The 57671-nt window shown below is 61.7% G+C and carries 49 protein-coding genes and 1 tRNA gene (2 of these 50 only partly in view); 18 read left to right on the top strand and 32 right to left on the bottom strand.

The genetic code is table 11. The features are described 5' to 3' along the window. From P2W41_RS03275 to P2W41_RS03260, 4 genes are all read right to left on the bottom strand, one after another. On the bottom strand, nt 1-1092 hold the 5' end (the start) of the coding sequence (locus tag P2W41_RS03275) for a response regulator (protein ID WP_404934301.1). Its footprint begins 2214 nt before the window's first position; 1092 of the gene's 3306 nt are visible here — the first part of the coding sequence; the start codon lies at nt 1090-1092; its stop codon lies beyond the left edge, outside the window. Nucleotides 1093-1280: 188 nt separating this feature from the next. After that, a tRNA-Glu gene (locus P2W41_RS03270) sits at nt 1281-1356 on the bottom strand. A gap of 51 nt (nt 1357-1407) precedes the next feature. After that, a complete protein-coding gene (locus P2W41_RS03265) occupies nt 1408-1812 on the bottom strand; it encodes a VOC family protein (RefSeq protein WP_292897886.1) in 405 nt (134 codons plus the stop codon). A 2-nt stretch (nt 1813-1814) separates the two neighbouring features. Then, nucleotides 1815-2189, bottom strand: a complete 375-nt coding sequence (locus P2W41_RS03260; protein ID WP_292897887.1) for a fimbrial protein — start codon at nt 2187-2189, stop codon at nt 1815-1817. Nucleotides 2190-2257: 68 nt separating this feature from the next. Here P2W41_RS03260 and P2W41_RS03255 point away from each other — a divergent pair, with 68 nt between their 5' ends. Both P2W41_RS03255 and rpoH read left to right on the top strand, forming a co-directional pair. Then, nucleotides 2258-3265 (top strand): RluA family pseudouridine synthase, encoded by a 1008-nt coding sequence (locus tag P2W41_RS03255; RefSeq protein WP_404934912.1) that lies wholly within the window; start codon nt 2258-2260, stop codon nt 3263-3265. Between the two features lie 198 nt (nt 3266-3463). Continuing rightward, nucleotides 3464-4387, top strand: coding sequence for an RNA polymerase sigma factor RpoH (gene rpoH / locus P2W41_RS03250; protein ID WP_292897888.1), 924 nt, complete (start codon nt 3464-3466; stop codon nt 4385-4387). A gap of 151 nt (nt 4388-4538) precedes the next feature. Here the strand turns inward: rpoH and P2W41_RS03245 are convergent, their stop codons facing one another. Continuing rightward, nucleotides 4539-6017: a hypothetical protein gene (locus P2W41_RS03245; protein ID WP_404934300.1), complete on the bottom strand. Its 1479-nt coding sequence runs from the start codon at nt 6015-6017 to the stop codon at nt 4539-4541. A gap of 74 nt (nt 6018-6091) precedes the next feature. After that, on the bottom strand, nt 6092-7390 hold the full coding sequence (locus P2W41_RS03240; RefSeq protein ID WP_292897892.1) for an adenylosuccinate synthase: 1299 nt from the start codon (nt 7388-7390) through the stop codon (nt 6092-6094). Between the two features lie 237 nt (nt 7391-7627). Here P2W41_RS03240 and P2W41_RS03235 point away from each other — a divergent pair, with 237 nt between their 5' ends. Next, nucleotides 7628-8803: a phosphoserine transaminase gene (locus P2W41_RS03235; protein WP_404934299.1), complete on the top strand. Its 1176-nt coding sequence runs from the start codon at nt 7628-7630 to the stop codon at nt 8801-8803. A 66-nt stretch (nt 8804-8869) separates the two neighbouring features. After that, on the top strand, nt 8870-10468 hold the full coding sequence (gene serA / locus P2W41_RS03230; RefSeq protein ID WP_404934298.1) for a phosphoglycerate dehydrogenase: 1599 nt from the start codon (nt 8870-8872) through the stop codon (nt 10466-10468). A 34-nt stretch (nt 10469-10502) separates the two neighbouring features. Here serA and P2W41_RS03225 read toward each other — a convergent pair whose 3' ends face one another. Next, nucleotides 10503-11414: a DMT family transporter gene (locus P2W41_RS03225; RefSeq protein WP_292897897.1), complete on the bottom strand. Its 912-nt coding sequence runs from the start codon at nt 11412-11414 to the stop codon at nt 10503-10505. Nucleotides 11415-11878: 464 nt separating this feature from the next. Here P2W41_RS03225 and P2W41_RS03220 point away from each other — a divergent pair, with 464 nt between their 5' ends. Further along, nucleotides 11879-13075 carry a sugar transferase gene (locus tag P2W41_RS03220; protein WP_292897898.1) on the top strand — a complete coding sequence of 399 codons (1197 nt, stop codon included), beginning with the start codon at nt 11879-11881 and terminating at the stop codon, nt 13073-13075. Between the two features lie 115 nt (nt 13076-13190). Next, nucleotides 13191-14114, top strand: coding sequence for a sugar kinase (locus P2W41_RS03215; protein ID WP_404934297.1), 924 nt, complete (start codon nt 13191-13193; stop codon nt 14112-14114). A 1-nt stretch (nt 14115) separates the two neighbouring features. Here the strand turns inward: P2W41_RS03215 and pbpC are convergent, their stop codons facing one another. The 13 genes from pbpC to P2W41_RS03150 form a co-directional block, all read right to left on the bottom strand. Further along, nucleotides 14116-16170, bottom strand: coding sequence for a penicillin-binding protein 1C (gene pbpC, locus P2W41_RS03210; RefSeq protein WP_404934296.1), 2055 nt, complete (start codon nt 16168-16170; stop codon nt 14116-14118). Nucleotides 16171-16212: 42 nt separating this feature from the next. Next, on the bottom strand, nt 16213-21690 hold the full coding sequence (locus P2W41_RS03205; protein ID WP_404934295.1) for an MG2 domain-containing protein: 5478 nt from the start codon (nt 21688-21690) through the stop codon (nt 16213-16215). Between the two features lie 94 nt (nt 21691-21784). After that, entirely contained in the window at nt 21785-22558 is a 774-nt protein-coding gene (locus P2W41_RS03200; RefSeq protein ID WP_404934294.1) for an aspartate/glutamate racemase family protein, read from the bottom strand. Between the two features lie 4 nt (nt 22559-22562). Beyond that, the gene (locus P2W41_RS03195) at nt 22563-23879 is read right to left on the bottom strand and encodes a TRAP transporter large permease (protein WP_292897906.1); all 1317 of its coding nucleotides are present in this window, start codon (nt 23877-23879) and stop codon (nt 22563-22565) included. Next, nucleotides 23879-24376: a TRAP transporter small permease gene (locus tag P2W41_RS03190; protein WP_404934293.1), complete on the bottom strand. Its 498-nt coding sequence runs from the start codon at nt 24374-24376 to the stop codon at nt 23879-23881. Before P2W41_RS03190 ends, P2W41_RS03195 begins: the two co-directional genes overlap by 1 nt. Nucleotides 24377-24433: 57 nt before the next feature. Next, nucleotides 24434-25447, bottom strand: coding sequence for a TRAP transporter substrate-binding protein DctP (gene dctP / locus P2W41_RS03185; RefSeq protein ID WP_404934292.1), 1014 nt, complete (start codon nt 25445-25447; stop codon nt 24434-24436). A 61-nt stretch (nt 25448-25508) separates the two neighbouring features. Then, the gene (locus P2W41_RS03180; RefSeq protein WP_404934291.1) at nt 25509-26492 is read right to left on the bottom strand and encodes a 3-hydroxybutyryl-CoA dehydrogenase; all 984 of its coding nucleotides are present in this window, start codon (nt 26490-26492) and stop codon (nt 25509-25511) included. After that, nucleotides 26492-27568 carry an NAD/NADP-dependent octopine/nopaline dehydrogenase family protein gene (locus tag P2W41_RS03175; RefSeq protein ID WP_292897912.1) on the bottom strand — a complete coding sequence of 359 codons (1077 nt, stop codon included), beginning with the start codon at nt 27566-27568 and terminating at the stop codon, nt 26492-26494. Before P2W41_RS03175 ends, P2W41_RS03180 begins: the two co-directional genes overlap by 1 nt. 45 nt (nt 27569-27613) lie before the next feature. Continuing rightward, nucleotides 27614-28039 carry a RidA family protein gene (locus tag P2W41_RS03170; protein WP_404934290.1) on the bottom strand — a complete coding sequence of 142 codons (426 nt, stop codon included), beginning with the start codon at nt 28037-28039 and terminating at the stop codon, nt 27614-27616. Beyond that, a complete protein-coding gene (locus P2W41_RS03165) occupies nt 28036-28560 on the bottom strand; it encodes a MarR family winged helix-turn-helix transcriptional regulator (RefSeq protein WP_404934289.1) in 525 nt (174 codons plus the stop codon). Before P2W41_RS03165 ends, P2W41_RS03170 begins: the two co-directional genes overlap by 4 nt. Nucleotides 28561-28572: 12 nt before the next feature. Continuing rightward, the gene (locus P2W41_RS03160) at nt 28573-29859 is read right to left on the bottom strand and encodes a TRAP transporter large permease (RefSeq protein WP_404934288.1); all 1287 of its coding nucleotides are present in this window, start codon (nt 29857-29859) and stop codon (nt 28573-28575) included. Then, the gene (locus P2W41_RS03155) at nt 29859-30368 is read right to left on the bottom strand and encodes a TRAP transporter small permease (RefSeq protein WP_292897919.1); all 510 of its coding nucleotides are present in this window, start codon (nt 30366-30368) and stop codon (nt 29859-29861) included. Before P2W41_RS03155 ends, P2W41_RS03160 begins: the two co-directional genes overlap by 1 nt. Further along, a complete protein-coding gene (locus P2W41_RS03150) occupies nt 30368-31408 on the bottom strand; it encodes a TRAP transporter substrate-binding protein (protein ID WP_404934287.1) in 1041 nt (346 codons plus the stop codon). The genes P2W41_RS03155 and P2W41_RS03150 overlap by 1 nt, the downstream gene beginning before the upstream one ends. 193 nt (nt 31409-31601) lie before the next feature. Here P2W41_RS03150 and P2W41_RS03145 point away from each other — a divergent pair, with 193 nt between their 5' ends. From P2W41_RS03145 to P2W41_RS03110, 8 genes are read left to right on the top strand one after another with little or no spacing between them, the layout of a single operon-like run. Further along, complete coding sequence (locus tag P2W41_RS03145; RefSeq protein WP_404934286.1) at nt 31602-32567, top strand: PDR/VanB family oxidoreductase; 966 nt, start codon at nt 31602-31604, stop codon at nt 32565-32567. Between the two features lie 40 nt (nt 32568-32607). Continuing rightward, nucleotides 32608-33939: an aromatic ring-hydroxylating dioxygenase subunit alpha gene (locus P2W41_RS03140; RefSeq protein ID WP_404934285.1), complete on the top strand. Its 1332-nt coding sequence runs from the start codon at nt 32608-32610 to the stop codon at nt 33937-33939. Continuing rightward, nucleotides 33939-34421 carry an aromatic-ring-hydroxylating dioxygenase subunit beta gene (locus tag P2W41_RS03135; protein ID WP_404934283.1) on the top strand — a complete coding sequence of 161 codons (483 nt, stop codon included), beginning with the start codon at nt 33939-33941 and terminating at the stop codon, nt 34419-34421. The genes P2W41_RS03140 and P2W41_RS03135 overlap by 1 nt, the downstream gene beginning before the upstream one ends. A 13-nt stretch (nt 34422-34434) precedes the next feature. Continuing rightward, the gene (locus P2W41_RS03130) at nt 34435-36075 is read left to right on the top strand and encodes an AMP-binding protein (protein ID WP_404934282.1); all 1641 of its coding nucleotides are present in this window, start codon (nt 34435-34437) and stop codon (nt 36073-36075) included. Further along, nucleotides 36075-37259 carry a thiolase family protein gene (locus P2W41_RS03125; RefSeq protein WP_404934281.1) on the top strand — a complete coding sequence of 395 codons (1185 nt, stop codon included), beginning with the start codon at nt 36075-36077 and terminating at the stop codon, nt 37257-37259. The genes P2W41_RS03130 and P2W41_RS03125 overlap by 1 nt, the downstream gene beginning before the upstream one ends. Beyond that, nucleotides 37256-38515 carry an SDR family NAD(P)-dependent oxidoreductase gene (locus P2W41_RS03120; protein ID WP_404934280.1) on the top strand — a complete coding sequence of 420 codons (1260 nt, stop codon included), beginning with the start codon at nt 37256-37258 and terminating at the stop codon, nt 38513-38515. Before P2W41_RS03125 ends, P2W41_RS03120 begins: the two co-directional genes overlap by 4 nt. Further along, a complete protein-coding gene (locus P2W41_RS03115; RefSeq protein WP_292897935.1) occupies nt 38512-39315 on the top strand; it encodes a cyclase family protein in 804 nt (267 codons plus the stop codon). The genes P2W41_RS03120 and P2W41_RS03115 overlap by 4 nt, the downstream gene beginning before the upstream one ends. A gap of 4 nt (nt 39316-39319) precedes the next feature. After that, nucleotides 39320-40048: an SDR family NAD(P)-dependent oxidoreductase gene (locus P2W41_RS03110; RefSeq protein ID WP_404934278.1), complete on the top strand. Its 729-nt coding sequence runs from the start codon at nt 39320-39322 to the stop codon at nt 40046-40048. Between the two features lie 12 nt (nt 40049-40060). Here the strand turns inward: P2W41_RS03110 and P2W41_RS03105 are convergent, their stop codons facing one another. From P2W41_RS03105 to P2W41_RS03050, 12 genes are all read right to left on the bottom strand, one after another. Beyond that, complete coding sequence (locus P2W41_RS03105) at nt 40061-40936, bottom strand: LysR family transcriptional regulator (RefSeq protein ID WP_404934277.1); 876 nt, start codon at nt 40934-40936, stop codon at nt 40061-40063. Nucleotides 40937-40969: 33 nt separating this feature from the next. Then, complete coding sequence (locus tag P2W41_RS03100; protein WP_404934276.1) at nt 40970-42418, bottom strand: SLC13 family permease; 1449 nt, start codon at nt 42416-42418, stop codon at nt 40970-40972. A 167-nt stretch (nt 42419-42585) separates the two neighbouring features. Continuing rightward, nucleotides 42586-43194, bottom strand: coding sequence for a dihydroxyacetone kinase subunit L (locus P2W41_RS03095; protein ID WP_292897943.1), 609 nt, complete (start codon nt 43192-43194; stop codon nt 42586-42588). A 9-nt stretch (nt 43195-43203) separates the two neighbouring features. Then, nucleotides 43204-44199, bottom strand: coding sequence for a dihydroxyacetone kinase subunit DhaK (locus P2W41_RS03090; protein WP_404934275.1), 996 nt, complete (start codon nt 44197-44199; stop codon nt 43204-43206). Between the two features lie 33 nt (nt 44200-44232). Beyond that, the gene (locus P2W41_RS03085) at nt 44233-45252 is read right to left on the bottom strand and encodes an ABC transporter permease (protein ID WP_404934274.1); all 1020 of its coding nucleotides are present in this window, start codon (nt 45250-45252) and stop codon (nt 44233-44235) included. Further along, nucleotides 45249-46763 carry a sugar ABC transporter ATP-binding protein gene (locus P2W41_RS03080; RefSeq protein ID WP_404934273.1) on the bottom strand — a complete coding sequence of 505 codons (1515 nt, stop codon included), beginning with the start codon at nt 46761-46763 and terminating at the stop codon, nt 45249-45251. Before P2W41_RS03080 ends, P2W41_RS03085 begins: the two co-directional genes overlap by 4 nt. Nucleotides 46764-46914: 151 nt before the next feature. Beyond that, nucleotides 46915-47913: an autoinducer 2 ABC transporter substrate-binding protein gene (locus P2W41_RS03075; protein ID WP_292897971.1), complete on the bottom strand. Its 999-nt coding sequence runs from the start codon at nt 47911-47913 to the stop codon at nt 46915-46917. A 54-nt stretch (nt 47914-47967) separates the two neighbouring features. After that, entirely contained in the window at nt 47968-49482 is a 1515-nt protein-coding gene (locus tag P2W41_RS03070) for an FGGY-family carbohydrate kinase (RefSeq protein ID WP_292897973.1), read from the bottom strand. Continuing rightward, the gene (locus P2W41_RS03065; RefSeq protein ID WP_292897975.1) at nt 49482-50582 is read right to left on the bottom strand and encodes a M42 family metallopeptidase; all 1101 of its coding nucleotides are present in this window, start codon (nt 50580-50582) and stop codon (nt 49482-49484) included. The genes P2W41_RS03070 and P2W41_RS03065 overlap by 1 nt, the downstream gene beginning before the upstream one ends. After that, nucleotides 50579-51562 (bottom strand): ABC transporter permease, encoded by a 984-nt coding sequence (locus tag P2W41_RS03060; RefSeq protein WP_404934272.1) that lies wholly within the window; start codon nt 51560-51562, stop codon nt 50579-50581. The genes P2W41_RS03065 and P2W41_RS03060 overlap by 4 nt, the downstream gene beginning before the upstream one ends. 25 nt (nt 51563-51587) lie before the next feature. Next, nucleotides 51588-52397, bottom strand: a complete 810-nt coding sequence (locus tag P2W41_RS03055) for a BtpA/SgcQ family protein (RefSeq protein ID WP_292897979.1) — start codon at nt 52395-52397, stop codon at nt 51588-51590. A gap of 30 nt (nt 52398-52427) precedes the next feature. Then, nucleotides 52428-53192 (bottom strand): DeoR/GlpR family DNA-binding transcription regulator, encoded by a 765-nt coding sequence (locus P2W41_RS03050; RefSeq protein ID WP_404934271.1) that lies wholly within the window; start codon nt 53190-53192, stop codon nt 52428-52430. A 631-nt stretch (nt 53193-53823) separates the two neighbouring features. Here P2W41_RS03050 and P2W41_RS03045 point away from each other — a divergent pair. The 4 genes from P2W41_RS03045 to P2W41_RS03030 all read left to right on the top strand — a co-directional run. Further along, nucleotides 53824-55164, top strand: a complete 1341-nt coding sequence (locus P2W41_RS03045; RefSeq protein WP_404934270.1) for a DUF6538 domain-containing protein — start codon at nt 53824-53826, stop codon at nt 55162-55164. 191 nt (nt 55165-55355) lie between these two features. Then, the gene (locus P2W41_RS03040) at nt 55356-55571 is read left to right on the top strand and encodes a hypothetical protein (protein ID WP_007009241.1); all 216 of its coding nucleotides are present in this window, start codon (nt 55356-55358) and stop codon (nt 55569-55571) included. A 118-nt stretch (nt 55572-55689) separates the two neighbouring features. Beyond that, complete coding sequence (locus P2W41_RS03035; RefSeq protein ID WP_404934269.1) at nt 55690-56004, top strand: hypothetical protein; 315 nt, start codon at nt 55690-55692, stop codon at nt 56002-56004. A gap of 904 nt (nt 56005-56908) precedes the next feature. Further along, nucleotides 56909-57671, top strand: partial view of a hypothetical protein gene (locus P2W41_RS03030; RefSeq protein WP_404934268.1) — the beginning only. Its footprint extends 2759 nt past the window's final position; only the first 763 of its 3522 coding nucleotides appear in the window; the start codon lies at nt 56909-56911; its stop codon lies beyond the right edge, outside the window.

Here is a 57671-nt window from a genome sequence, read left to right as displayed (position 1 = left end):
TTCGAAGTCCTCGTGCGTCTCAAGCACATGCCGTTCGCTTTTCTCAAAGCTCTCAGCCAGTTCAGGCGACGTGAAGTCCGTAGCCCGCCGACCAAGAATTTCGGGAACCTCGACGCCCAGCGTGCGCTTGAACGCCCTGTTGACCAGAACGAAGCGAAGGTCCTGATCCTTTGCAAATACCGGGTTGGGCAACTCGTCGAGAATTGCCTCTGCGAGTTTTGCCTTCTCAAGCGCCGCCGCCAGCGCATCCTCATGACGCTTGAGCCGGGTAATGTCGGTACAGATGCCTATGGTGCCCCCATCGGCTGTCCGCTTCTCCCGATGCATGATCCAGCGCCCGTCGTTGAAACGGATAACGCTTTCAAATGCATCTTCACGATTTCGCAGAGCAAGAACCCGTTGGAGCCAGACTTCCGGATCCGCACCCTCCGTTGAAAGGATCCTGCGTTCGACGCCCGCGCGCAGGAGAGTTTCAAAGGACGTCCCTGGCCGTATGAATTCCTCGAGGCCGGCATACATCGCAAGCATTGCCTGGTTGCTCAGCACGAGGCGATCGTCCGCATCGTAGCAGCACAATGCGTCTCGGGTGACATCCAGCGCGGCCATCAGCCTCGCAAAGTGGCCTCCACTGCCCGGACGGCGCTCCTTCGGATCGGTGTCTTCGTCCGATGGGTGCGCACCGCGCAGAAGTCCCATCATCATGGTGATGTTCTGAGCCACCCCGCGATAGCCGCGGAACCGGTTTTCGTTATCAAAAACCGGAGATCCCGACACAGAAATCCAGCGGCAGTCCGGAGGACCGCCCTCAAGGTCATAGATGAACTGCCCGAATGGCGCGCGCTGAGCAAGAAGCCTCTCATGCGCCTCCACATCACCAACGGGATGAAAGGCATTGCGCGCAAGCGTGATACGTGAACGACCGATAAAGCGCTTCGGATCGAGGCCGGTGACAGTCTGAAATTCTTTTGAAATCCAGGTCAGACGATGGTTTTCGTCCGTTTCCCACACCCAGCCAGAGGCAGACCGAAGCAGCGCGGCCAACGCATCGCCGCGAAATCGCTCCTCAACATCCGAACCCTCACCGGTTCCCAAAACCGTACGCTCCCCAGAAAGGCACAATCGAACCTTCTCGTGTTCCCAACGCGTCGACCTCAGTGTGGTGCCCAAGGCTTAACGATTTGCAAAGCATAAGATGTGTTCGCAGTATACCCTGCCAGACGGAGCTTGCCCGTCGCTGGACACATGAACCTCAGACCGGAAAACCATTACACGGGGGGGATTGGCACTCCCAAGGGGAATCGAACCCCTGTTTCCGCCGTGAGAGGGCGGCGTCCTGGACCGCTAGACGATGGGAGCGCAGCGATTGCGGCGATATAGTCGCCTTCGCCGGCAAATGCAACAGCGGTTTTACGTTCCGGGTGATTTCGGCTCTAAAAGATCCCAGAGATTGCCGTAGAGGTCCGAAAAGACTGCAACCATGCCATAGGCTTCCTCCCGGGGCTCCTCACGAAACGTGACGCCCGCCTCTCGCATGGCCTGATAATCACGTCGGAAATTGTCGGTATGGAGAAAGAGAAATACGCGTCCACCCGCCTGATTGCCGATGGCCGCCGACTGCCCCTCGCTTACAGCCCGAGCCAGAAGCAACGCACCGGATGCACCATATTCTGGCGCGATGACCACCCAACGCTTCCCGGATGAAAGCGGAGTGTCTTCCAAAAGGTGGAAGCCCAGCTTCTCACGATACCAGGCGATAGCCTCGTCATAATCGCGCACGACAAGAGTAGTCAGCGCGATTCGGCGGTCTGACAATGTCACGGCTCCAGAACGAATCGGGCGATCATCTGACCGCTGGTGAGATCGAAAAGACGTAGCTCCTCTGCACCATCGGCCAACCGGAGATGCAATGAGACCCGCATACCATCCAGCCCCTGAGAGACGATGCGAGCCCCGTCGGGCAGGTCGATTCTGCCCTCGACCGCATCGCCGGGCAACGCAATCGTCGCGGCAGGTTCTTCAGGCCCACTGCTAAGCGTCTTGTAGACAAAAGCGAGCACGACAGCCATAACCGCAGCGAACAGAATGCCCAGGTTGATGGCCATGAAGCGGACCATCTTGCGGCGCACACGCTCGGCCGCCGGGTCGAGCTCTTCCTGCTCCAGGTCTTCCTGTTCTTGTGGCGTGGCCATGTCTCACCGTTTCGAAAGCAGTTTCAATGGGCGATCCTGATACCGAAGACCACCATGAATGGGAAGCCATGAACGGACGCAAAGCGTTCACCGTCGAAGCAGAAGACGCTGGAGAACGGCTGGATCGCTGGCTTTCGGCTCGCCTGGGCGCGTCGGTTTCACGCAGCCGGCTGCAGGCGCTCATTCGCGCCGGATCGGTGATGCTGGGTGAAAAACCTCTGACCGAAACCAAGCACAAGATCGCGGAAGGAGAGGTCTATACGCTAGCCATCCCCGAAGCGGAGCCCGCCGAGCCTGAAGCCGAAGCGATCCCGCTTGACGTGCTTTTTGAAGACGACGCTCTGATTGTCATCAACAAGCCGGCAGGGCTTGTCGTTCATCCTGCTCCCGGAAATTGGTCGGGCACGCTGGTAAATGCGCTTCTGCATCATTGCGGTGCTTCGCTCTCAGGCATTGGCGGTGTGCGCCGGCCAGGCATTGTCCACCGGCTAGACCGGGATACCAGCGGCGTGATGGTCGTCGCCAAGACAGACAATGCCCATCGTCTCCTTTCAGAGAGCTTTGCCGATCATGGCCGTAGCGGAGACCTGGAGCGCGCCTATATCGCCCTCCTCTGGGGTTCCCCCGACCGCATGGCCGGGACCATCGACGCTCCCCTCGGTCGTCATGCGCAAAGCCGGACCCTGCGCGCGGTTGTGCCGGCAGGGCGCAGCGACGCCCGCCACGCGGTGACCCGTTACCAGGTGCAGAAACGCTACGGAACCGATGGCAGCGGCAGGGCGTTTGCAGCAAAAGTGGAATGCAGGCTGGAAACCGGGCGGACGCATCAGATCCGAGTGCATATGGCTCATATCGGCCACCCGCTTATCGGCGACGCCGACTATGGCCGCGCGTTCCGCACAAAGGTCAACCGACTGCCGGAAGAGATACGCCCCACAGTCGCCGCTTTTTCGCGTCAGGCTCTTCATGCGCGCCTTCTGGCTTTCCGTCATCCGGAGACCGGTGATGTCATGCGTTTCGAAGCTGAACCGCCTCCTGACATGATGGCATTGACAAGGGCGCTGGATATTTTGTAATTATCGGTACAATAATATTGTTCACCGTCTGGTGACATAATGTTGACAGCAGAATGAAACTTTAACCGTCGGAATTCGTTCCTACATAGGATATGGTGCGATGCATCAAAGATGGTCGCACTGTCTCTCATTTCAGCAAACGCCAAGATTTCAAGGCGTCCCCGCATGAGGGCATATCCGGCAAAGGAGGGTGCTTAAATGGCCCAGACATTACCTAGCATCGCTTCGGGTGAAGGCGGACTGACCCGCTACCTGGAGGAAATTCGCCGCTTCCCCATGCTTCAGCCTGAGGAAGAGTACATGCTCGCGAAGCGTTATTCCGAGCATGACGACACGGCCGCGGCCCACAAGCTAGTCACGAGCCATCTGCGTCTCGTGGCGAAGATCGCCATGGGATACCGCGGCTATGGCCTCCCCATCGGTGAGGTTATTTCTGAAGGCAATGTCGGCCTGATGCAGGCCGTGAAGAAGTTCGAGCCGGAACGCGGCTTCCGTCTCGCCACCTACGCCATGTGGTGGATCAAGGCTTCGATCCAGGAATATATTCTGCGCTCTTGGAGCCTGGTTAAGATGGGCACCACTGCGAACCAGAAGCGCCTGTTCTTCAACCTTCGGAAAGTGAAGAGCAAAATCCAGGCACTTGACGACGGCGACCTGAACCCCGAGCAGGTTACGGAGATCGCCACCCGCCTCAATGTCAGCGAGGAAGAGGTGGTGTCGATGAACCGCCGTCTTTCCGGCGATGCTTCGCTCAATGCGCCCATCCGGGCGACCGAGGGTGAATCCGGCGAGTGGCAGGACTGGTTGGTCGACGATGGGGAGAGCCAGGAAGATCTGCTGGTCGAGCAGGACGAACTGGAGACCCGCCGCCGCATGCTCGGCGACGCGATGTCGGTGTTGAACGATCGTGAGAAGCGCATTTTCCAGGCCCGGCGCCTTTCCGAGGATCCGATGACCCTGGAGGAACTTTCAGGCGAGTTCGACATCAGCCGCGAACGGGTGCGTCAGATCGAAGTTCGCGCATTCGAGAAGGTTCAGGAGGCGGTCCAGAACTCGGCCCGCCAGCAGGCGATGGCCGCCAAAGCCATGGCTGCCGAGGCACATCGCCAGGCAGGGGCCTGATACGGGACGCCCCGTAGTCGGCAGTCATCTAGAATTGCAACAAAATGGCCGGCGGTTTTCCGCCGGCTTTTTTTGCACTCTTGTTCTACAAAGTCTGGACTTTCCGTAGGCATTGGCGCGTTTGGATACAGCCAAGGGAAGCTGATGTCTCTCAGCCGCTCGTCGCAGCCTGCCAGGCGTTCAGCACATCGTTGAACACCTTGTCTCCCGGAATGCCTTTCTCAATGGTGATGAGTGCACGCCGGCCCGACTTATAAACCACCGGTATGTCGATCCAGCTCTGGCGGCGCAGCAGAAGCATATTCGTTTCTGTATCGGCAGTGCTGTCGCTGAGCGCCACAAGGAAGAAACCATCGGCGATTTTGGCCGGAATACCGAGAAGCGGATTGCCCGTGTCCTGTTCGGAACGTTTCAAGGAGACCCGCAGCACGTTGTCGATCCCACCGCCATCAAAATCATCCGGCGTCAGAAAGATGATCTCCAATATGTGACTGGCCGGCAAGGATTCATCCGCGTTCCGCCGAATCGTCATCTTGAGCTGGAGATTCTTCTCCGGAATCGTCGCATCGGCACGGATAGCCGGTTCCGGCGGGAGATCATTGCCCGGCGATTCCTGAACGATTGACCAGACGACCGCGCCGAGATCGGCTGACCCCTGCGAAACGCTCGTCCGCTCTTCATAGTAAATGGCCTTTTGTCCGACAGGCAGCGCCTCACTGGCGTTGGGGCTCTCCGTCTGACCGTTCTGAGACGGTGACGGCTGAGCGGCTTCTCCATTGCTCGGCACAGTCACCTGCGCTACGGACGTGCCTTCGCCCAGGCTTGGCTCTTCACCGGCAGGTCCCTCGTCGACCTCGCGTCCGTCAGCCAGAAGGCGTTGCGTAAATTTGCGAACCGGCTCCGGCTGCTGGCTCGCGCTCGTATCGCTTGTTTCCGCTGTTTCCGGCGCCGCGCTCTCACCATCGGCTGAAGTCCTCTCTCCAGCGTCAGGCCCGGCTTCACCGCTCTCGGCAACCGTCTGCTCACCGCCGTCAAAACCGGCGAGACGCGTGAGATCATCTTTATAGAACCATCCACCGGCTGCGATTGCAGCGAGGATGAGCAGCACCCCGGCGATCAAGCCGGTTGCACCGCCCTTGCCCGCCCTCCTGCGCGGTGGCGGTGGCGGCGGTGTCTCGAGCGCATCATCCGCTCCCGCGGACGAGGGCATATCGACCCGCGCATCCTGATCCGGTCCGCTGCCTGCCGCGCCTACACCGCTCTCCTGCGGTGTCCCTGCCTCGAAAGGAGTTTGCTCCGACGCCGGCGCCTGCGTCTGGAATGCTGCGGGGAGAGGGTCACGTGGCTTTGCCGGATCGACATCCAGCTCGGCAAAGATCTGGTCGAGCTCGTCCTGCGCGGGTTCTTGAGGCTTTGGCGCAGGCGCATACTCGGCCTCGACCCGGGCAATCGCGTCCTCGAGCAGCTTGCGCTGCCGGTCGGCCACGGCGGCGGATGGAGCCGGGTCCATGCCCTTGAGCTTGTTCTCGATCGTCGCCCGGGCCTTCTGATAGATACGCTCGCGCGCTGCCGGAGTGTTTTCCGACAATGCGTCGATCGTCTTCTTCAGAACCGCAGAAAAATCCGCCATGCCGTATCAAACCTGTGTTACTTCCGGAATGCGCAGCCATCCCAATGGTACGCAACGCAATTTTGCACGCGAAACTAGTCCTGAAAAGGATCTGTCACAAGTATGGCGTCTTCGCGTTCGGGACTGGTGGAAAGAATCGCTACCGGCGCGCCGATCAGTTCCTCCACATGCCGAACATACTTGACGGCCTGCGCCGGCAGGTCAGTCCATTTGCGCGCGCCTCTGGTGGTGCCCTTCCAGCCTTCCAGCGTCTCATAGACAGGTTCAAGCCGCGCCTGCGCGCCCTGACCGGCCGGGAGATAATCGATCAGCTCGCCGTCAAGCTTGTAGCCCGTGCAGATCTTGATCTCGTCCATGCCGTCGAGAACGTCGAGCTTGGTGAGCGCAATGCCATTCATACCGTTGGTCACCACGGCCTGGCGCACCAGAACGGCATCAAACCAGCCACAACGCCGCTGCCGCCCGGTCACGGTGCCGAACTCATGGCCCCGTGTCCCAAGGAACTCGCCAACCTCGTTTTTCTGCTCCGTCGGGAACGGTCCCTCACCGACGCGGGTTGTGTAAGCCTTGGTGATGCCGAGCACATAGTCGATCGAGCCCGGTCCGAGCCCTGAACCGGTCGCCGCCTGCCCTGCAATCGTGTTGGAAGACGTCACGAACGGATATGTACCATGGTCGATGTCGAGCATGGTGCCCTGCGCACCTTCGAACAGAATTCGCTGACCGGCGCGGCGCGCGTCCTCAAGGATTTTCCAGACGCGGTCGACATAGGGGAGTATTTTGTCGGCCACCGACGTCAGTTCTTCCATGATGGCATCGTGCGTCACTTCTTCATGACCGAGACCGCGACGCAGCGCATTGTGATGCGTAAGCAGGCGATCGATCTTCATCGGCAGCGTGTCCGTGTTCGCCAGATCCATGACGCGGATCGCCCTGCGCCCCACCTTGTCTTCATAGGCCGGCCCGATGCCACGGCGCGTCGTGCCAATCTTTGTGCCGGAATTGGAAGCGGCATCCTCACGAAAACCATCGAGCTCGCGGTGCAACGAAAGGATCAGTGCGGTATTCTCGGCGATCTTCAGCCGATCGGGCGTCACCTCGACGCCCTGCTCGGCAAGGCGCCCCATTTCCGCAACAAAAGCATGCGGGTCGAAGACCACACCATTGCCGATGACCGAAAGCTTACCTGGGCGCACCACGCCTGAGGGCAGGAGTGACAGCTTGTAACTCACACCGTCGATGACGAGGGTATGCCCGGCATTGTGCCCGCCCTGAAAGCGCGCCACCACATCGGCACGCTCCGATAGCCAGTCCACGATCTTGCCTTTGCCCTCGTCGCCCCACTGTGAGCCGACAACCACCACATTTGCCATGAAAATGTCCTTCCGGCGCAACGTCCGGCGGATCCCCGCCTGGATGATCTAAGAAATCGAAAGGCTTCTATAGAGCCTCAAAGCCCCGGTGGGAACCATCTCGAACTCTACGAAACCGATTTCCCTATCGAATGGCGCTCATGTCGCACTTGACGGAAAAAGCGGATCGGCGTAACTCCGTCCGTGGGCCACCTCTCCCCACCGAGAGGCGTGCTATCTGGAAGGATAGGATATATCATGAGCACACTCCCCACGCCGGACCTCCGTCCGGCCAATACGCATTTTTCCTCAGGTCCCTGCACAAAACGTCCCGGCTGGTCGCTCAATGCGCTTGCCGATGCCCCCCTTGGACGGTCGCATCGCTCCTCCATAGGCAAGGCGAAACTGGCAGAGGCCATCGATCTTACCCGTGAAATTCTGCAGGTCCCGGCCGATTACCGCATCGGCATCGTGCCCGCATCCGACACCGGTGCCGTGGAAATGGCGCTCTGGTCGCTTCTTGGCGAGCGCGGCGTCGACATGGTTGCCTGGGAATCGTTTGGTGCCGGGTGGGTCACCGACGTCGTCAAGCAGCTGAAACTAGACGATGTGCGCCGCATCGAAGCTGATTATGGCGATCTGCCGGATCTCGGCTCCATCGATTTCGACCGCGACGTGGTCTTCACCTGGAACGGCACCACCTCAGGTGTGCGCGTGCCCGATGGCAATTTCATCCCCGCGAACCGCGCGGGCCTGACCATCTGCGACGCCACATCGGCGGCCTTTGCGCAGCGCCTGCCCTTCGACAAGCTCGATGTGGTCACCTTCTCCTGGCAGAAAGTGCTGGGTGGCGAAGGCGCACACGGTGTCATCATCCTCTCACCCCGCGCTGTCGAACGGCTGGAAAGTTACACACCCGCATGGCCGCTGCCGAAGATCTTCCGCCTGACCAAGGGCGGCAAGCTGATCGAGGGCATCTTCCGCGGTGAGACGATCAACACGCCCTCCATGCTGTGCGTGGAAGACTATCTGGACGCGCTGAACTGGGCCAAATCCATCGGCGGCCTCGACGGCCTCGTCGCCCGCGCCAATGCGAACTTCGCCGTGATCGACGAGTTCGTGCGCAAGACACCCTGGCTCGACCATCTGGCGAAATTGCCGGCTACACGCTCCAACACATCGGTGTGCCTGACGATCATCGATCCAGAGATCGCCGCACTCGATGCGAGCGAACAGGCGGCTTTTGCCAAAGGCATGGTCTCCGCCCTCGCCAGGGAGAAGGTCGCCTTTGACATCGGCCATTACCGCGACGCGCCCTCGGGCCTGCGCATCTGGGCCGGCGCCACGGTTGAAGCCTCCGATCTGGAAGCGCTGATGCCCTGGCTGGACTGGGCGTTCCAGTCCCAGAAAGCGCAGATCAAGGCCGCGGCCTGACATTGAACTGCGGCTCCCGCACCGGAGCCGCCTCCCCAAACGATTGCATTGAAACAGGAGGCCGCCATGGCGCCCCGCGTACTCGTATCCGACAAACTGTCGCCCACCGCCGTTCAGATCTTCAAGGATCGTGGCATCGAGGTGGACTATCTGCCCGATCTGGGCAAGGACAAGGAAAAGCTTCTCTCCGTCATCGACCAGTATGACGGCCTTGCCATCCGTTCCGCGACCAAGGTCACCGAAAAGCTCATCAACAATGCCACCAATCTGAAAGTGGTGGGACGCGCCGGCATCGGCGTCGACAATGTCGACATTCCGGCAGCATCGCGCCGCGGCATCATCGTGATGAACACGCCTTTCGGCAATTCCATCACCACGGCCGAGCACGCCATCGCGATGCTCTTTGCCGTTGCGCGCCAGATCCCGGAGGCCAACGCTTCCACCCATGCCGGCAAGTGGGAGAAGAACCGCTTCATGGGTGTCGAGATCACCGGCAAGACACTGGGTGTCATCGGGTGCGGCAATATCGGCTCCGTGGTCGCCATGCGCGCCATCGGCCTGAAGATGCATGTGGTGGCCTTCGACCCGTTCCTTTCGGCAGAACGTGCCTCCGAACTGGGTGTCGAAAAAGTCGAACTCGACGAGCTTCTAAAGCGCGCCGACTTCATCACCCTGCACACGCCGCTGACCGACAAGACCCGTGGCGTTATCGACAAGGATGCGATCGCCAGGATGAAAAAGGGCGTGCGCATCATCAACTGCGCGCGCGGCGGGCTCGTGGTCGAGGCCGATCTCGTGGAAGGCCTCAAATCCGGCAAGGTGGCAGGTGCGGGTATCGACGTCTTCGAGACGGAGCCGGCGACGGAAAACCCGCTCTTCAACATGCCCAACGTGGTCTGCACGCCACATCTGGGCGCCTCGACCAGCGAAGCGCAGGAGAACGTCGCCATCCAGGTGGCGGAGCAGATGTCGGATTACCTGACAAAAGGCGCTGTGACGAACGCGATCAACATGCCTTCGATCAGCGCCGAGGAAGCCCCACGCCTGAAACCCTTCATCAAACTCGCGGAAGTGCTTGGCGCGTTCGTCGGCCAGGTGACCGACGAGGCCATCGAGGAAGTGGAGATCCTGTTCGACGGCTCCACCACCGAGATGAACCGCCGCGCGTTGATCAGTGCGGCGCTCGCCGGCCTGATCCGGCCCCAGGTGGCCGATGTCAACATGGTCTCCGCCCCGATCATGGCCAAGGAGCGCGGCATCATCCTGTCGGAGGTCAAGCGCGACAAGTCGGGCGTGTTCGACGGCTATATCAAGCTGACGGTGAAAACCTCCGAGAAAACCCGCACCATCGCCGGCACCGTGTTCTCCGACGGCAAGCCCCGCTTCATCCAGATCAAGGGCATCAATCTGGATGCCGAGGTCGGCCAGCACATGCTCTACACGACCAATTACGACGTGCCGGGCATTATCGGCCTTTTGGGCTCGATCTGCGCGAAGCACCAAGTCAACATCGCCAACTTCCAGCTCGGTCGCAACCGGCAGGGCGGCGATGCCATCGCGCTGCTTTATCTCGATGCGCCCTTCCCGCCGGAAGTTCTGCGGGAGCTGCGCGCCACGGACGTGATCCTTTCGGCCAAGCCACTCTCCTTCGACGTGGCTGCGTAAACTCGGGATCTGTCGGAAAACTGCAATGCCGGCGTCACGCGCCGGCATTTGCCTGTCTGGACGCCAGTCTCCGGCCGCCATGTTCGGCCAGCCATATTCCACCCAGCACCAGAACCAGCGCAACGGCGTGATATGTAAAGAACGCTTCACGCAGAATGACGATCGACAGAAGCGTTCCAAAGATCGGCACCAGATTGATGAACAGGCCCGCGCGGTTTCCGCCGATCAGCTCATTGCCGCGAATGTAGAGCGTCTGTGCAAAGATCGATGGGAAGAGCGCCACATAAAAGACCACCATCCAGCCCTGCAGGTCAGGCGCGATGAGCCGATCCGTCGCGGCCTCCCACGCCACCAGTGGCAACGAGGCCAGAAGCGCGAAAACCGAAAGCATGAACATCAGACTCAACCAGTGGATGGCCGGTTTCAGCCGGAGCCCGACCGTATAGCCTGCGTAAAGCAGCACGGCGACAAGCATGAGCGCATCGCCGAAGTTCACGTCCAGTTCGAGCAGGCGGGAAAACTCGCCATGGCTTGCAACCAGTGCCACACCGACGAGAGATAGAACAAAACCAGCAATCTGCAGAAAGCTCACGCGCTGGCGAAACAGGACAAAATTGGCAACGAAGATGACCATCGGTATAGCGCCCTGTTCGATGGCGATGTTGATGGCTGAAGTAAATTGGGCCGAACTGTAGAAAACCGCGTTGAACCCGGTAAATCCAAGCGCGCCCAGTGCGGCCAACAGAGGCAGTTTCGGCCTGATCGCCGGCCAGTCGCGCCGAAGATGCGGCCAGGCGAAGGCGGCAAGCAACACACAACCGATGATCCAGCGGAGCGTTGTCAGCATCATCGGTGACACATGGCCCACGGCCAGCCGGCCGGCCACGGCATTGCCGCCCCAGAAGAGCGTGGTCAGGCAGAGAAAAAGATAGGCTTGGCGGTACATGGGATCACAGTCACAACAGCGTTGAACCTCGCCTGATAGAGCCTCGGGCCAAAATCGTAAATGCCAGCGTCATAAATCGACATTCTAATTGCGGCACAACGGCGGAAACCAGGAGTATGGCCTGCAGGTGAGTGTTTCCCTGAAACAATGAACCGGTCTAAGGTCAGTCGAATCGCTACCGGTCCACGGTTCTCCATCAAGGTTGTCTGTGGACGCGCGAACAATCATCGATTGCGCTTCCATTCTTCGCATGGCAAAGCACGGTTGTACGAGCTCTTACTGAGCGGCAGGTAGTAACGTTGAACGACGGATCAAAAGCAACGGGGGAAGATGGCCACCCGAAAATTCGGAAAGCCAGGCGCGCTCTGAAACGCAGCGTGGCCGAAGCGAGTCCCGATCTTGAAGACGTTCTTCAACACGGCGCCTCCTTGCGCAAACGTCGTCTGTTGCGAAATCTGCGCCCCATGCTTCCTGAGATCCTGGCGGCTGCCTTTTTGCAATGCATCGTCTACACCGCCTTTATTCTGAATGCATCGCGCAATGACTGGAACAATCTCGCGATCGTATGTTCGGTCCTGTTTGCATTGCCATTCGCCATTGCCCTGGCGCTCCTTGGCTTTCGCAGACAGCGCAACACGTTTTCCATCGCGATCTTTGTAACGTTCGTCTGTTTCAACGTAGCTGTGGCAGGCTTGTCGGGGCTGCGTATCCCGGTAAGCTACTCAGCCCTGTTGACGGCTTGTCTCATTGCCATGGTTGCAATGACAATTGCCAATCTCAGGCTCCACCGTTCATTGGAAGATCGTGTGGCCCTGCTGGACTTTCCCAAGGCCGCGGAAGTTGCCGCAAGGCTCGCCGGACACGTGGCCGTAATAAGTGACAAAACAGCGGACATCAGCGCGTATGACCGTTTGCTGATCGACACCAGGACGCACCATAATCCGGAATGGTCAGCGTTCCTGACCAAGGCGTATATGATCGGAATCGACGTCACGCCCTGGTTCAACTTTCTCGAACTGCGCGAAGGCCGCGTGGATGTCGACGCCTTTGACGTATCGCATCTCGCTTACACACCAAGCCAGATTTACTACTCCAAGGCGAAGCGTGCGCTCGATCTCTTCGCCGTCATCATCACGGCGCCAATCACAATTCCTCTGGGATTGGCTCTTTGGCTCTACATTCGGCTCCTCGATGGTGGCCCCGCCATCTTTGTGCAGGCGCGACGTGGATATGGCGGCCGCTCGTTCAACATGCTGAAATTCCGCACCATGTATCGCGGCCAGCAGGGCGGCTCCACCCAGACCAATGACGAACGGATCATCACAGGCTGTGCCTTTCTGCGTCGTCTAAGGCTGGACGAGTTGCCGCAGCTCATCAACATCTGGCGAGGAGAAATGAGTCTGGTGGGGCCACGTCCTGTTGCCGAGTATGTGGCGCAGGAAAGTGAAGCCGCGGAAAAGAAATTTATCCATCGCACGATGGTGCTGCCCGGCATAACCGGCTGGGCACAGGTGAATTCCGGCTACGCAGGCAACACCCACGAAGAGATTCACAAGCTCTCCTACGATCTCTATTATATCAAACACCTCTCATTCGACCTGGATCTTCTGATCGTTTTTTCGACCGTAAGCACCATTCTGTTTGGGCGCGGCGCCCGTTAGGCGTGCTCTCGATAAGCCCGCCTCATCGAAACGACTTCTCCCGATAGATATTCACCATTGGCGCACAATCGCCTAAAGAGAAGCGCACGCTGCGTCAGGGGAGGAGAACACCGTCATGAGCCATCCGAAGATCATCTGCATGGGCGAACCGCTGATCGAGTTCAACCAGGTGGACGACACGGGCCGTTATCTCTTCGGCCATGGCGGCGACACATCAAATTGCGCCATTGCAGCAGCGCGAGCCGGGGCTTCCGTCGGCTTTTTCTCCGCGCTAGGCGCAGACGAGTTCGGCGACAGCCTGATGCAGCTCTGGGCCGACAATGGCGTTGATACCAGCCAGGTCCTGCGCAATCCGGAAGCCCATACGGGTGTCTATTTCGTCAGCCATGGCGAGAACGGCCACGTCTTCTCCTATCTGCGCAAGGGTTCAGCAGCGAGCCGCATCACCCCGCGCGACCTGCCCGCCAGCGCCATCCAGAACGCCGACATTCTGCACCTTTCCGGCATCTCGCTCGCCATCAGCTCAGACGCATGCGACGCTTCATTGGAAGCGATCGACATTGCCCGCGCCGCCGGCACGAAGGTTTCCTTCGACACCAATCTGCGCCTCAAGCTGTGGCCACTCGATCGCGCCCGCGCACTCACAGAAGCCGCCATGCGCAAGACCGACATCGCGCTTCCCGGCCTGGAAGACGCCGAGCAACTGGTCGGCATCAGCGACCCGGATGCGATCGCCGATCACTATCTGGGTCTTGGCGCCGGCATCGTCGCCTTGACCCTTGGGAAGGATGGATGCCTCGTCGCCACGCCGGATGAGCGGCGCCGCGTGCCCGGCATCAGGGTCAGCGCAGTCGACGCCACAGGGGCGGGCGACACGTTTGACGGCAATTTCCTCGCCGAGCTCAATCGCCATGGCGACCCGTTCGAGGCAGCGCGCTACGCCAATGCAGCCGCCGCGCTATCCACGCAGGGTTTTGGCGCAGTCGCCCCCATGCCCATGCGCGACACGGTTCTGAAAGCGCTCGCGGAAGCCGCCTGATCTATTCCAGAAAAACGTCAACGCTGGCCGAGCGTCCGGCGGCGTCGATCACCGTCAGGGTCGATGCGCCGCCGCCATCGGGCACCCAGCTTGCCCTGCGCCTGCGATAGGCTTCCCGCAGCGGCTCTCCATTGGCAAGCCAGCGAAACGGCGCGCGCCCGCCATTGATCTTGAGCGCCAGCGGCATGATCCGCGCGCCACGCGCAAGCCCCACATCGATGCGCGCACCCTGTGGCGGGAACACGATTTCCGGCGCGGGCTCCACCGGCGCGCCGGCACGAAACCCGCCACCATCAACGGAGAATCGACGCATCGGAAACGGAAGGTCGGCGGCCGCAAGCCGGACAGCGCCTGCCGGCGCAGGCGGGAATGGTACAATGCCCGCGCCAGAGCGCGAAAACGCCTGAAACAGGATGGGGGCCGCCGCCAGGTACCCGGTCAGTCCCGGCACCGAACCGCCATCGGGTCGCCCGGCCCACACGCCGAGCACATGCCGCCCGTCATAACCCACCGACCACGCATCGCGGTAACCGTAAGAGGTGCCCGTCTTGTATGCGATGCCGAGACGCGGTGCGCCTTCCGGCGGCGCGATGCCCGAAAGAACATCGGCGATTTGCCAGGCGGCCTGCGACGTCAGGACGGAAGGAGGATGCGCTGCAATTTCCGCCTCTTCCAGATAATAGAGCGGGCGCACCCGCCCTCCATTGGCGAGCCCGCCATAAAGCTGCACAAGCCCTTCCAGCGTCAGCCCCGCACCGCCAAGCCCGATGGCAAGGCCCGGCGTCTCGCCGGGTGGGAGAGCAGGTGTCACACCGGCCTGCCGCATACGCGCCACCAGCCGCACCGGCCCCACCGCGTCGAGCAGGCGGATCGCCGGCACGTTGAGCGACATCTGCAAGGCCGTACGCACCGAAACATCGCCCTGATAGGCCATGTCGAAATTGCGCGGGCGATAGCCCGAAAAATTGCCGGGCCGGTCCTCGATCATCGTCTCCTGCATCACCAGCCCCTCCTCGAAGGCAAGGCCATAGATGAAGGGTTTGAGCGTTGAGCCCGGCGAACGCTCTGCCACGCTCATGTCGATCCAGCCGGCGCGCGCGGCATTGAAATACCCCGCCGATCCAACCCGGGCGAGCACCGCACCAGTCTGCGCATCCGCAAGCACCATCGCCACGGAAACGCGTGGTCCGAGCTTTCGCGCGGCTTTGGCGGCCACAGCTTCCAGATTGGCCTGCGCGGCCCGGCTGATGGTCAGGCGATGCACACGCTTTTCCGGATCTGCCCTTACCACCGCATCGGCCAGATGCGCGGCATAGGCGGGCATGGGCAGCCGCCGCCCTGAAAGTTTTTCAGCAGACGCGCGCGTGACCTCGCTTTCGATGATGACCCCGGCCCCCGCCATGCGCGCAAGCACGCGGTCGCGCGCGGCTTTTGCCATTTGCGGATGACGGTCGGGTCGGCGCGCCTCCGGCGATTGCGGCAGGGCGACCAGAAGCGCGGCCTCCTCCAGCCCCAGCCTGTGCGGCTCCTTGCCGAACCAGGCGAGGCTCGCCGCGCGCACCCCTTCAAGATTACCGCCATAGGGCGCGAGCGTCAGATAGCGTTCCAGTATTTCCCGCTTGGAAAGCCTGCGCTCGATCTGAAGCGCCCGCGCGATCTGCCGGAACTTGGCGCTGAAACTGCGCGCCGCGCGCGGCTCGGTGAGGCGCGCAAGCTGCATCGAAAGCGTGGACCCGCCCGAAACGATGCGCCTGTTCCACAAAAGCTGCAATGCGGCCCGGCCCAGCGCGCGCATGTCGACACCCGGATGCGACCAGAAGCGCTTGTCCTCATAGGCGACCAGCATCTTGAGAAACTGTGGATCGAGCGTGTCGGTATCCGCCGGAAGACGCCAGCGCCCGTCGGATGCCGCATAGGCACGCAACAGCGCCCCGTCTCGGTCGAGCACCTCCACCGAAAGCGGCGCGGGATCGAGCGGCGGCGGATAGGCCGCGTCCAGCCGGTCGAGCGTCACTGCCCCGCCAATGACAAGCAGAGCCGCAAGGCCAGCGGCCATTATCACCCCGCGCCTGTGTCGACCCTGCTTCATCGCCGCCGCCTACTGCCCCATGATCTCCATGAAGCCCGTCGCTGTTCGTGCCGAGAGCTGCGGACGGTACATGTCTTCCACACTCGCCGCCGGATGCGTGTAGACGCCCGGCGTCACGGCACGCACCACATAGGCAAGGCGGAATTGCCCGCCTCCGTTTCGGTCGAAGGCGGCGATGAAGCGGTCGTCGCGGAACTCGGTGTGAACCGCATCCGTCTGACCAAGCCAATCGAAGTTCGCCAGTTCCGCACTGCCGACAAGGCGCGGATTGTCGATCTCGAAGCCCGCCGGCAGCAGGTCGGAGACCAGCACGCGCGAGGGCCAGCTGTTTTGCTCGGTCATCTCCAGAACCACCACATAGCGCTCGTTCTGGCGCGCTTCGGAGACATTCGCCTCATCACCGTCGAGCGTGAAGTAGCGCCGCTCGATGGTGAAGCCCTCCCCGCCTGCGGGCAGCGGCTGCTGCGGCGCGGCAACGACTGTCATCACCGCATCGACCGGTTCATCGTCCTGATTGGCCACCGTCAGCGGCGCTGCCTCGATCTCCAGTCCCGAAAGTCGCCGCGAGAAGGCGCCCTGATGCGCATTGCCGTCCACGGTCAGGCTCAGATCGTCACTCGACTGGCTCAGCGCGCGGGCGGCAAGGAGCATCCACGCCTCGTCCTGCGTGCTCATGTAACGCGTGTCACCGCGCACATCGGCCACCAGATTGATCATCTGCGGCACCAGCGTCGGCTCGGGCCGGCTTTCCGCCGCCAGCGCCAGCATCGCCGCGCCGTCGCGCAGACGCGATCCGTAATCGGACCGCGCCGTGTAGCGCCCGCTCATGCCCTGAGCGAGACGGAAGGCGGAGGCAAAGCCCCGTTCCGCACGTTCCGCATCGCCATAGAGCGCGAGACCCGCGGCCAACTGCGCGCGCGCCAGCGGTGTTGAGAACTCATCGAGCCGCGTGTCGAGATAGTAGCGCAGATCGCCGGCGGAAGCCTTGCGGTTGCGGGCCAGCACATAGAGCGCATAGGCAATCTCGCTGCCGCGCGAGGAGACATCCGTGTCATAGGCGAGCGTGTTCGAGAGGTTCTGCAGTGCCTGGACCATCGCCGCCTCGGGCACGGCAAAGCCCTGCTCGCCGGCGCGGGTGAGGAAGTCCGTCACATAGGCGTCGAGCCACAGATCGCCCGATCCCGGTCCCCAGAGACCGAAACCGCCAGACGAAGACTGGGCGGCAAGCACGCTGGTGATGGCGTCCTCGATGCGCCCCTTCAGCGCCGGCCCCCTCATCACCGAATCGTCTTCCAGTCCCGCAGCCTTTGAAAGCTCGCTCACATAAAGCAGCGGCAGCGCACGGCTGGTGGTCTGCTCCGTGCAGCCATAGGGGTAGCGGTCGAGCGACATCAAAAGTGCCGGAATGTCGAACCCGTCGGCCCGCGAGATGTTGAGGCTCACCGACGCGTTCTCGGCAAAGCTGTCTTCCAGAAGCGCGCCGTCCAGCGTGACACTGCCGCCATTGGCCGCAAGCGTCACCACGCTGCGGGTGGCGACCGGCATCACGCCGGGCCGCACCGGCAGGGACATGCTTTTCTCCACGGCAAGCCCGCTCTCATGCGCAATTGCCACCGTCAGCGCGCCCTCGCCCGTCTGGTTCGTCGCCGAGATGGGCACGGAGAGCGTGGCCTTGCCGCCCGCCTCAAGCGTCACCGTATCGGAGAGCGACCGCAGATCGGCGCTGACCGGCCCTTCGGCCATCACCGTGAGGCGATAGTCTCCGGCAGGGCCATCCGTGTTGGCGATTTCAAGCAGCAGCCGCGCTTCGTCGCCCGGAGCCAGGAAGCGCGGAAGGCTGGTGGTCAGCACCACGGGATCGCGGATGATCACGTCCTGCTGCGCGCTACCCACGCCCTTCTTCGACCATGCGACCGCCATGACGCGGGCCGAGCCGTTGAACTGCGGAATATCGAAGGAGACCTGCGCCTTCCCGTCATCATCCACCTTCACGATGCCGGAGAAGAAGGCGACCAGCTTCTGTGTCGGCGCGCTGCCGGTCGCGGTCATGCCGCCGCCATCGCCACCTGTACGCAGCCGCCCCATCGCGCCGAGCGAACCATCGATCAGCCGCCCGTAAATGTCGCGCATTTCGATACCCAGCATGCGCTGGCCGAAATACCAGGCGTCCGGCTGTGGCGGCTCATAGCGCGTGAGGTTGAGGATGCCCACATCGACCGCCGCCACGGTCACATAGGCTTCTTCGCCCGGTGCCAGCCCGCCAACGCTGACGGGGATGGAAAGGGGTGCATTGGGACGCGCCTGTTCCTCCACGCCGAGTTCAACCATAAGGTCACGCGCACCCGGATCGACCTTCAGCCAGCGCACGCCGATGGCGCGCATGGGGAGACGATTCTCCACATCGTCGCCGGGGCGGAACAGCGTTGCGGTCACATAGACCCCGGCCCCCAGCGCGTCGGTCACCGGAATGTCCACGGTCGCGCCGGTTTCCGGCACTTTCGCGGTGAAGGTTTCGATGAGGCTCTCAGAGCCCACCGTCACCAGAACCTCGCCGGCAAAGCGCGGCGAAATCTTCAGCTTTGCCGTCTCGCCCACCGCATAGGCGTCGCGGTCGAGCGCCACTTCCAGCCCGTCCGGCGTTTCGGTGGAGCCGGCCTCCACATACCAGCCGGAATCGAACGCCGCACTGGTGATCGGCCCACCCGCATCCGGGCTTTCCACCTCAAGGCGATACCGCCCCCAGTCCACGGAAACGCTGATCTGCGGCTCGCTGTCGGCCTTTGCATCCACCGTTCCCTCGCGCACGAGGCTTGTCGTGGTGATTGGCTCATAGTTCCAGGAACCGCCATCGCGATACCACTGATAGTGACGCTCCACCTTCAGCAGTTTCCATTCGAGGCCGTCCATGGCGATGCGCTCGCCCTTCGGATCGACTGCGATCACGCGGAAATTCGCCGTCGCTCCCTCGGCAACGCGACCGCCGGTGAATTCCGGCTTCAGGCCAATCATCGCGCTTTCCGGCTCGACATTGATCTCCAGCGCTCGCTCCACGGCCCGGCCACCGGCCTCGCGCATGCGCACGATCACCTGCGCTTTCAGGAGACGCGTGGTCGAAGGGGCGCCATCGAGCGCCACCGGGAACTGCGCCTGCCCCTCCGCATCGGTCTCGGGCAGGCCGGGCAGCGAAACACGCTGTGCCTCCACGTCCTCTTCATCATCAAGACCGAAGACATAGCCCGGGAAGGCTTTCCATTCGCGCGTCGGCGCGACCGTCAGTTCGCCTTCAAGCGCAAGCCCCGCCGCCGGCGCGCCATAGAGATAGCGGCCCTCGACGGTCACATCCGTCGCACCGCCAACCGGCACGGTCTCATCGGCGCTCGCAAGCGCGAACTCGGTGCGGTCGGGCACGAAATCCTCGACCAGAAAGTTCTTTTCGACCAAGGCCGGCTGTTTCGGATCGGCATAGATGCCCAGCGCCCAGGTGCCCCTAACCGCATTGTCCGGCAACTCAAGCGCCACCGCATGGCCGCCAAGCGCCGCGCCATCCGAAACGAAACGCCGGTCCTCCACACCGTCAGGACGGCGGAAGATGAAGGTCAACGGCAGATCTTCCACCGCATCCGAAGCCGGATTGCGCGTGAGCGCACTCGCATGCACCGTCTCGCCGGCGCGATAGATGCCACGCTCAGTCCACGCGAAGACGTCAAGCGGTCCGGGCGAAGGACGCCCCGTCACGCCGCGATCCGAAAGGTCGAATCCCGCGCGCGTCATATCGAGGAAGACGAAATCGTCAGAACCGTTTTCGGCGATGATTGCCGCCGGCGCCAGCCCGGCGGCGCCGCGCGCCAGACCGGGGTCGAAGCGCGCATGGCCGTCGCCATCGGTCTCCGCTTCGCCAAGCACCTCATTGTTGCGGGCAAGGAGTTTCAGCTTCAGCCCCTCCAGTGGCTTGGCACTCGCCAGCGAGCGCGCGAAGACCGAAAGCCCGTCCTCGCCGGCAAAAGTGGAAAGCCCGATATCGGAGACAAGGAACCACTGCGTGGCGCGGTTGTCCCAGCTTTGACTGGTGTCGCCTTCCGGCACCGCCGTCATCATGTAGACGCCGGGCCTGCGCTCCGGCACCGCCTCATCGATCGGAATGCTGGTGACGACATCCTTGTTCAGTTCGGCCTTGATCTCAATTGCACCTTCGAAGACCGGCGCGCCCATGTCATCGCCAACCTCATTGGCCCCATATTCATTGAGCTGGCGCAGAAACTGCCCCTCGCTCAGAAGTCTCGCCAGCGCGCGGTCACCAACGCGGTAGACGGACAGCGTCGCGCTGTCGGTGTTCACGGAGACAAACGGGATGCCCCGGCGCGCCGAAGACGGCAGCACGAAATTGTCACCGGTAAAGCGCAGCGATGGCGCACGGTCCCGCACGTAGATTTCCAGCGGAACCGGTTCGGCGATCACCTCGCCAATGGCCGCCGGCAGGCCCTGCCGGATGACGATGCGATACTGCTCGCCATGCTTCAGGCCGCTGACGCACAACTCCCTGTCGCTGCGGTCGACGGCGAAGGAGCGCAGATTGTCGACGGTCACGAACTGGGCGTAGTCGACGCCGCTCTTCACCAGCTCCTCGGAAAACTGCACGCAGGCGCGCGGCGTGGCGCTGTCGGAATCGACCGAATGGTCGATCACCCGGAACCCCTTGCGGCGCTTGAGGTCGGCATAGGCCTCCTGCACATCGCGCGCGGTCCTCAGCGCCAGGCTCGCCTCATAGGCGCTGAGCGCCGGGCGGAACAGATTGCGTCGTTCAAGAGCAGGCGCAAGAACCGCCAGCGCCTCGGCGCGGTCATCCGCACTGCGCGACAGATTGTAGGCATTGATCGCAGCGCCGGTGCCGGCACGTTGAAGCCGATAGATGTTCATGTTGCCAGCCGGCTGAGCCTCGGTCGCCGCCCGCGCAAGCTCAGACCAAAGGCCGGCATTCTGGGGCTCCATGACGAGCGCAGTGGAAAAGGCCTGCATCGCATTGAACGGATCACCATTTGCCAGCGCCTGCCCGCCCGCCGCACTCAGTTGAACAAACCCCGCATTCTCGGGACGCACCGCGCGCAGTATCTCGGCGCGATATTCGTCAGCCTCGCGCTGGATGTGTTCGGGCACAAAACGCAGTGCCGGCGGCGCTCCGATATCGGGCACATCCCCACTCGCCACAACCTTGCCGGCCACCGCCCCCTCGAACGGATCGAGGCGATTGAAGTCCGACTTCAGAAAGCACCATTGAGCGCTGGTGTTGTAGGTGAAGGCCCGGCACTGCGGATCGGCAAGGCACACCGCCTTGCACTGGTCGAGCGTCACATCCTTCTCGGTGCGCAGGTCAAAGCCGAAATAATCGGCATTCTCGCTGGTCACGATCCGGCGCGCATCCTGCGCGGCAGCCATTGCCGCAAACCCGAAAAGAAAAACGAAAAACAGGGAGAGTCCGCGTGCCCCAAACATGGCAATCCTCCAGGCGCTGCCGATATCGTGACCCCACGATATTGGGGGAGCTTTGCAAAAGCCAGTCAACAGGCCCGGAGAATTATCGCTTCCCTTATAGTCCCTTCGGATGGGTCATGAACTCTTCAATGATTTCCTCGGGCGGTTTAACGAAATCCGAGGTGCGGCTCACGCCAAGGCCGGTCAGCCGCTTCAGCTTCACCGCCATCTCCGCCAGTTTCACGACAATCGGAATGCCGTTGATCACCGGCGCGCCATCCACCCGGTGTGCCTGCAATTGCGAGAACAGAAGCATGGGAATGCCGCCACCGGGGATCAGCACGTCTACACCCTCGCGCACCAATGGCCTTGCCTGTTCCTCGAACAGGGCGCGCACCGTCTCAAGCCGCTCATCGGAGCCGAAGGCGGCAAGGATCTGCCCCGGCTCGAAATCCATGGCGTGCACGCCGGTCACCCGCTCTCTCAAACCGTATTTGCCGATCTGGTGATGAAACCAGGGAATGTAACGGCGGTTGATGGTGACGATGCCCGAGCGCTGGCCAAGCTGGCAGGCATGCAGCATGGACGCCTCGCCCATGCCGAGCACCGGTATGTCCACCACCGACCGCGCCTCATAGAGACCGGCATCCTGAAAATGGCCGATGATGAAGGCGTCATAGCCCTCGCGCTCGGCCCGCACCGCATTGCAGATCACCTCACGCGCGCAGCGAAACTCCACAATGGCGTGGGCGTAGCTGTCATGCGGGGTAATGCCCTTGATATCGACCTCAGTACCCGGATCGACAATCGCATCGAGATGCTTCCTCAGTTCGTCCCAGTAGCCCGCGCCATTCTCGTAATCGACATAGCTCTGATACCAGATCTTCATGCGGTCAGCTCCTTATGAGGCCCGGCAGCCAAAGGGCCAGTTGCGGGAAAAGCGCCAGCAGAACCACCAGCAAAAGCGTGCAGGCGATGTAGGGCAGTGCAGCCCGCGCCACCTGCCCGATGGTCGTGCCGGCCGGGCTGACGCCAACCATGACGAAAAGCAGCAGACCGAAGGGCGGGGTTGCAAGGCTCAGCTCCAGCGCCAGAAGCATCACCACACCGAACCAGATCTGATCGAACCCGTAGAGCGCGACCAGCGGCATGAAGATCGGCAGGGTGAGCATCATGATAGAGAGCTGATCCATGAACATGCCGAGGAGTAGAAGCACCAGGAACATGATTGCGAGCACCACATAGGCGTTGAGTTCGAAACTGGTGGCAAACGCGATCAACCCGGAGGACGCGCCGGAGAAGGCAAGGATCTGCGAAAAGGTCGTGGAGCCCACGATGATCATCAGCATCATGGCCGACACTTTCAGCGTGCCGGTGAGCGAGCGAACGACGGCTTCCCAGCTTAGCGTGCGATAACAGGCCGCAAGCACCACCACCGAAAGCGCCCCGAAGGCGGCGGATTCGGTCGGCGTCGCCCAGCCGAGCAGGATGAGCCCGACCACCGCAAAGACCACGATGCCCATCGGCAGAACATCGACAGTAAGCGCGCGGGCGATTTCGGAGACGCTTGCCCTCTCTGCCGCATAGCCGGGTGCGGCATCGGGATCGAGCGCGATCTGTATGCGGATCGTCGCAAGGAACATGAGCGCCAGCACGAGACCGGGAACCAGCCCCGCGATCAGCAGAGCACCCACATCGATCCGCGCCAGCGAGCCCAGCAACACGGCCAGAGAAGATGGGGGAATGATCATGGCCAGACCGCCCGTCGCCAGGATCGGCCCCATGATCATGTGCGGCTTGTATCCGCGCTTGATCATGTCGGGCATCAGCGTGGTGCCGAGCATCGCCGTGTTGGCCATGGAGGAGCCGGACAGGGTGGCGAAGATCGTGCCGCCGCCCACCGTCAGATAGGAAAGCCTCCCCTTGATGCCGCCAAAGCACTTGTCGAGCGCATCGAAAACGCGAATGGCAAGCCCCGTGTGAAACAGAAGCTCGCCCATGATGAGAAAGAGCGGCACAGGCACCAGCGCGAAACTCGTCACCGATGTGGTGGCATTGGCGACAAGCTGATCGATGCCGATCATGCCACCCATGAAAATGACAACGCCGACGATGTTGATTGCCAGAAAGGCAATCGCCACCGGCATGCCGAAGAACATCAGGGCAAGGAGCCCGCCGATCATGAGGAGTGTGGCTTCATACCAGGCCATCAGTGCGCTCCCCCGCTGCCCGTATAGGTTTCGCCGCGCAACAGCATGCGCAGGAATTCCAGCGCCATCAGGCCGAAGCCTACGGAAAGCATGGCGTAGAGAACCCATGAGGGAATGTTGATGGAGCGCATATCGACCGCGCGCGACTGCACCATCTCCAGTCCCACCGCCGCCGAGCGCCAGCAAAGAAGGCCAAGCGTCAGGATGGCGAGGATCAGCACGACCCGCCCGGCCAGCAGGCGCATCGTTTCCGGCATAGCCGCTGTGAAGGACGAGATCGCCACATGGCCGTTGTTGCGCACCAGCCAGGGTGCCGCCGCCATGGTGGAGAAGAGCATCACATATTCGACGATGGCGCTTGTCGACTGGAAAGGGCGAAACCCGGTGTTACGCAAGACAACGTCGACAATGATGGCAAGCGAAATGAAAACGAGACTGGCGGCGCCCAGCACGGCCAGCCCGGTGATGATCCGGTTATAGAGACGTATCAGAAACATGGCGCGCGGCTTTTCAAAGGGAGTGCGGCGGGAGCCTGGGCCCCCGCCGGTACGGGATCAACGATCGTAATAGGCTTCGCGCAATGCGTCGTAGTATTCCGACCCCGAATCCTTCATCCGCTTCCAGGCGCTGTCATAGGCCAGATCAAGGAACTTCGCCTGCGCCTCGCCCTCCAGCGTGATCACTTCCATGCCCTTCTCGCGAACCGCCTTGTCGGTCTCCTCGATCACCTTCTGGAAGTTCTCATAGGAGGTCTGCTCATATTCGGCCGCAGCTTCGTTGATGATCTTCTTGGCCTCGTCGCTCAGGCTCTCCCATTTCGCCGGGTTCACCACCACGGCGAGATCGGTCTGGAAGAAGCCCGGGTCGATGCGGTAGCGCAGGAACTTGTCCCAGGAGAGATCCTGAATGCCCACAATGGGCCAGCCCGAACCGTCAAACGTGCTGCGCTCGAGACCCGTATAGACATCCGGCACAGGAACGGAGACAGGGATCGCGCCCAGCGCTTCAAAGAAAGAATTGTAAATCGGCTGCGAGCGGATGCGCTGACCGTCGAGGTCGATGCCGCCATCGTCGGTCCGCTTTGGCTCATTGATCGTGTAGATGTAGAACTTCACACCGGTGTCGAGATGAGCCAAAAGGTTCACACCGAGTTTCTTGGAAAAGGCTTCCTGCATAATGCCGAAGCCGCCATTCTCGCGCGCCTTTGCGGCCGTCACCGTCGAACCGACCCAGGCATCCGCCTCCGGCATCGTGCCGAGATAGTAGGAGGCAGGGCCATACTGCATGTCAACGACGCCGCGGCGCACGGCATCCACCTGCTGGTTCGGCGGGAACATTTCCGGCCCGCCCGCATAATTGATCTGGATAACCCCCTTGCCGCGTTCATTCACGAGGTCGACAAAGCCCTTGAAGCTTTGCGAGAAGGCGAGCGACTGCGGGAAGGCGGAAATCGCCTTCAGCGTTTCTTCCGCACTGGCCTGTCCGGCAAAGGCGATGCTGGTCAGCGCCGTTGCAAGAAGGCCGTTTCTGATGGTCCTGGCGATCGATCTGGTCGTGGCTTGGTACATTTTTCTTCGTCCTCTCTGGTTGTCCGGGCTTGTTCCACCCGGTTTTGGTTTCAACTGCTCCCTAAATCACTGGCGGCCGCACGAGCCCTGCATTGTCGAGCGCCTTCAGGAAGGCGGCCATGCGGCGCTGGCGATAGGCATCGACATCCATGTCAGAATAATCGAAGAAGCCGGAGCCGGTCTTCAGGCCAATGCGCCCCTCTTCCATATTGCGGCTGATGATCTCCGGTGCCTGGTAGCGCTCATCATTGAAAGCCCCGGCGAGATATCGGCTTGCATAATAGAGAATGTCGCCACCGCCCCAGTCGATGAACTCCAAAAGGCCGAGCACGCCGAAGCGCAGGCCGAAACCATAGGTCACGGCCTTGTCGACATCCTCCGCACTCGCAACGCCTTCTTCCACGATGCGTGCCGCCTCGTTCATGGCCAGCGCCTGAATGCGCGGCACGATGTAGCCGGGCGAAGCCTTGCAGACGATCGGCACCTTGCCGATGCCTTCAAGGAAAGCGCGCAGGAAAGTGACCGTCTCGCCCTCGGTTTCATCGGCCGGGCTGAGCTCCACCAGCGGCATGAGAAACGCCGGGTTCAGCCAGTGCGCATTGAGAAAGCGCTCCGGCGCAGTGGTGAAACCCGCCAGCTCCGTCGACAGCATGGTCGAGGTGGTCGAGGCCAGAATGGCGTTGCCATCCGCATGGGCGTCGAACAGCGCAAACGCATCGCGCTTGGCATCCGCCACTTCGGGCACGCCCTCGAACACGATGCGCGCGCCGGCAAGACCCGCCGCCGCCTCGCCGCGCGGCACGATGCTGACCCGCTCCATGATCTGCGGAACGGCATCGACCTTGAACGCGCCGAGTGCAGCGATGGAGGCGAGCGCCGTGCGGATTTCGTCCAGCGCCTCATCGCGCAGTCTTGCGAAAGCCTCGGCGTCGCGCTCCTTGGCATCGATCAGCCGCACCTGATGGCCCGCATAGGCCACACATTGCGCTATGCCCCGACCCATGCGCCCGGCACCGATGCAGGCGATGGTCACGTCATCTGCCATCACAGCCCCTCGCGCAACATGGTCTGCACCGCCTCGCGGCTCTCGCCCGCAAGACCGATCTGCTCCATCGTGCGGCCCTCTGCGCGGAAATCGCGCTCGGCCACGGCCCCGGCAATGGCGAGAAGCCCCGCCGCTACCGGACAGGGTACGCCCGCCCATTCACCGACCGAAACCATGAAGGCGAGGCCCATGCCCACATCCTCCAGCATGTAGCGGTGGGATTTGAGGTCCAGCTTCTCGTGCCAGTCCCCGGAATCCACCAGTTTGTCATGGGCCAGATTGCCATACATCCAGTCGCTGGTCTCGTAGTGATCGGCGAGCGGGAAATGCGGCGCGCCATAGCCCAACGCCTCGCGGATCGCCATGCGCTCATTGTCGAGCGCGGTGTGCGTGCGGCGGATGGAAGGCTGCGTACCCTCATTGTGAATGTCCCAGCGGTCGAAATGCTCGATGGGACCGGCATTCATGAGGATCAGCGGTGGGTGGATGATCGGGCCGGCGTTCATCAGCGCGCCCGACAGCGCATCCTCCACCGGCTCGATGGATGCCGGGAACACAGCCGCAATGGCCTTGATCGCATGATCCGTATGCCTCGCCGGCAGCACGCCCGTGGGCAGGCGCGAGGCCCGCGTCGTCACGCGCACTTCCAGCGGCCCCTGCTTGCGCGTCAGCCATGGCAGTGTGCCTGTTTCTGCAATCGCGATGTCAGCCTTCGAGCCCGCTTCACGAATACGCTTCATCATCAGGTAGGAGCCAAACGTGCCCGGCGGCAGGTAGATCACCTGCCCGTCCTCCAGATGCGGAGCGAGCTTCGTGGCAATGTCCTCCTGAGCAAACGCCGGCGTCGGCGCAACGATCAGTTCCGCTCCCTTGAGCGCCGCAGCAAGATCATCGGTCGGAACGACCGCGATCTTTCGGCTTCCCTCATGGTCCGTGAGGGTGATGCCGCCTGCCTTCTCGACATCCGCGAAACTGGCGCGGTCGCGCCGCCACCAGCGGACGTCATGCCCCGCCTCGGCAAAATCCGCAGCCGCAGCATAAGAACCGTTGCCTCCGCCCAGAACCGCTACTTTCATTCCTGTACTCCCCTCGTTGCCGCATAATTTCTACGGATGATTGTTCTACTTTTGAGCAGGCAAAACCGCCGTCGCCTCGATCTCCACGACTGCCTCCGGCTCCACAAGCCGCGTCACCTGAACAGTCGCCATGGCCGGAAAACAGCGCCCGAAGACATCGCGATACGCCTTTCCGAGCCCCTTCGGATCGGCGAGATAGTCTTCCACGTTGGTCACATACCAGGTGAGACGCGTCAGATGCTCCGGGCCGGCACCTGCCGCCTCCAGCACATCGCGGATGTTGCGAAATGTCTGGTGAGCCTGCGCCACAAAACCTTTCGGGAAACGTCCTTCACGATCCCATCCAACCAGGCCTCCCGTAAAGATGATGCCGCCATCCGTCTTGACCGCGTTGGCGTAGCCCCTTGGCTGTGGCCAGCCCTCAGGGTGCACCGTCTCATGCAGCAAAATGAGGCTGGAGATATCCTTCATGACACGCTTGCCTCCAGTTCTGCCGGCGCTGACGGAGCCTGGCTCGCAGCGTCATCTCCTCCCCGGCAAATTGCGTGTATGTCTTTCAACACCGCCTTCAGGCGGGCCGCGTCCGTGGTGCCAAGGCGAGAAACAATCAACATTTCATGCACTCTCGCCTTCTCCACCAAACCTGTCCCGATCGCGCGCCCGGCTGCCGTGAGGTACACACGCACGCGCCTGCGGTCGCGCTCATCGCTGCGGCGCTTGACGAGTCCTTTGGTCGCCATCTGGTCGACGATCTTGGTCAGATGCGATTGCTCCATCAGCGCGAGTTGGGCGAGCTGCGTCACCATCTGACCGTCCTCATCGCAGAGGCAGGCGAGAATGCGCCATTCGGGCACGCGCAGCCCCTGCTCGCGCACATGAGCATGAAAGTCGGCACTGGCCGCGTCGCTGGCTGCAGCGAGCAGATAGAGCAGGTAATCGCCCACAAATCCCGCATTGCGGTCGATCTCCATTCTGTCGTCATCAATCGCCATCATCTCGTCCGGTCACATCGAATTGGGTATTAGAAGCGCCATTGCCGGCAGCGCAATCAGAAGCGCAAGCCGCAGCACATCCATCGCCACGAAGGGCAGGATGCCGGCAAAAATGCGCTCCAGCGGAATGTCGGGCGCCACCGTGCGCATGACAAAAACATTCATGCCGATGGGCGGCGTGATGAAACTCAATTCGGTGGCGATCACCACAAAAATGCCGAACCAGATCGGATCGAAGCCGAGCCCGGTGACGATCGGAAACAGGATCGGCACCGTCAGCGTGATCATCGAGATGCTTTCAAGCAGGCATCCCAGCACCAGATAGATCAGCACGATCATGAAGATGACCGGATAGGGGCCGACGCCGAAGGCGTTGATCCAGTTGCGCAGATCGCCGGTCAGGCCGGAGAAGTTCACATAGTTCAGGAAGTAGAGCGCCCCGAACAGGATGAAGAACATCACCGCCGTGGTCTTTGCCGTGTCAAAGAGCGTGGAAAGCGTGGCCCGCAGGGTCAGCCGCCCTCGCATGAAAGTGAGCAGGAAAGCGCCCCCCGCACCCATGCCTGCCGCTTCCGTCGCCGTGAACACGCCCAGATAGATGCCGCCCAGAACAAACACGAAGAGCGCCAGCGCCCACACGACGCCACGCAGGGCGCGGATACGTTCGATCAAAGGGAGTTTTGGCTGTGTTTCCAGATGCTCGGAATAGACCACCAGCGACAGACGCACGGCGATCATGTAGCCGATCACGCCGACGACACCGGGCAAAAGGCCGGCCAGAAACAGCTTGCCGATGTTCTGCTGCGTGAGGATGCCATAAATGACGAGGATCACCGACGGCGGGATGAGAATGCCGAGCGTGCCGCCCGCCGCGATGGACGAGGCAGCCAGCCGGTCGGAATAGCCATATTTGCGCATCGCCGGCAGCGAGATGCGGGCCATGGTCGCCGTGGTGGCGAGCGACGAGCCACACACCGACGAGAACCCGCCGCAGGCAACGATGGTCGCCATGGCAAGCCCACCCTTGCGATGGCGTAGCCAGGCATTAGCCGCCGCATAGAGATCACCCGCCACGCCGGACTGAACCACGAGATTGCCCATCAGAAGGAACAGCGGCACGACGGACAGCGTATAGCTCCTGCCACTGTCGAAGAAGACCTGTCCCAGCATGGCCAGCGCCGGATGCCAGCCAACGATCGAGACAACGCCGACCAGCCCGACCGCCGTCATCGCGAATGCGATGGGCACGCCTGCAAAGATAAGCGCCAGAAGCAGCGCCATTCCGACCGGCCACGCCATCAAACGCCCCCGCCATCGCTTTTGGGCAGGCGCAGCACCGCCATGACAAATGTAACCACCGCACAGACACCGGTGATGACTGCCGTCGCCTTGGCGAACGGCCCGAGCGGCGCACGCAGATAAACCGTCACCTCATTGTAGCTGTCGAGTTGAGCACCGTGCTTCCAGAGCTGCCAGGAAACGAGGCCGAGTACCACGGCAACCACAAGCCGGGCGAGATTGAGCTGAAGTCTCTCAGCAACGCCCCTGAGCCCGGCCGTGAGCAGATCGACACTCACATGCCCGTCATCCAGGCACACCGCCGGCAGCCCCACAAACACGATCGCCATCAGGAGGATTTCGGTATACTCCGCGGCACCCGGCAGCGGCGACGAGAGGAGATAGCGGCCGATCACATCGACCACTGTCACCAGCGTCAGCGCCACCAGAAACGCGCCGCAAAGCACGGCGGTCGCCAGTCTTAGCCACCGCCGAGCCCGCATTGCGATCCGCTCGGAGGAGGCGGCCATTATTCAGCCGCCACCGCTTTGATTTCGTCCTTGAGCTTGCCCATGACGACGTCGAAGTCGAGTCCCTTGGCCTCATAGGCCTTGGCCAGATCGTCAAACATGGGCTGCGTCTTCTCACGCAGCGTCGCAAGCTCTTCATCGGTCGCATCGTGGAAATCGACGGTCGAGCCGATCACTTCCATGCCGGCTGCATCCGCCGCATCCCAGGCCTGACCGGCCATGCGCGAGAACGCCTCACCGGAAACCTCTTCGATGGCCGCCTTGTCCTCATCCGACAGGCTGTCGAACTTCGCCTTGTTCATTACGAAGAAGAACGAGACATTGTAGAGACCGCCGGGCACACGCAGCGCCTTGTCGACCAGTGTTTCGAGCTTGAAGAAGGGCACGGATTCGACCGGGAAGAAAATACCGTCGGCAATGCCGCCCGACAGGATTTCGTAGGACTGCGGAGACGGCGCCTGGATCGACACCATGTCCATCGCTTCGGCAAGCTTGTTGGTGATGTTGCCGGCCACGCGGATCTTGGCACCGGAAAGGTCCGACAACGGCGATACCGGCTTGCCCTTGGTGAACAGAAGCCCCGGCCCGTGCCCGAACACGCCCAGCACCTTGGTGCCGCGATGCTCCTCGGCCTGCGCCAGATCGCTTTCGAACACACGCCAGAAAGCCACCGAAAGGCTCTCCGACGTATCGGCGAGGAACGGCATTTCGGCAATTTCGGTCAGGGTGAAACGCCCCGGGGTGTAGCCATGCACGCCGAATGTGAGATCGACGGCGCCATTGGCGGCGAGATCGAAATGCGCCGGCGGCGGACCGAGCGGTGCATCGAGAATTTGCACCTCGATGCGGCCGTCACTGGCCTCTTTCAGCTTCTCCGCCCACGGGATCATCATGTCCCGGACGATCGGGTGAGACGGCGGCAGCCAGTTTGACATGCGCAGAACCGTTTCCTGCGCCATCGCACCAAAACTCATGGCTGTCGTCAGAATAGATGCAGTTACAAATGTTTTTAGCATGCGCGTCATCGTTTTATCTCCCATGACGGCCTCCTCCTGCGCATGAGGCTTCCATAAGTTTTCATGCTCTTCAAGCTTAAAAAGATGAAATTTCACTTTTTTAGGTTTGAAGCTTGACAGGGAAAAATATGCGAATTCATATTAATCGCAAAGCGTGGCCACTGCTCATAACCAACAAGAATATCTGGAAGGGCCACTGCAGGAGGAGAGATCGCCAATGAGCGAATTGAAGCTCAGGGTACGCAAATCCGAGGCATTGACACCGCAGATCCGGGCTCTCGAACTGGAAGCGGTCGATGGTGGCCCGTTGCCGGGCTTTTCGGCCGGCGCGCATATCCGCGTCGCGCTGCCCGATGGCTCGGATCGGCACTACTCTCTCGTCAACACCAGCACGGAAGCCGATGCGACCGGTTCACCCGCCACCTATCGCCTTGGCGTGCGGCTCGAGGAGGACAGCAAGGGCGGCTCCCGCTTCATGCATGGGCTCAAGGAAGGCGAAATCATCGAGACTTCCGCCCCACGCAATGACTTTGCGCTGGTCGACGCACAAGCGCCTGTCCTTCTCATCGCCGGTGGTATTGGTGTCACACCGCTCATCTCCATGGCCGCCGAACTCAAGTCGAAGGGTCGCCCGTTCTCGTTCCACTATGCGGGCCGTTCGCGCACTCTGCTGGCCTTTGTCGATGCGCTTGAAGCCATCGAGAGCACGGCGCTCACCATCCATTGCGACGACGAGCCCGAAACCTGCATCGACCTGAAGGCGCTGATCGGCAAGGCGCCTGCCGAGGGCCACATCTATGTGTGCGGACCGCGCGGCATGATCGAGGCGGTGCGCGAAATCGCCCATGCCCGCGGCATCGCGAAAGACCATGTGCACTTCGAACTGTTCGAGGCCCATGAGGCCGAAGCGGGCGACAAGCCCTTCGAGGTCGAAATCAGTTCCACGGGTCAGGTCTTCACCATCCCGCCGGGCAAGTCCATCATCGAAGTGCTCGAGGAAGAAGGCGTCGACCTGATCTACGATTGCCAGCGCGGCGATTGCGGCATCTGCCAGACAACGGTCCTGTCCGGCATTCCCGACCACCGCGATGTCATCCTCACCGATGACGAACGCGCAGCAAACGACGTCATGCAAATCTGCGTATCACGCGCAAAATCCGACCGGCTCGTCCTCGACCTCTAGGAGACCGACCGGACGGCGGCCAGCAAGGGAGTAGCAAGCCATGAGCCGTTACGCGAACAACCCGGAGGCGATCAGAAATCTGATCCGGCCCACGGAAGTCCACCGCGACGTCTATATCGATCAGGAAGTGTTCGAGCTGGAGATGAAACATCTCTTTGCCAACACCTGGGTCTTTGTCGGCCATGAGAGCCAGACGCCCAACAAGGGCGACTATTTCACCACCGAGATCGGCACACAGCCGGTCATCATGGTGCGCCATTCCGATAACGAGATCTACGTTCTGCACAATCGCTGCCCGCACAAGGGCACGAAGATCGCCATCGACCGCACGGGCAACACGGGCAAGTTTTTCCGCTGCCCCTATCATGCATGGTCGTTCAAGACGAATGGCTGCCTGCTCGCGATCCCGTTGCGCAAGGGCTACAAGGACACCGGGCTCGAAGAAAGCGAATCCGTCAATGGCATGGCACCGGTCGGTGCGGTGAAGAACTATCGCGGATTCATCTTCGCCCGCCTCAACAGGGAAGGCCCGGACTTCGAAAGCTTCTTCGGAGAGGCGCTGAGCTCCTTCGACAACATGGTCGACCGCTCGCCCGAGGGCCGTCTGGAGGTGGCCGGGCCGCCGCTACGCTACATGCATCGCTGCAACTGGAAAATGCTGGTCGAGAACCAGACCGACACCTGCCATCCCATGGTCGCACATGAAAGCTCCGCCGGCACGGCCATCGACCTGTGGGAGAAGATGGACAAACCCGAGGGCACGCAAAAGCCCATGGCCATGGAGGTGATCGCCCCCTTCATGAGCCCTTACGAATTCTTCGAGAACATGGGCATCCGCACCTGGCCAAACGGCCACGGCCACACCGGCGTGCATCACTCGATCCACTCCGACTATTCCGCCATCCCCGGTTATTACGAGCAGATGGTCGAGGCCTATGGCGAGGAGCGCGCAAAGGCGATCCTCGGCGAGAACCGGCACAACACGGTCTATTTCCCCAACATCATGATCAAGGGGCCGATCCAGCAATTGCGGCTGTTCACCCCCATCGCCGCCGACAAAACCCTGGTCGAAAGCTACATCTACCGGCTGGTGGGCGCGCCCGACATGCTTCTGGAGCGCACCGCCATGTACAACCGCATGATCAACGCGCCCACCTCCATGGTCGGCCATGACGATCTGGAAATGTATGAGCGCGCGCAGGAGGGCCTGCATTCCGACGGGCTGGAATGGGTCAATGTCCAGCGCCTTTACCAGGAAGGCGAGAATTTCGACGAGATCGCCGTCGAGAACGGCACCACCGAGCGCCAGATGCGCAACCAGTTCCACGCGTGGGAAAAATACATGACGATGACGATGGAAGGAGACGCGTGATGAAGGCTCCCACCCGCGAAGACCTGATCGACTTCGTCTATGAAGAAGCCCGCATGCTGGACGATGGCCGGTTCGACGAATGGCTCGATCTGTGGACCCATGACAGCTTCTATTGGATGCCGCTCGACTACAATCAGGAAGACGCCAAGCACGTCACCTCGCTGCTGCATGAAGACGCCTTCATGCGCAAGCTGCGCGTCGAGCGCTTCAAGGGCGAGCGCACCTTCTCCCAGAAGCCGAAGACCCGCTGCCACCACGTTCTGAACCGCCCCTTCATCGACCATATGGACGAGGAGAAGGGTGAGTATGTCACCCACACGGCGTTTCACTATGTGGAGACACGGCTCGACGACCAGATCCTGCTCGCCGCCACGGCGCGCCACGAGTTGAAACTCATCGAGGGAAAGCTGAAGATCACCCACAAGCGCGTCGATCTGCTCAATTCCGATGCCGCCTTCGGCAATATCCAGATGTTCCTTTGAAAGCGCGCAGCAGATGAAATCGCAGATCCCGCCGTTCGACACCGTGTTCGCGGCCTTTGCCGACACCGCCGGGCGCTGGCCCGAGCGCCCCTTCCTGCACGTGCTGGAGGAGACGGCCACGGTCTACGACATTCCCGCCGGCGAACTCTCCTATGGCGCGGCGCTTGCCGAGATCGAGCGGTTGAGGAACGCCTATGCCGCCGGGGGTTATCGCACGGGCATGCGCGTCATGCTCCTGATGGAAAACCGGCCAGGCTTCTTCCTGCACTGGTTCGCCTTAAATGCGCTCGGGCTCTCGGTCGTGCCGGTCAATCCGGACCTGCAATCTGCGGAGCTGGAATACATGGCCGGGCACGCGCGCCCGGTTCTGGCCGTGGCCATTGCGAGTCGCGTGGCGGATCTTGTACAGGCGGCTGCCGCCTCCGGCGTCGGCTTTCCGGTCGTCACGCCGGAGGCCGACACCCCGCCGCTCGATCCGCGCTTTGCCGGCATGGAGACGCCGCAGGGTGCGCCGCTCAGCCGCGAAGCGGCCATGCTCTACACCTCCGGAACCACGGGCAAGCCCAAGGGCTGCGTCCTGTCGAACCTCTATTTCCTGCATTCGGGCCGCTGGTACGCGAAGGCGGGCGGGCTTTGCGCCATGAACGAGGACGGTGAGCGCATGATCACGCCGCTGCCGATCTTCCACATGAACGCCATGGCCTATTCGCTGATGGCGATGATCACGGTCGGCGGCTGCCTCATCGCGCTCGACCGCTTTCACCCGCGCAGTTGGTGGCAGAGCGTGCGTGACAGCCGGGCCACCTGCCTGCATTATCTGGGCGTCATGCCGTCCATTCTCATGAAAGCCGAACCCACGAAACAGGACAGGGCGCACAATGTGCGCTTCGGCTTCGGCGCGGGCATTGATCCCAAGCTGCACGGCCCGTTCGAGGAGCGCTTCGGCATTCCGCTGATCGAGGGCTGGGCGATGACGGAGACGGGGGCCGGCGCGGTCATCGTTGCCAATCACGAGCCCCGCAAGCGTGGCACGAACTGCCTCGGCCAGCCCGGCCCGGACATTGAGGCCCGCGTGGTCGCAGACGACGGCAGCGAGGCAGCTCCCGGCCAACCCGGCGAACTCCTGGTGCGCCATGCGGGCGAGGATCCGCGTTTCGGCTTCTTCTCCGAATATTACGCCAACCCCGAGGCCACCGCCGAAGCGTGGGAAGGCGGCTGGTTCCACACCGGCGACATCGTCATGCGCGACGCCGATGGCGACTTCTTCTTCGTCGACCGCAAGAAGAACGTGATCCGCCGTTCCGGCGAGAACATCGCCGCCGTGGAAGTGGAATCCTTCTTGATGCAGCATCCCGACATCAAGGCGGCAGCGGTCGCAGCAGCCCCGGACGAGCTGCGCGGCGACGAGGTTTTCGCCTGTCTCGTGGTCGAGAGCGGCGAACGCGATGAAGCGCGCGCCCGCGAAATCGCCGAATGGTGTCTGGACCGCGTCGCCTATTACAAGGTTCCGGGCTACATCGCCTTTGTCGACGCCCTGCCCCTGACCTCGACGCAAAAGATCCAGCGCGGCGAACTGAAAACACTGGTCGCCCGGCTTCTCAGCGATCCGGCAACGATCGACACACGATCCATGAAGAAAAGGCGCGCGGCCTGATGGCGGTCCGCACCTCAAGACGGATGGGCTATGAGGGCGTGGTGCTCGCCGCGCCCGCCACCACGCCCTATCAGCGTTTCTCCAAGGAAACGGCGCATTGGTGGATCGCCCGCGCGCTGCGCCAGTCGCTTCAAAGCGCCGGCCTCAGCCCCCGCGATGTCGACGGCTTCTCCGTTGCAAGCTTCACGCTCTTTCCCGACACGGCGGTGGGGCTGACCCAGCATCTCGGCCTCACCCCGCGCTGGCTCGATCACATCCCCATGGGCGGGGCGAGTGGCGTCGTGGCGCTCAGGCGCGCAGCCCGCGCGGTGCAGGCGGGCGATGCCGACATCGTCGCCTGTGTCGCCGGCGACACCAATCATGTCGACAGTTTCCGGCGCATGCTCTCAAGTTTCAGCCGCTTCGCGCAGGATGCATCATACCCTTATGGAGCGGGCGGGCCGAATGCCTGTTTCGCGCTCCTGACCGACCACTATATGAGCGCCTATGGCGCGACCCGCGAGGATTTCGGCCGTATCTGCGTCGCCCAGCGCGACAATGCACTCCAGAACCCGCATGCGGTGATGAAAAAGCCGCTCACCATGGACCAGTATCTCGGCGCGCGCATGATCTCCGATCCCATCGCATTGTTCGATTGCGTCATGCCCGTCAGCGGCGCAGAAGCATTTCTCGTGATGCGCGAGGAAGACGCCCGCGCCGCCGGCCTTCCTTACGCGCATATTCGCGGCAGCATCGAACGCCACAACGCCTTCCCCGAAGACCCGATCCAGATGCGCGGCGGCTGGGCCATGGATATCGACGAGCTGTACGCCATGGCCGACGCCAGGCCCGACGACATGGACCTGTTGCAGACCTATGACGACTACCCGGTCATCTCCATGATGCAGTTCGAGGATCTGGGGTTCTGCAAAAAGGGAGACGGACCGGCCTTTGTGCGCGAGCGCGATCTCACCATTGCCGGCGACTTTCCGCACAACACGTCGGGCGGTCAGCTTTCAGCCGGACAGGCAGGAGCCGCGGGCGGCTTTATCGGGCTGGTCGAGGCGATCCGCCAGGTCACCGGCGCAGCCGGTCCCACCCAGGTGGAAGGTGCGACGACCGCCATGGTCTCCGGCTTCGGCATGATCAACTACGACCGTGGCGTCTGCTCCAGCGCCGCCATCATTTCGGGAGCGGGCACATGACCGACGCCATCCTGCCGCCGCCGAAGAAAGACCCGCAAAAGCGCACCCGCACACAGACGCTGCCCTCGGGCCTCAGAAGCCGCGCGGCACTGGGGCTGACGGCGGCTGCCGCCGAAGGGCGCTTCATGCTGCAGGTCTGCGGCGAATGCGGCGCGCTGCAATATCCGCCGCGCGACGCCTGCTCCACCTGCCTGTCGACCGACCTGCCATGGCGCGACATCGACCCGGCGGGCGAGCTCATCGCCGAAACCACGGTGCGCACCAGCACCAACACCTATTTCCGCGAACGCACCCCATGGCGTGTCGGCACCGTCCGGCTCGACGCCGGCCCCTCCGTCATGTGCCATGTCCATGGCGACGCGCCGCGCGGCGGCAGGGTGCGCATCATCAACCGGCTCGACAAGTCGGGCCAGGGCGTTCTCTACGCCCTGCCTCCCGAAGGGACGCCCAACATGGAAGACGATCCGCAACTGCGCGAAATCACCGCTGATCCGAAATTCCGCCGCGTGCTCATCACCGATGCGAGGAGCGAAAACGCCGTGGCGCTGGCCGAGGCCTTTGCAAAGGCCGGCGCGTCGATCATCTTCATCGGCGAGCCCGAGGGCTGGCGGCCCTATCCGCACCGCACAGCACTCGAGGCGATCCCCAATGTCCAGATCGTGCCGCTCGACGTCACCGACACCGCGTCGGTCGCAGAGCTTGCCGGCGAGATCGGCGGCAAGACTGACATTCTCGTCAACAATGCCCGCTTCGTGCGCCCCGGCGGCATCATGGACCGTGGAGACACCGTGTTCGCCCGCGACGAAATGGAGGTGAACTATCTCGGCCTGATGCGGCTTGCCCAGTCCTTCGGCCCGGCCATGCGCGGGCGCGGCGCGGACGGCGACAACAGCGCCGCCGCCTGGGTCAACATCCTGTCGGTCTACGCTTATTCCAACATGCCTGCCTTCGGCGCTTTCTCGGCCTCCAATGCCGCGGCCTACTCGCTGTCGCAGTGCCTGCGCGCAGAGATGCGCCCCGGCGGCGTGCGCGTGATGAACGTCTATACCGGCCCGACGGACGACGCCTGGCACCAGCCCCTGCCGCCGCCCAAGGTCGCGCCCGCAGCACTTGCCCGCGCCATCGTCTCCGGCCTCAAGGACGGGTTGGAGGACGTGTTCGTCGGCGACGTGGCGAAGGACCTGATCGAACGCTGGCGCGCCGGCGCAAAGGTGCTGGAGCGCGAGATGAGCGAAACCGACGGAGGCGGCGCATGAACGTCCACGCAACCGACCCATCCGCCCTTCTGGGCAATCTGGCGGAGGCGCTCGCCACCGGCGCCATCGAGGTGGTGGACCTCACCCACACGCTCGATCAGGATTTCCCGGTCATCGTGCTGCCGCCGGAATTCGGCCAGTGCGCCCGCTTCCGCATGGAAGAAGTGTCCGCCTATGACCATCGCGGCCCGGCGTGGAAATGGCACAACTTCACCTGCAGCGAGCACACCGGCACCCATTTCGATGCGCCCTCGCACTGGATCTCCGGCCGCGACGTGCCCAATGGCAGCGTCGACGAGATCCCCGCCGAGCGCTTCATCGGCCCGGTCTGCGTGATCGACTGTTCCGAAGGCGCTGCTGCCGACGAGGATTTCGAGCTGACGCCGGAGATCATCGAGGCGTGGGAGGCCGAGCATGGCCGCATTCCTGCCGAGAGCTGGGTTCTGATGCGCACCGACTGGTCGAAGCGCCGGGGCGCGGCCTATCTCAACATGCGCGAGGATGGCGCACATTCGCCCGGCCCCACGCCGGCGGCGATAAGGCTTCTGGTGGACGAACGCGGCATTCGCGGTTTCGGCACCGAGACCGTCGGCACAGACGCCGGTCAGGGGTCGCACTACACGCCGCCCTACCCGGCCCATTTCTATCTTCACGGTGCGGGGCGCTACGGCCTGCAATGCCTCAACAATCTCGACCGGCTTCCGCCCACAGGCGCCATGCTGATCGCAACCCCGCTCAAGATCAAAAACGGCACCGGCAGCCCGCTGCGCGTGGTGGCGCTTGTGCCCGGCAGGACCTGACACGATGGATAAAGAGCTTACAGCCGTCATCACCGGCGGCAACAAGGGTATCGGCGCGAACCTCGCCCAGACCATGCTGGATGTGGGCTACCGCGTTGTCTCGGTCGCGCGCCGCGCGCCGGAGTTCTCGCATGAACGGCTGAGTTCGGTCGAGGCGGACCTGTTGGACGATGCAGCCGTGAGCGAAGCCGCAGCCGAGATCGCGGGCAGGCACGCGGTCACCCATTTCGTGCAGAATGCAGGCCTCATCTGGCCGAACCTCATCGAAGACGCCAGCGCCGAAGACATTACCGGCCTCGCCCAGCTCCATCTGGGCTCCGCCCTCACGCTTTTGAAAGCCTTCCTGCCTTCGATGAAGGAACGCCGCTTCGGCCGCGTTCTCTTCAATGGTTCACGCGCCGCGCTCGGCGCGCAGACCCGCACCGCCTATGGCGCATCCAAGGCCGGCATGGTGGGCATGGCGCGCACCTGGGCGCTGGAACTCGCCCCCCATGGCATCACCGTCAATGTGGTTGCGCCGGGACCGATCCAGACCGACAATTTCTGGGGCATCATCCCCAAGGGCAGCGAGCGGGAAGCAGAGCTTGCCAAACGCATTCCCGTTGGCCGGCTCGGCGCGGTGGAAGACGTCACCAACGCCTTCATGTTCTTCGCAGATCCGAAGGCAAGCTTCGTCACCGGGCAGACGCTCTATGTCTGCGGCGGCGCAAGTGTGGGAAGTATGCAGCTTTGACCACGGCCCACGTCAGTTACTGGCAGTGACGATCGAGCGCGCCGCCTGAAGCAGCGGGTCGTCGTCCCTCTCTCTCAGGTATGCGAAAACCAGCCGCGCGGCAGGATGCGCCTCGCAGATCAGGTCTACCTCCCCGACAGCTTCAGCCGAGCGCGCAGCTTCTGCATGCAGCAGACCAACGCCGACACCACCTGCGATCAGTGTTCGCGTGACCTGCTCCCGGTCAACGCTGATGATACGCGCGGGCCGAAAATTGTACCTGCGAAACAGCGCCTCGGCCGTTTCCCCGCAGCATGTGTCCGGAGCAGGGCATATCCATGGAAGCTCCGCCAGCGTCTGCCAGTCGGGCTCGTCTTTGACTGCCACCGTTCCCGGTGGGACGGCGAGATAAATGGCAAAGCGCGAAACATCGACCACGTTCAATTCATCGCCGGGCCTGTCGGTCTCATTGTAAAAGCCGGCATCCAGCCCGCCACTGCGAATCTCCTCGGCAACGGAACGCGACGTGCCATGCCGCAGAACGACGTCCACCTGCGGATAGCGTTCGGCAAAACCTGTCATCAGGCGCCCCAGCGCCTCAGGCCCGGAGTTGCAGCCCATGCCAAGCCGCAGGCGTCCCGTCAGACTGCCCTTGATGCGCGTCGCTTCCTCAAGCAGTTCCCGGTGGGCTCCCAGCGTCTGCTCCGCCCTTGCCAGAAGACGTTCTCCGTCAGGGGTCAAATCCATGCCGCGCGGTGTGCGTTCGAACAGCGAAAGCCCGAGCGTCTCCTCCATCGCCTTGATATGCGCGCTGACGGCGGGCTGGCTGAGATGGATGCGCTCCGAGGCCCGCGTAATGCTCCCCTCACGGGCAACGGCGACAAATGTCCTTAGCTGCTGAATATCCATTCCTGCCTCATCGCCCGGTAGCCAGACGCATGTCTACACCATGCCGAGAGCATACCACCACAGGAGATCGAGCGGCATCAGCACGAGCGCGCCGATGGCGAACATCACAAGGCAGAGCCGGACCACCGCACCTGTCGGCAGGTCACCCAGTTGCATTGCCGTTATCAGCGGCGGTGCCTGATAGGGCAGGAACACGTTCGAGAAGGCCAGAACCTGCGTCATCAGAACCGTGGTCAGCGGCAGCCCTGTCAGAGCTGAAAGGTTCTCGGCCACTGGTGTCATCACAGCAGGAACGCCGGGCAGATTGGTAATCATTGCCACCAGCGTTGCAATGCCCGTCAGCATGGCCACATTCCAGAAGGGCCGGTCTGCCCGAAATCCGGCAACACCACTCAGCCTTTCCACCACCACTTCGCCAAGACCGGTGGATGAAAGCACCGCTCCAAGACCAAGAATGCCGGCGACAAAGAAAAGCGACCCGTAATTCACGTCCTCATTGATGCACTTCTTCGAGGTGAGCCCGGACCCCGGCCACAGGCAGTAAAGACCTGCGGCAAGCGCGATCCAGCCCGGCGAGATATGGTGGAGCGTATCGGTCAGCCACAAGGCAAGGCACAGCCCCAGCACCATTGTCAGCCGCCTTTCCGCCGGGGACATCCCCGGCAGGTCTGCCGGCACCTCCGGCTGGCGCTGCGGATCGCCATCGGGAAACATCTTCAGGATGAGCACAACGAGCACGCCCGCTTTCAGAAGCCCCAGCACCGGGAAATGAATGGTCAGATAAGACCAGTAGGAAATGCGCGCGCCATGAAGCGTCTCGGCCATACCTGCCAGGATCATGTTGGGCGCGTTCGCGGGCAGGATGGTGAAGGCCGGCAGACAGGTTCCGAAGGCCGCGGCCAGTATCATTCCTGTGCGCCCGTTGCTCTCCTTGCCATATCCCATGTGATCGGCAAGCGCGATGACGATCGGCAGAAGCAGCACGATACGGCCGATGGAAGACGGCATGACGAAAGCCAGTGCCAGACTGAAACCGGTCACACCCGCAATGACCGTGACATAGCGCGTGCCGAGCATCCCGACGAGCATTGCCGCCATGCGCTGACCGAGCCCTGTGTAACGGATCGAAACTCCGAGGATGATCCCTCCGAAAAGCAGCCAGAAGGTCGACGAATGGAAACCTGAGAAAACTGCCTGCGCCGGCGCGATACCGGAAAGCATGGCAATGAGGAAAAACATCAGCGCGGTCCAGTATTCGGGGACCAGAGCCGTCGCCCACATGCCGATGCAGAAGACCGCAAGCGCCGCGGCAATTGCCATTTCCGCCGGCAACAATAGGCCGGTGACGGCACCAACAGCACCGGCGATGGCCACAACACCGATGGATTTCAGAATGTTCCCGGCTTGCCCGGCACCTTGCGAAGCCACCCCGGGAAGCCCCGCGAAAGGGCGCGGGAGCGGCAGGCGCGATTGTTCGTTCATGAGATGAGGAGACCTCCGGGAAGCAATGTCTTATGGAAGACATTGCTCTCTTCCCCCTTCCCCGATCCAATCGTTTGTTGAAATGTGTGCCCTCAGAAAAACGGAGGGAAGCGCCACGGATATGGCTGCTTCCCCTTTAAGAACGCAGGTGACGAAGAAATCCGGATCTAGCTTTCGTGAGGCTCGTACCGCAGTCCTTCCACAATACGAAGAAATGCGAGTTGTCCGGGATCAACCAGCCCCCGGCTCTTTTCACCGAACATGCGCGCGCGCCCCAGCTTGTTCGGTAGATCCCGATAGCGCTTCAAAGTCTCCCCGGCTGCATTGATCGTCGTCTCGACCATCACATGCGGTGAAGTCCCCTCAAGCGCACTGGCAACGGCATCGAGACTGTCGAGCACGGTTTTGTCACCCAGATTGCCCTTTCCGCGCGCCATCATGGCGTCACGCGCGGCAGCAACGAGGCCCGGCATCTCCTCGGGTTCGATCCCGGGCTTTCCTTTTTCAAGTTTCGCCGCCGCCATGAAACCCGTGGCGAGCAGCGTACCGTAGGAGGATGACGAGACGCGCTGAAACGCCTTTGCCACTTCGAGGAGCGCCATGCCCACATCATCGGGAAGCTCTGCCGTTGCGGCCTCCGCAAACCCTTTTGACACGGTGATCCCAAGATCGCCGTCCCCGAGGGCACCGTCAGCAGCGCAAAGCTCTTCGCTGGCCGCAGCGGTATGGGATGCAATGCGTTTAAGAGCCTCTGAAATCGCCTTGCTGTCGATCATCGCCTGCTCCTAGACGCGCCAGAAGGCGCATTCGGCCGGCGCCTTGAGCAGGTCTTCTATTTCATCGTCCAGCTTGATCATCGTGATCGTTGCGCCCGTCATTTCCATGGAGGTTGCGTAACGGCCGACCAAAGGCATCACAATCTCGATACCCGCCGCATCAAGCACCTTCTTTGCATGCCGATAAAGAATGTAGAGCTCTTCGGCCGGCGTTGCGCCCAGCGAATTCACCAGAATGGAAATGCGGTCACCCTTCGCAAGCGGCTGGTCAGCCATCAGACGCTCCAGCATTTCATCCGCGATCTCGTCTGCAGGCTTGATCGCGTCGCGCCAGATGCCGGGCTCGCCATGGATGCCCATCCCCATTTCCATTTCCGTCTCACCGATCTCGAAGGTGGGCTTGCCCGCTTGCGGGATAGTGCAGGGTGTCAGCGCCATACCGATGGAGCGGCAGGCATCTGCCGCCTTCTGGGCAATGCGGGTGACTTCATCCAGGTTGTCGCCGCGCTCGGCGGCCGCACCCGCGATCTTGAATGCGTAAACCATGCCCGCCACGCCGCGCCGCTTCTCGGCCTCTTCCTTCGGAGCGGAAACGACGTCATCGGTCAGAAGCACGGTGGTGGTGCGGATGTCGTGCTCCATTTCCGCCATCTCACCGGCCATGTCGAAATTCATGACATCGCCGCCGTAATTCCCATAGAGGCGCAACACGCCCGCGCCGCCATCGGCCAAACGGATTGCCTCGGCCATCTGTTCGGAGGACGGGCTGGCGAAGACGTCACCGATGGCACAGGCATCGAGCAGGCCGGTGCCCACATATCCGGCAAAGATGGGCAGATGGCCCGAGCCACCGCCAGTCACGATACCGACCTTGCCCGTCTTCGCGCCCGCGGCCCGAGCAATGACCCGGCGCACGGGCTGAGCGTAGATTTCAGGATGTGCTGCGACCATGCCTTCCAGCATCTCATCGACATAGTCAGCCGGATTGTTCAGGATTTTCTTCATGCTTGTCCTCCCTGGGAGTTGTGTTCGAAAGGATCACCCCGCCTCCAATGGGCGTTTCATGCGTTGACGATGTCTGGCGAGACGGTCGATGACGATAGGCAGGCCGGTTCCCACGATGATCAGACAGCCGATCACGAATTTCTGCCAGTAAGACGGAACGCCGGCCATCAGCAGCGTCGTGTTGATCATGGTGATGACGAACACGCCGAGAAGCGTGCCGAGCACCGTGCCATGCCCGCCGGTGATGCGCGCGCCGCCCAGAACAACGGCAGCAATAACATTGAGCTCCATCCCAACCAGATCGAACGGATTGGCCATGCGCGAGAGCGTGACATGCGTCATGCCGGCCAAGCCGGCAATGGCGCCAGCGATTACATAGATCAACACCTTGACCCGCCTGATGCGGATCCCGATTCGCTGCGCCGCCTCCTCCGAACCGCCGATGGCATAGACCTTCCGTCCGAAAACGGTGAAGTTCATGATGATGGCAAGGACGATGGTGACAGCGACGAGCACCAGAAAGGAAGCGGGCAGCGAAACCATCTGGCCCACGGCATTCTCTATACGAATGAGAATCGTACGGGAAAAATTGATCACCTCCCGAGGCACCGATGTGATGTAGGTGGTGCCGAGAAAGGTGAGCAGCGCACCGCGAAAGAAGGAGAGTGTGCCGAGTGTGACGATCAGCGTGTTCAATCCAAGGCCACCGATCAACACACCATTGATGAGGCCGAGCCCCGCACCAATGACTGCGGCGATAACGAAATAGGCGATGATCGGCAGATCGAGATCGATGCCGAGAACGATCTTCATCGTCGCGTACATGGCAAAGGCGCCGATCGCGGTGTGCGAGACGTCGATACCGCCGGAGGCGAGAACCATCATCACGCCAAGCGCGAAAATGCCGGTCACCAGACCGTTGCGGGCAAGATCGATCAGCGTGGCGGGTGTGAAAAACGCCGGATTGATGAGCCCCAGCACGAGGGCGAACAGAACCGCGACGAAGAACACGATACCCTGTGGCGTGGCAAAGATGCGGGCCAGCGCGTTCATGCCCGGTCCTCCCTGATGACTTCGTTGTAGAGTGTGTCTTCATCCACCGTCGCGGCATCGAAGCCTGCAGTGATGCGTCCGCGCACCATCACCAGAATACGATCGGAGAGTGCGAGCGCCTCGGGAATGTCGTCGGTAACAACCATGACCGCCGTGCCGCTGCGGCTGAGTGAGACCAGCAGTTCGTGGATTTCGCGTTTCGACCCCACATCGACGCCTACGGTGGGACCGTTCAGGATCAGCAGTCGGGGGTCGCGCTCCATCCAGCGGGCGAGCACGACGCGCTGCTGGTTGCCGCCCGAAAGTGTCGCCACGGCGGGCGTTACGTCGGGTGTCTTGATGCGCAGGTTCTTCACCGCATTGCGGGCGCGTTGCAGCAGGCTTGTGGCGCTGACAATCCCAAGCTTTGTGGACTTTTCCAGGCTGGAAACCGTGATGTTGTCGCGGATCGGCTGATTGAGGAAGAGGCCTTCCGTCAGCCGGTCTTCCGGCACATAGGCGATCCCCCGCTCGATGGCATCGTGCTGGCTTTTGAAAGTGACGGCTTCGTCGTCGAGCTCAATGCGCCCGGCATCCGGCTGCATGTAACCGAACAGGGTCTGCGCCAGCTCGGTCCGGCCGGATCCCAGAAGGCCGACCACGGAGACAATTTCGCCTGGTCTCAGCTCCAGATCCACATCGACGAAATTGCCGCGGCGACCGAGGCCGCTGGCCGCGAGAAAGGGGCGCTGAACGGAGCTCTCTTCGCGCGGCAGGCGCTGGCTATCCACGGACCGGCCGGTCATGGCTTCCACAAGCCGCCCGGCATCGAACTCACCGATGGGCCCTTCCACCACGACCGCACCGTCGCGCAGAACCGTCACCGTATCGCAGACGGCAAAAACCTCTTCGATCTTGTGGCTCACGAAAAGAAAGGAAACGCCTTCCTTCTTTAGTGTGCCGACGATGTCCAGCAGATGGGCGACCTCGCTGCGGGTGAGCGCTGTGGTCGGCTCATCCATCACGATGATGCGCGCCTTGTTGGCGAGTGCGCGGGCAATGGCGACGAGCTGTTTCGAGGCGACCGGCAGAAGTTCGACCGGCGCATCGGGGTCGATCTCCACCTGCATGCGCTTCAGTGTCTCGATGGCCAGCTTGCGGCGGACGCTGCGCCTGTGCACGACATCTCCCGAAGTGACCGATGTGAGAAAGCCGATATTCTCCCAGACGCTCAGATTGGGAAACAGCGAAAAGTCCTGGTAGATGACCGAAAGACCAGCTGTGATGGCGCCCATGGGGTCGTCGCCCAACTGGCGGCCGTTTAGCGAAACCTGGCCTGCATCCGCGCTCACCACGCCCGACAGGATCTTGATCAGTGTCGATTTGCCGGAGCCGTTCTCGCCGGCCAGGCAGCGCACCTCTCCGGTGCTGAGTTCGAGATTGACGTCCTCGAGCACGCGTACCGGACCATAGGCCTTGCTGATGTTCCGCATCTGCAGGATGGGCGTGCTTCCGCTAGCTTCGTCGTTCATGGGAAATCTCTGTTGTTCAGGCAATGCCGCCGGGCGAACTGGCCCGGCGGCGGTTGGATCGAGAGGCGCGCAGACGATTGCCGCCCCTGACGACAGGGGGGCAAACTTGCTCCAAGCATCTCTCGTTTCCGGTCACGTCAACACGCTACGATCAGAAATCGTATTCATTCATGTTGTCGGTGGTGACGTCGACCCAGGCCTGCCCGTAGAGCACCTTGCCGTCGAGCTTGATGGCGTTGTAGCCCTCGACGCCGAGATCCATGCCGTCGGTGATTTCCTTGCCTTCGATGGCCATGGAAGCGACCTTGTTCATGGCGATGCCCGCCTTTGCCGGATCCCAGAAGGAGATCATGTTGATGGCGCCTGTCTCCAGATAGGGGCCGGCGACCGAAACAAGGCTGGTGCCGACGATCTTGACCTTGCCGTCGAGGCCGGCTTCTTCGACAGCCAGAGCCGCCCCCACCACATCTTCACCGGCCGAGCCCTGAATGCCCTTGAGGTTCGGATAGGTGCGCAGAAGCTCCTTGGTCTTCTGGTATGCAGTCTGCTGCTGCTCGTTGCTCTCCAGCTTGTCGGTGACAAGCGTCATGTTCGGGTATTTTTCCTTCTGGTACTCAATGGCGGCATCCACCCATTCATTGTGGGTCTTGGCTGTCAGATGGCCGACGAACACGGCGTATTCGCCTTCTCCGCCCATGGCCTGTGCGAGGGCCTCCATCAGGTGACGGCCATAGGCCGCGTTGTCGAAAGCTTCCACGTCATAGGTGACATTCTGAAGGCTGGATGCTTCGTGACCGACCACCTTGATGCCGGCGTCGAGTGCCTTGCCAAGAACAGGCTCCAGTGCCTCCGGCGAATTCGGCACCACAGTGATGGCATCCACCTTCTTGGCGATAAGATCTTCGATCATCTGGACCTGAAGTGCAGCATCGGCAGATGCCGGACCAACCTGAGTGGCGTCATGGCCGGTTTCGGCGGCATATTCCTTGACGCCTTCTTCCATGCGATTGAACCAGGCGATGCCCGAGAGCTTCACCACCGTGACGATCGAATGCTTGGCGTCCTGGGCGTGGGTGACGGCGCCGGCCCCGACGATCAGCGCGGCGCCGAGCGCCACTCCGGCGGTGAGTTTCCTTAAATTCAAAGCCATGTGACTCCTCCTGTTACAGTATAAAAGCGCCTCGACGGCCGGGATGGCCGCCTGTCAGGCTTCATCGGACGCCCGTTTTTCCGTTCCCCTCATGAGATCGCTGTTGCGGGCGTACAATTCCTTGAATGTGCGATAGCGCGCGTCATAGACGACACGATTTTCTTCCTTTGGCACGATGCTCCGTTCCATCGGGTTCCAGCGACGGATATCCTCGCGGCCGGCCGCGCCCACCGCGACGGCCGCGAGAAACGCGTTGCCAAAGGCGGCGCCGACCGTGTTGGCTGCAACCTCCTGAACCTTTCCGCTGGCGTCAGAGATTGCCTGCGACCAGACGGCGTTTTTGGTGCCGCCACCGACAGCGGCGATGCGGTCGATACTGGCGCCTGCCGCCTCATAGGTTTCGATCACCGAGGTCACGCCATAGGCGATGCCTTCGAGAAAGCCGCGATAGACGTCTGCCCGTGTATGGGTCAGATCGAGCCCGAAAATCATGCCGCGCGCATGGGGGTCGTGGATCGGAGTGCGCTCACCGGAGAAATAGGGCAGCACGACGATGCCGTTGGCGCCGACCGGCGCGCCCTGCGCTTCCTCCGCAAGCAGCCTCAGCGCGTCCTCGGCATTCAGCTCGCGAGCGAACTGTTCCTGAAACCAGCGTGTCAGCGTGCCGCTTGTCGATGTGCCCGACATACAGGCATGCTGTCCCTCGAAAAGCCATGGCGCATACCATAGCCGCCCATCCTCCACGCGATGGTCCGTGACCAGGATGATGAACATGGTCGAGCCATACATCATCATCATTTCGCCGGTACCGAGAACCCCGACACTGACAGCCTCCGATGCCGCATCGATGGTGCCCGCCGTGACCGGCGTGCCTGGCGCAAGTCCGGTTTCCTTCGCCGCCTGGTCTGTCACATGGCCGGCAATCTCGGTGCTCCACAAAAGCTCCGGCAAGCGCTCAGGTCCGATGATGCGGTCGGCGTACCGGTCGGTCCAGCGATTGCTATGGATGTCGTAGAGCGGGCTGGAGGACGATGCGGAGTAGTGGTCGATGACGAAACGACCCGTCAGCCGGTGCACGAGAAAAGATGAGGAGTTCATCACCTTGTGAGTGCGGGCGTAGATTTCCGGCCGTTTCTTTTTCAGCCACAGGATCTTCGGACCGACAGACTGCGAGCTGAGCGTGTTGCCGCATTCGGCAAGCAGCGTCTCCTCGCCAATCTCGGCGGTCAGTTCCTCGATCTCTTCTGCCGCGCGGGTATCGACGCCGTAGAGCACCGCATTCATCAGCGGATTGCCCTCTTCATCAACCGGCAACATGCAGGGGCCGATGCCGCTTGCCGCCACCGCCTTGATGTCTTGAGGGGCGATGCCTGTCGAGGCGATCAGTTCCCTACTGATGGCGCAGAACTCGCCCCACCAGTCTTTCTCGGCATCATGTTCGGCCCAGCCGGGCTGCGGCACGATCATGTCGTGCCGCCGCTTGGCAGTCGCCAGAATGCGCCCCTCGCCGTCGGCCAGAACGCCCTTGGTTTCGAAGGTTCCGATATCGATGCCGAGATAGCAGTCCATCAGGTGTAGTCATCCCGGTTCAGGCTGAAATTCGCGTCGACCCGGCGGATCGCGGCGATCAGCAGTTTCGTGAGGGCTTCCAGGTCGCGCAGGTCGCACATTTCGAGCGAGGTGTGCGTGTAGCGGCACGGGAAGCACATATCGATACAGGCGACGCCTTCATTGACGAGCTGCACGTAAGAGGAATCCGTCAGTGCCCCGGTGTGGGCCGTGCGCTGAAGATTGATGCCCTCGGCGGCTGCGGTGTCTGAGAAGAGCTTCGGCAATGCCGGGTGCGGAATGGTGCCGTTCAGCGTTCCACGCCCGTGGAACGAATAGAGGCTCATCGCCGGGCCGTTACCGAGTGCGACTTCGCCGCGCTGGGTCATGTCCGGCGTATCGGCGTTGAGCGCCAGATCGAGCTGGATGGCAATGTCGGGATTGATCGCGCGGGCGGCGACCATCGCGCCCTGAAGGTTGAACTCTTCGAGCACCGCGAAGACGAAATGCACCGTGGGGCGCGGGCCTTCGGCGGCGAGCGCGCGGGCGACTTCCACGATCACCGCGCAGCCGGCACGGTCATCGACCGAGGTGCCGATCAGGCGGTTTTCATTGAGTTCGATGACGCGCGGGTCATAGACCACCGGTGTGCCGATCTCGATGCCCAGTGCCTTGACGCCTTCGGCATCTTCCGCGCCCACATCGATGAAGACTTCCTGGTAGGGCGTGACCTTGTATTTCTCCTCCGGCGGCGTGGCGTGATGGCTTTTGTTTGCAATCACGCCCTGCACATCGCGGCCTTCGCCAACACAGAAGAGAACAGCCTGCGCGGGCAGCGCCTTCTCCGGAATGCCGCCCAGCCGCTCGATGCGCACCAGCCCGTTCTCCTCGATCTTGCGCACCATGAAACCGAGCTGATCGGTGTGGGCGAAAAGCATGACCGAGGGCGCGCCTTCGTCACCTTCCAGCGTGGCGATCAGATTGCCCAGGCGATCCGTGCGAAGGACAAGCGGCAGATCGGCGAGCTCTTTCTCGATGCGGCGGCGCACGCGGTCTTCATGTCCGGACAGGCCCGGCGTCAGCATCAGGGTTTTGAGGAGTGAGCGGAGGCGCTCTTTCATGATTGGTGAGCCTTTCGTTTGAAAAACGCCTTCACATCGAAGGAACCGAAAGCCGCGCGATAGGACATGACCGCAATGAGCAGGCCGCCGAAGAAAAGGTCGCGGGAGAAGGCGCTGAAGGAGAGGATGTTGAGCCCGCTGGAGATGAACTGCAGGCAGATCACGGCCAGGGCCACGCCGGTGACGGTGCCGAAGCCCCCCGCCGGGCTGACGCCGGCAAGAATGTTGATGAGGATGACGAGTAGAAGATAGGAGCTGCCATAATCGGCATTGGCCGAATTGACACGCGCCAGAACCACCAGACCGGCAAGTGCGGCGATAAAGCCGGCAATGGCGTAGATCTGGATGATCAGCTTCTTTCCCGGAACGCCGGCGAAATCGGCGGCGACCGGGTTGGCACCAAACAGGCGCAGGCGCATGCCCACCGGTGTGCGGCGCAGAAGGAAAGCCAGTCCCGATGCGACGAGCGCAAAAAGCACGAGCGGAAGCGGGAGAACGCCGCCGATGGTCCAGTTGCCGAACGCCGTGTACCAGTCAGGAAGGCCGGTGATCGCCGGCCCTCGCGTGATGATGATGCCGATGCCGGCGAAAAGCTGCATGCTACCGAGCGTCGCGAGGATGGGCGGCAGCCGCAGATAGGCGATGAGAAAGCCGTTGAACGCGCCGCAGACAAGACCCACTGCGAGACCGGCAGGAATGGCGAGCCACGCCACGTCCGGCCCGGCTTTCATGGTCACCGCGGCCACGATCGAGGCCAGATTGGCGACGGCAACGACGGAAAGGTCGATGCCGCCGGAAATCATTGTCGGAAGAACCGCGAGTGACAGAAGCCCGAACTCGGGAAACTGGAAGCCCATGGACTGGAGGTTGGACGATGACAGGAATGTCGGGCTGGCGATTGCGAGCGCAACGAATATAAGCGCCGTCAATATGCCCAGGCTCTTTAAGTGTGAGCCTGTGGTGTCCTGTCTTGCGTCCATGGTCTTCCTCCCCTGGTCTTTCTGATCAGCCGCCGCGGGCGGCCTTCACGATCTGCATGAACTCCTTGGCCCGCTCCGGATCCACCGGGTTCCAGGTATTCCCGTCGACCTTGAGCGACGAGCCCACGATGCAGCCATCGGCGATCTTGAGAATGTCGGCCACCGTGTTGTGGCGAACGCCCGTATTGGCGAGGACCGGTGTGTCCGTGACCTTTTCCTTGACGGCCTTGAGGTCACTCATCTCAGCCGCCTCGCCTGTTATGGCGCCCGAAACGAGCACCGCGTCGGGAATTGAGGAAAAGACGGCGGAACGGGCCCGGTCGGCCAGTGGGCGCTTGTCCATGGAATCGGCGAACTCGGCCGACACGTTGTAAAGCATCACCAGATCATCACGGCCAAGGCGGTTGCGGTAGCGCAGCGCCTCGCCGGCATTCGGCGTCCACGGCCCCATGTCGGAGGCATAGGTGCCGGTAAAGATTTCGCGCACAAAGGAGGCGCCAGTCGCCGTGGCAAGAGCCACCGTGCTCATTGGGTCCCAAAGGACATTCACACCGAATGGCTTCTTGATCTCGTTGCGCAGCTGACCGATCACGTAGGCCATCGCGGCGGTGGAAGCGATATCTACCTTGAGCTCATAAGGGCGATCGTTCTCATTGCCGAACATCACTGCATCGACATCCGCCTCCTGCAGGGCGATGAGATCCTTTCGCGCCGCGGCGACGATGCCGTCAATGCCCGCATCCGCATCATAAAGGGGCGAGCCGGGCATCGGCAGAAGATGCACCATCGAGATGATGGGTTTCTTGTCGCCGAAGAGCTGCTTGAACTTTGACATTCCGTGCCTTTCTTTCTTGATTTGGCCCCCTCAGACGAGGGTGATGGCCGGTATCAGTGCCCGATAGGATGCGACGGTGTCCGTGCCGCCCCTGTCGGTAATCAATTCATCCACGGCCTCCAGCCCACAGACCTGCGCGAAAGCCCGCTTGCCGAACTTGCTGTGATCGGTGATGACAACGACGCGCTTTGATCGCTCCATCGCGATCCGCTTTGTCTCGGCTTCCTCAAACGTGGCGGTGGTGACCCCCTCGTAGTCGACAGCATCTGCGGCGAGAAAACAGATATCCGCCTTGATGCTGGACAGCGCGTCCTTGGACCAGTTTCCGACGAGGCTGAAATAGCCATTCCGAACGCGCCCACCGACGATGTGCACCTCGGTAGCGCCAATCGATGCAGCCTCGGCAACCTTGAGATCGATGGCCACCACTGTCACTCGCCGGCCGGCAAGCGCATGAGCGGTCGCAAGGGCCGTGGTGCCGGAATCCAGAAGCACCACCTGACCGTCGAGAACCTTGCCGGCAGCCGCCTGGCCGATGCGTTGTTTCAGGCTTTGGTTCTGACGAAGCTTTTCCAGGAAAAGCGGCTCTGTTCCATCCTCGCCGACACCGCGCGCGACAGCGCCGCCATGGGTTCTCGTCACCACGCCCGCCTGCTCGAGCACAACAAGATCGCGACGAACCGTGGGAAGTGAAATGCCCAGAATCGCAGACAGATCCGCATTGCTCACGCGCTTGCGGTCGACGATGAGGTCGATCATCTGCTGCTGACGCTTTTGCGGAAACCGATGTTGCATCCCGTTCCTCCCTCTATGATCGTTAATGATCGATATGATCGAGTCAATAGATAAAGCTCACTTTTATGCTGAACCTTCACGGGACCTGCGACACAGCCTGACGTTGCTCACGAGGAACTGTCTGGAAGGGAGACCATTCTTGCGAGCCTTCAGCCGCGTACCCGGGTGCTGACGCCGCTGGGCCCCGGTTTGCTCAACCTGGTTAAAGCCACCGCCGGAAAAGACTGGCTCATCGCCCATCTCCTCTCTTCAAGCTAGCTTCGAGGCTTCATTAAACCAGCAGGCAAGTTAATCTGGGTTTGGATGAACCTAACGCATGGGACCCAATAGCAATGAAGGGAAGGGGGTGGGCCCGGGTAGGGCCGCAGAGGCCGCATACAAATCAATGGTAGGTACTTGCACTCAGGAATAGTCGGTCGACGCAACAAGCCAAAAGCCAAGCAGGGAAGAAAATAGGAGCGACCCTGTCGCTATCCAAAAAAACCAAGTGAAATCAAATATTTATAGAAATAAAATGGCGGAGAGGGAGGGACACTCTCTTCCCCACAGTCAGACCCTTTACAGTACTTGACTTTGCTCTCTTCCAGCTCCCTGTATGGGGGAGCAATGTGGGGGAGCAGAGTACCGGGATATGGCAAATCCGCAGCAATACCTAGAGTGGCACGGCCAGCAATGGCGAGTGGTGGTCTTCATTCCTCGCAACCTTCAGAGCATCCTTGGTCGAACCCGTTTCAAGCAGACCCTTGGCACATCGGACCTCAAAGAAGCCAATGAGCGCAAATGGGCTGTAGTCACGCGCATGAAGGCCGTTATAGCCCAGGCCCGCCGAACCGCCTCTTCCAATGACCCCCGCGAGGCTGAAGCACTCCAAGCCCGCCTTCACGCGGATGATGAGGGGACGCAGTACTGGCTCCACGACCGGGCCGAAAAGATTGCCGCCACCGAGGGCCGCGAAGCCGCCACCGCATTCTTCAATCTGGCCAGCGGGAAGACAACTCCTTTGGACCATTACACCGATGCCTTCCTGAGCTTCAAGGCAAACTACCGGCTTAAGTCTCAGGGAGATTTCAAGCGTGTCCTGCGCTGGCTCGGTGACTGGCTCAAGGCCGAGCATCATGCCGCGACGTTGGAGGCTGTGACGAGGAAGACCGCAGGCCAATTCATCGAAAACTCGCTTTGTGTCGGGCGGAGCCGCGATAAGGCAGCGGCCTATCTAGGCTTCCTGAGGGAGTACTGGAAATGGCTCCAGAAGCGCGGCCATGCGGATGACAACCCATGGTCAGGTCAGGAGCTTCCCGAACAGTCCCGCCGTGACCGCAGCGCCGAGAGGGATGGCGGCAAGCGACCCTATACCGACGAAGAAGCAGCGACGCTCCTCTATGGCCCTGTATCCGACCTCATGCGACCACCACCGAGCCTGTATCTCACCGACCTCATGTACATTGCCGCGTTGTCAGGAATGCGCCTGGAGGAAATCTGTCAGCTACGTGTGGCCGACTGCAAAGGCGGAACCTTCGCGATCCATGAGGGCAAGACAGACAATGCCCGCCGCACCGTGCCAATCCATCCAGACCTTACGGGCATCATATCCCGACGCACCAAGAACAACCCAGATGACGCCTACCTGATAGACGGATTGCCAGACATCCCGACATCGCGCGACAGCCGTTCCGATCCCGCCTCCAAAGCGTTCTCCCGGTATCGCCGCAAGATGAAGGTGGACGAGAGGCCGAACGACAAAGCCAAGAGTAACGTGGACTTTCACTCATTCCGCCGCTGGTTCATCCGCAAGGCACGAGACGCCATGCAGGAACCCAATGCAGGCTTCAGTGCGTGGACCATTGCGGACGTGGTGGGGCACGATGATGAAGGCGTGAAGAACCTCTTCAAGCTGACCATGAGCCATTACCCTGGAGCATCAAGCGACAAAGCGAAGCGGGCCTTGGTGAGAGCGGTGAAGCTACCCACCTAAAAAATTAAAATCGCTGTGTATCGTCGTACCGTCCAGAGGGTGAAGCCAAGCACGAGAAGGGCGGCAGCCAGATACAATAGTTCGCACTTGCACAGGGTCTGAAAGCGCCCGCGTCTGCCCGGTTTTCGCTATTGCCCCGCGACTCGCCGTAACCATACTGGGGAGCGCAACGCAGATATGGAGATTGCGCAATGACCCACCGGATTACCTGCTCAGTTGTCGCGTCGGACCTCAAGGACGCTGCCGCCGCCATCAGCTTCGCGCTGGACTACCTGCAACCCCATGAGCCTTTCGAGTTTCTCAATGAGTGGCGCGAGGGGAAGGACCTGTCTCCGTGGATTGAGGCATGGAAGCAGGACCAGGAGGACGCCCGGCGCATGACACACCCAGAGTGGATGCCCTCCTGATGCCCCCAACGGTTGGAGAGGCCTCCTCCTCTCCCTCCCATCCACCATGCGAGACAAGCGAGTGTTTATGTCCAGTGACAGGTTGATACGTGCGTACCTGGAGGCCAACAGGAGGATGATGGCCGAGAGCAAAGACATGACGTTGGCCACCACCGTCACCTTCCTTGGTGCAGCCGTATGGAGCGATTATCAGGACTCTGAGGGTGAACCCCTGACCCTGGAGGACCTAGCGGTGAAAGTGGGCATGACGCCGACCACCATAAGCCAGCACCTCAGGTATCTTGGCATCGGGTACCGCTCTGGGAGGCCGGGATTGGGCCTGGTGCTGACCGGCATCAACCCAGACAATCGCCGCAAGAAGACATTCGATCTGACACCCAGGGGCCGAGGCCTCGCGGCGCAACTTGCGTTGATCCTCAGGAAAGCGACATGAGGCAGGGCCTCTGGCCCTCCTCAGCCCTCTACGGATAATTGGTGGATACTAGAAAAGGAATACGCCGCGTATCCGCACATTAATAGGGTCGTACTAGAAAAGGAGTATCCGCATGGCCAACGATTTGTCCTCGCGCATCGACCATAGGTATCCACGCATGATGTTCCGTGGCTATCTCAATGTCTGGACATGAGGGAGGGTCCTCTACCCTGTATGTCTGGCTCCAGGAAGGGGTCCTTAATTCCCTTCTACTTGAAAGGACGTGTACACCACATGCCCCGATTTCAGCACCTCCCGCCTTTCAGGGTGTCGCCCTTGGTGATGTCTGGCTTGGGAGGTTTTCCAATTCCCACCGACATGAAATGAAATGCTCCATGCGACCGGCTGGCGAATTAGGTAGGCGCTGGCGTTGATCCTCGGGAGGGCGACATGAGGGAGTGGCTTCTGCCCAGGTAGTCCGCCCCAGGGAGGAGGCCGTAATTCCCTCGTACTTGAAACAACCGCCTGCAATGCTTGTGCTCGGGAACCAAATAGCCTCATCCTTGAAAGCGGCCCCATGTGAAGGCCCTAGCTCCAAATTGGCTCGTACTTGAAAAGGCAGAGCCTCGGGGAAATTGGTGCCTACTTGAAAGGACACCTTCGTGCCGCCGCTGTTGAAATAGGTTCGTACTTGTAAAGCCCAGCTTCTTGTAGAGCCGCACAGAGCTGTCGCCGCAATAGGTTCCCACTTGAAAAGAGCGCCCCTTGCTGGTCCGGCCACCCATCAGCGGCCACTTAGCGAAAACCCCATGGGCGAGACATAGGATCAGTATCTCTTTCCAATCGCCCGCATCATCCACCCCCCCTCAGCCCGCCCCTCCTCCTCGTGTCTTTCCACCGGGAGGAAGCGGGCTTTTTGTTATCCATGAAGGGAATGAACATGGAAGAACTATCACCTCAAGCCCGCCAAGTCCTCCAAGAGATGGAGGCAGAGCTTGCAGCCAAGCGTTCGGCCTCCGACCAGGAGGTGCTCACTCGGGCAGACAAGGAGTTTGGCTCCGACCCGGTGAGCCGTGGCCTTGCGTCCATGGCGACAGGTATTGCCCAGGCAGGCTTTGAGACCAAGGACTTCATCTTTGGCGAGCCTGAAGAGGGCAAGAAGTCGCAGACCCGACGAGACGTTGAGGCGCTGGACCGGGCGCTCGACAACGAGAGCGTCGGATATGGCCTGACTTCGGGGGTCTCGCAGATGGTCGTTGGTCTCATTGGTGCTGGGAAGCTCATGGCCCCGGTGAAGGCCGCACAGAAACTGAAGACGGCGGGTAAGGCCGGTAGGGCAGCCTACGAGACGGGTAAGGCAGCAGCGGCATCAGCCGTTGTCCTTGATCCCCATGAGGAACGGCTCAGTGACCTCGTGGAGTCCTTCCCCGCGCTCCAGAACCCAGTGACGGACTACCTTGCGTCGGACATCGAAGACAGCGCCGCCGAGGGTCGCTTCAAGAATGCCATCGAGTCCATCGGCGTGGACTTCGCCCTCCTGGGTGCCCTCAAGGTCATCAAGCTCCTCCGGGCAGGCAAGCAGGATGCAGCCGCCAAGGAAATCGCCAAGCTGGAACGTGCCAGAGCAGCCAACGTGGATGCATTCGGGATGGACTTTGGGCCAACGCCTCAGAATGCCCCCTCAGCGA

The organism is Nitratireductor sp. L15S-10, assembly GCF_045011005.1.
Taxonomy (GTDB): Bacteria; Pseudomonadota; Alphaproteobacteria; order Rhizobiales; family Rhizobiaceae; genus Nitratireductor.
Note: the sequence above shows the minus strand (reverse complement) of the source record. Positions and strands in the feature narration are given on the sequence as shown.

What these genes read in the sequence shown, in the direction of transcription:
- P2W41_RS03260 (WP_292897887.1), bottom strand. Translation starts at nt 2,189, where the DNA reads ATGGCCACGCCACAAGAACAGGAAGACCTGGAGCAGGAAGAGCTCGAC.
- P2W41_RS03255 (WP_404934912.1), top strand. Translation starts at nt 2,258, where the DNA reads ATGAACGGACGCAAAGCGTTCACCGTCGAAGCAGAAGACGCTGGAGAA.
- rpoH (WP_292897888.1), top strand. Translation starts at nt 3,464, where the DNA reads ATGGCCCAGACATTACCTAGCATCGCTTCGGGTGAAGGCGGACTGACC.
- P2W41_RS03245 (WP_404934300.1), bottom strand. Translation starts at nt 6,017, where the DNA reads ATGGCGGATTTTTCTGCGGTTCTGAAGAAGACGATCGACGCATTGTCG.
- P2W41_RS03240 (WP_292897892.1), bottom strand. Translation starts at nt 7,390, where the DNA reads ATGGCAAATGTGGTGGTTGTCGGCTCACAGTGGGGCGACGAGGGCAAA.
- P2W41_RS03235 (WP_404934299.1), top strand. Translation starts at nt 7,628, where the DNA reads ATGAGCACACTCCCCACGCCGGACCTCCGTCCGGCCAATACGCATTTT.
- serA (WP_404934298.1), top strand. Translation starts at nt 8,870, where the DNA reads ATGGCGCCCCGCGTACTCGTATCCGACAAACTGTCGCCCACCGCCGTT.
- P2W41_RS03225 (WP_292897897.1), bottom strand. Translation starts at nt 11,414, where the DNA reads ATGTACCGCCAAGCCTATCTTTTTCTCTGCCTGACCACGCTCTTCTGG.
- P2W41_RS03220 (WP_292897898.1), top strand. Translation starts at nt 11,879, where the DNA reads ATGCTTCCTGAGATCCTGGCGGCTGCCTTTTTGCAATGCATCGTCTAC.
- P2W41_RS03215 (WP_404934297.1), top strand. Translation starts at nt 13,191, where the DNA reads ATGAGCCATCCGAAGATCATCTGCATGGGCGAACCGCTGATCGAGTTC.
- pbpC (WP_404934296.1), bottom strand. Translation starts at nt 16,170, where the DNA reads ATGGCCGCTGGCCTTGCGGCTCTGCTTGTCATTGGCGGGGCAGTGACG.
- P2W41_RS03205 (WP_404934295.1), bottom strand. Translation starts at nt 21,690, where the DNA reads ATGTTTGGGGCACGCGGACTCTCCCTGTTTTTCGTTTTTCTTTTCGGG.
- P2W41_RS03200 (WP_404934294.1), bottom strand. Translation starts at nt 22,558, where the DNA reads ATGAAGATCTGGTATCAGAGCTATGTCGATTACGAGAATGGCGCGGGC.
- P2W41_RS03195 (WP_292897906.1), bottom strand. Translation starts at nt 23,879, where the DNA reads ATGGCCTGGTATGAAGCCACACTCCTCATGATCGGCGGGCTCCTTGCC.
- P2W41_RS03190 (WP_404934293.1), bottom strand. Translation starts at nt 24,376, where the DNA reads ATGTTTCTGATACGTCTCTATAACCGGATCATCACCGGGCTGGCCGTG.
- dctP (WP_404934292.1), bottom strand. Translation starts at nt 25,447, where the DNA reads ATGTACCAAGCCACGACCAGATCGATCGCCAGGACCATCAGAAACGGC.
- P2W41_RS03180 (WP_404934291.1), bottom strand. Translation starts at nt 26,492, where the DNA reads ATGGCAGATGACGTGACCATCGCCTGCATCGGTGCCGGGCGCATGGGT.
- P2W41_RS03175 (WP_292897912.1), bottom strand. Translation starts at nt 27,568, where the DNA reads ATGAAAGTAGCGGTTCTGGGCGGAGGCAACGGTTCTTATGCTGCGGCT.
- P2W41_RS03170 (WP_404934290.1), bottom strand. Translation starts at nt 28,039, where the DNA reads ATGAAGGATATCTCCAGCCTCATTTTGCTGCATGAGACGGTGCACCCT.
- P2W41_RS03165 (WP_404934289.1), bottom strand. Translation starts at nt 28,560, where the DNA reads ATGGCGATTGATGACGACAGAATGGAGATCGACCGCAATGCGGGATTT.
- P2W41_RS03160 (WP_404934288.1), bottom strand. Translation starts at nt 29,859, where the DNA reads ATGGCGTGGCCGGTCGGAATGGCGCTGCTTCTGGCGCTTATCTTTGCA.
- P2W41_RS03155 (WP_292897919.1), bottom strand. Translation starts at nt 30,368, where the DNA reads ATGGCCGCCTCCTCCGAGCGGATCGCAATGCGGGCTCGGCGGTGGCTA.
- P2W41_RS03150 (WP_404934287.1), bottom strand. Translation starts at nt 31,408, where the DNA reads ATGGGAGATAAAACGATGACGCGCATGCTAAAAACATTTGTAACTGCA.
- P2W41_RS03145 (WP_404934286.1), top strand. Translation starts at nt 31,602, where the DNA reads ATGAGCGAATTGAAGCTCAGGGTACGCAAATCCGAGGCATTGACACCG.
- P2W41_RS03140 (WP_404934285.1), top strand. Translation starts at nt 32,608, where the DNA reads ATGAGCCGTTACGCGAACAACCCGGAGGCGATCAGAAATCTGATCCGG.
- P2W41_RS03135 (WP_404934283.1), top strand. Translation starts at nt 33,939, where the DNA reads ATGAAGGCTCCCACCCGCGAAGACCTGATCGACTTCGTCTATGAAGAA.
- P2W41_RS03130 (WP_404934282.1), top strand. Translation starts at nt 34,435, where the DNA reads ATGAAATCGCAGATCCCGCCGTTCGACACCGTGTTCGCGGCCTTTGCC.
- P2W41_RS03125 (WP_404934281.1), top strand. Translation starts at nt 36,075, where the DNA reads ATGGCGGTCCGCACCTCAAGACGGATGGGCTATGAGGGCGTGGTGCTC.
- P2W41_RS03120 (WP_404934280.1), top strand. Translation starts at nt 37,256, where the DNA reads ATGACCGACGCCATCCTGCCGCCGCCGAAGAAAGACCCGCAAAAGCGC.
- P2W41_RS03115 (WP_292897935.1), top strand. Translation starts at nt 38,512, where the DNA reads ATGAACGTCCACGCAACCGACCCATCCGCCCTTCTGGGCAATCTGGCG.
- P2W41_RS03110 (WP_404934278.1), top strand. Translation starts at nt 39,320, where the DNA reads ATGGATAAAGAGCTTACAGCCGTCATCACCGGCGGCAACAAGGGTATC.
- P2W41_RS03105 (WP_404934277.1), bottom strand. Translation starts at nt 40,936, where the DNA reads ATGGATATTCAGCAGCTAAGGACATTTGTCGCCGTTGCCCGTGAGGGG.
- P2W41_RS03100 (WP_404934276.1), bottom strand. Translation starts at nt 42,418, where the DNA reads ATGAACGAACAATCGCGCCTGCCGCTCCCGCGCCCTTTCGCGGGGCTT.
- P2W41_RS03095 (WP_292897943.1), bottom strand. Translation starts at nt 43,194, where the DNA reads ATGATCGACAGCAAGGCGATTTCAGAGGCTCTTAAACGCATTGCATCC.
- P2W41_RS03090 (WP_404934275.1), bottom strand. Translation starts at nt 44,199, where the DNA reads ATGAAGAAAATCCTGAACAATCCGGCTGACTATGTCGATGAGATGCTG.
- P2W41_RS03085 (WP_404934274.1), bottom strand. Translation starts at nt 45,252, where the DNA reads ATGAACGCGCTGGCCCGCATCTTTGCCACGCCACAGGGTATCGTGTTC.
- P2W41_RS03080 (WP_404934273.1), bottom strand. Translation starts at nt 46,763, where the DNA reads ATGAACGACGAAGCTAGCGGAAGCACGCCCATCCTGCAGATGCGGAAC.
- P2W41_RS03075 (WP_292897971.1), bottom strand. Translation starts at nt 47,913, where the DNA reads ATGGCTTTGAATTTAAGGAAACTCACCGCCGGAGTGGCGCTCGGCGCC.
- P2W41_RS03070 (WP_292897973.1), bottom strand. Translation starts at nt 49,482, where the DNA reads ATGGACTGCTATCTCGGCATCGATATCGGAACCTTCGAAACCAAGGGC.
- P2W41_RS03065 (WP_292897975.1), bottom strand. Translation starts at nt 50,582, where the DNA reads ATGAAAGAGCGCCTCCGCTCACTCCTCAAAACCCTGATGCTGACGCCG.
- P2W41_RS03060 (WP_404934272.1), bottom strand. Translation starts at nt 51,562, where the DNA reads ATGGACGCAAGACAGGACACCACAGGCTCACACTTAAAGAGCCTGGGC.
- P2W41_RS03055 (WP_292897979.1), bottom strand. Translation starts at nt 52,397, where the DNA reads ATGTCAAAGTTCAAGCAGCTCTTCGGCGACAAGAAACCCATCATCTCG.
- P2W41_RS03050 (WP_404934271.1), bottom strand. Translation starts at nt 53,192, where the DNA reads ATGCAACATCGGTTTCCGCAAAAGCGTCAGCAGCAGATGATCGACCTC.
- P2W41_RS03045 (WP_404934270.1), top strand. Translation starts at nt 53,824, where the DNA reads ATGGCAAATCCGCAGCAATACCTAGAGTGGCACGGCCAGCAATGGCGA.
- P2W41_RS03040 (WP_007009241.1), top strand. Translation starts at nt 55,356, where the DNA reads ATGACCCACCGGATTACCTGCTCAGTTGTCGCGTCGGACCTCAAGGAC.
- P2W41_RS03035 (WP_404934269.1), top strand. Translation starts at nt 55,690, where the DNA reads ATGGCCGAGAGCAAAGACATGACGTTGGCCACCACCGTCACCTTCCTT.